This is a genomic window from Billgrantia desiderata (assembly GCF_900108215.1).
GTDB classification, from domain to species: Bacteria; Pseudomonadota; Gammaproteobacteria; order Pseudomonadales; family Halomonadaceae; genus Halomonas; species Halomonas desiderata.
Window position 1 is genome coordinate 113501 of the sequence record NZ_FNVC01000006.1, and the last position, 56194, is coordinate 169694.

General features: G+C 65.4%; 51 protein-coding genes and 1 other RNA gene (2 of these 52 cut by a window edge). 31 read left to right on the plus strand and 21 right to left on the minus strand.

Going from position 1 to position 56194, the window contains the following annotated elements:
• The 4 genes from C4S71_RS22480 to C4S71_RS08135 all read left to right on the plus strand — a co-directional run.
• Positions 1-1084, plus strand: partial view of a hypothetical protein gene (locus C4S71_RS22480; protein ID WP_160113368.1) — the 3' portion only. It extends 83 nt beyond the left edge of the window; only the last 1084 of its 1167 coding nucleotides appear in the window; its start codon lies off the left edge, out of view; its stop codon occupies positions 1082-1084.
• 100 nt (positions 1085-1184) lie between these two features.
• Entirely contained in the window at positions 1185-1550 is a 366-nt protein-coding gene (locus C4S71_RS08125) for a hypothetical protein (RefSeq protein ID WP_103968807.1), read from the plus strand.
• A gap of 31 nt (positions 1551-1581) precedes the next feature.
• Entirely contained in the window at positions 1582-2280 is a 699-nt protein-coding gene (locus tag C4S71_RS08130; RefSeq protein WP_103968808.1) for a C39 family peptidase, read from the plus strand.
• 2 nt (positions 2281-2282) lie between these two features.
• A complete protein-coding gene (locus C4S71_RS08135; protein WP_146064592.1) occupies positions 2283-2906 on the plus strand; it encodes a hypothetical protein in 624 nt (207 codons plus the stop codon).
• A gap of 67 nt (positions 2907-2973) precedes the next feature.
• Here the strand turns inward: C4S71_RS08135 and C4S71_RS08140 are convergent, their stop codons facing one another.
• The 3 genes from C4S71_RS08140 to C4S71_RS08150 form a co-directional block, all read right to left on the minus strand.
• Complete coding sequence (locus tag C4S71_RS08140; RefSeq protein WP_235014251.1) at positions 2974-4068, minus strand: transporter; 1095 nt, start codon at positions 4066-4068, stop codon at positions 2974-2976.
• Between the two features lie 43 nt (positions 4069-4111).
• A complete protein-coding gene (locus C4S71_RS08145) occupies positions 4112-5407 on the minus strand; it encodes a sigma-54 interaction domain-containing protein (protein WP_160113369.1) in 1296 nt (431 codons plus the stop codon).
• A gap of 107 nt (positions 5408-5514) precedes the next feature.
• On the minus strand, positions 5515-6183 hold the full coding sequence (locus tag C4S71_RS08150) for a LuxR C-terminal-related transcriptional regulator (protein ID WP_103968812.1): 669 nt from the start codon (positions 6181-6183) through the stop codon (positions 5515-5517).
• A 504-nt stretch (positions 6184-6687) separates the two neighbouring features.
• Between C4S71_RS08150 and C4S71_RS08155 the strand changes: the two genes are divergently transcribed.
• The 6 genes from C4S71_RS08155 to C4S71_RS08180 all read left to right on the plus strand — a co-directional run bounded on the left by C4S71_RS08155 (position 6688) and on the right by C4S71_RS08180 (position 11562).
• Positions 6688-7059 carry a hypothetical protein gene (locus tag C4S71_RS08155; protein ID WP_146064593.1) on the plus strand — a complete coding sequence of 124 codons (372 nt, stop codon included), beginning with the start codon at positions 6688-6690 and terminating at the stop codon, positions 7057-7059.
• A gap of 5 nt (positions 7060-7064) precedes the next feature.
• Positions 7065-7742, plus strand: coding sequence for a hypothetical protein (locus C4S71_RS08160; RefSeq protein ID WP_103968814.1), 678 nt, complete (start codon positions 7065-7067; stop codon positions 7740-7742).
• A gap of 56 nt (positions 7743-7798) precedes the next feature.
• Positions 7799-8698 carry a hypothetical protein gene (locus C4S71_RS08165; RefSeq protein WP_103968815.1) on the plus strand — a complete coding sequence of 300 codons (900 nt, stop codon included), beginning with the start codon at positions 7799-7801 and terminating at the stop codon, positions 8696-8698.
• 127 nt (positions 8699-8825) lie between these two features.
• Positions 8826-9488, plus strand: a complete 663-nt coding sequence (locus tag C4S71_RS08170; protein WP_235014252.1) for a C39 family peptidase — start codon at positions 8826-8828, stop codon at positions 9486-9488.
• Positions 9489-9515: 27 nt separating this feature from the next.
• The gene (locus C4S71_RS08175) at positions 9516-10328 is read left to right on the plus strand and encodes a hypothetical protein (protein WP_103968817.1); all 813 of its coding nucleotides are present in this window, start codon (positions 9516-9518) and stop codon (positions 10326-10328) included.
• Positions 10329-10479: 151 nt separating this feature from the next.
• Positions 10480-11562, plus strand: a complete 1083-nt coding sequence (locus tag C4S71_RS08180; protein WP_235014254.1) for a transporter — start codon at positions 10480-10482, stop codon at positions 11560-11562.
• Between the two features lie 89 nt (positions 11563-11651).
• Here the strand turns inward: C4S71_RS08180 and C4S71_RS08185 are convergent, their stop codons facing one another.
• Positions 11652-13034, minus strand: a complete 1383-nt coding sequence (locus C4S71_RS08185; protein ID WP_235014256.1) for a sigma-54 dependent transcriptional regulator — start codon at positions 13032-13034, stop codon at positions 11652-11654.
• Between the two features lie 427 nt (positions 13035-13461).
• Between C4S71_RS08185 and rdgB the strand changes: the two genes are divergently transcribed.
• From rdgB to C4S71_RS08205, 4 genes are all read left to right on the plus strand, one after another.
• Positions 13462-14073, plus strand: coding sequence for an RdgB/HAM1 family non-canonical purine NTP pyrophosphatase (rdgB, locus tag C4S71_RS08190; protein ID WP_103968819.1), 612 nt, complete (start codon positions 13462-13464; stop codon positions 14071-14073).
• Positions 14073-15275 carry a radical SAM family heme chaperone HemW gene (gene hemW / locus C4S71_RS08195; RefSeq protein WP_103968820.1) on the plus strand — a complete coding sequence of 401 codons (1203 nt, stop codon included), beginning with the start codon at positions 14073-14075 and terminating at the stop codon, positions 15273-15275. Before rdgB ends, hemW begins: the two co-directional genes overlap by 1 nt.
• 28 nt (positions 15276-15303) lie before the next feature.
• On the plus strand, positions 15304-15981 hold the full coding sequence (locus tag C4S71_RS08200; protein ID WP_086510203.1) for a YiaD family glycine zipper/OmpA-like lipoprotein: 678 nt from the start codon (positions 15304-15306) through the stop codon (positions 15979-15981).
• Between the two features lie 91 nt (positions 15982-16072).
• Positions 16073-16918, plus strand: a complete 846-nt coding sequence (locus tag C4S71_RS08205) for a 23S rRNA (adenine(2030)-N(6))-methyltransferase RlmJ (RefSeq protein ID WP_103968821.1) — start codon at positions 16073-16075, stop codon at positions 16916-16918.
• Positions 16919-16943: 25 nt separating this feature from the next.
• Here C4S71_RS08205 and mnmE read toward each other — a convergent pair whose 3' ends face one another.
• The 4 genes from mnmE to rpmH form a co-directional block, all read right to left on the minus strand.
• Entirely contained in the window at positions 16944-18314 is a 1371-nt protein-coding gene (gene mnmE, locus C4S71_RS08210; RefSeq protein ID WP_103968822.1) for a tRNA uridine-5-carboxymethylaminomethyl(34) synthesis GTPase MnmE, read from the minus strand.
• 76 nt (positions 18315-18390) lie between these two features.
• Complete coding sequence (gene yidC / locus C4S71_RS08215) at positions 18391-20076, minus strand: membrane protein insertase YidC (protein WP_103968823.1); 1686 nt, start codon at positions 20074-20076, stop codon at positions 18391-18393.
• Between the two features lie 117 nt (positions 20077-20193).
• Positions 20194-20565 (minus strand): ribonuclease P protein component, encoded by a 372-nt coding sequence (gene rnpA, locus C4S71_RS08220; protein WP_086510206.1) that lies wholly within the window; start codon positions 20563-20565, stop codon positions 20194-20196.
• Between the two features lie 13 nt (positions 20566-20578).
• Positions 20579-20713: a 50S ribosomal protein L34 gene (rpmH, locus tag C4S71_RS08225; RefSeq protein ID WP_010626003.1), complete on the minus strand. Its 135-nt coding sequence runs from the start codon at positions 20711-20713 to the stop codon at positions 20579-20581.
• 513 nt (positions 20714-21226) lie between these two features.
• Here rpmH and dnaA point away from each other — a divergent pair.
• The 4 genes from dnaA to gyrB all read left to right on the plus strand — a co-directional run bounded on the left by dnaA (position 21227) and on the right by gyrB (position 27562).
• Positions 21227-22699, plus strand: coding sequence for a chromosomal replication initiator protein DnaA (dnaA, locus tag C4S71_RS08230; protein ID WP_086510199.1), 1473 nt, complete (start codon positions 21227-21229; stop codon positions 22697-22699).
• Positions 22700-22768: 69 nt separating this feature from the next.
• Positions 22769-23872 (plus strand): DNA polymerase III subunit beta, encoded by a 1104-nt coding sequence (gene dnaN / locus C4S71_RS08235; protein WP_086510198.1) that lies wholly within the window; start codon positions 22769-22771, stop codon positions 23870-23872.
• 141 nt (positions 23873-24013) lie between these two features.
• Positions 24014-25138, plus strand: coding sequence for a DNA replication/repair protein RecF (gene recF / locus C4S71_RS08240; protein WP_086510197.1), 1125 nt, complete (start codon positions 24014-24016; stop codon positions 25136-25138).
• Positions 25139-25141: 3 nt separating this feature from the next.
• Entirely contained in the window at positions 25142-27562 is a 2421-nt protein-coding gene (gyrB, locus tag C4S71_RS08245) for a DNA topoisomerase (ATP-hydrolyzing) subunit B (protein WP_086510196.1), read from the plus strand.
• Positions 27563-27695: 133 nt separating this feature from the next.
• Here the strand turns inward: gyrB and gmhB are convergent, their stop codons facing one another.
• The 3 genes from gmhB to glyQ form a co-directional block, all read right to left on the minus strand.
• Positions 27696-28250 (minus strand): D-glycero-beta-D-manno-heptose 1,7-bisphosphate 7-phosphatase, encoded by a 555-nt coding sequence (gene gmhB / locus C4S71_RS08250; protein ID WP_103968824.1) that lies wholly within the window; start codon positions 28248-28250, stop codon positions 27696-27698.
• Positions 28251-28431: 181 nt separating this feature from the next.
• A complete protein-coding gene (gene glyS, locus C4S71_RS08255; protein ID WP_103968825.1) occupies positions 28432-30498 on the minus strand; it encodes a glycine--tRNA ligase subunit beta in 2067 nt (688 codons plus the stop codon).
• On the minus strand, positions 30498-31514 hold the full coding sequence (gene glyQ, locus C4S71_RS08260; protein ID WP_234239972.1) for a glycine--tRNA ligase subunit alpha: 1017 nt from the start codon (positions 31512-31514) through the stop codon (positions 30498-30500). Before glyQ ends, glyS begins: the two co-directional genes overlap by 1 nt.
• A gap of 98 nt (positions 31515-31612) precedes the next feature.
• Between glyQ and rfaD the strand changes: the two genes are divergently transcribed.
• Both rfaD and waaF read left to right on the plus strand, forming a co-directional pair.
• On the plus strand, positions 31613-32578 hold the full coding sequence (gene rfaD, locus C4S71_RS08265; protein ID WP_086510861.1) for an ADP-glyceromanno-heptose 6-epimerase: 966 nt from the start codon (positions 31613-31615) through the stop codon (positions 32576-32578).
• Positions 32575-33627: a lipopolysaccharide heptosyltransferase II gene (waaF, locus tag C4S71_RS08270; protein ID WP_086510860.1), complete on the plus strand. Its 1053-nt coding sequence runs from the start codon at positions 32575-32577 to the stop codon at positions 33625-33627. Before rfaD ends, waaF begins: the two co-directional genes overlap by 4 nt.
• Positions 33628-33632: 5 nt before the next feature.
• On the opposite strand, the gene C4S71_RS08275 is transcribed toward waaF, so the two are convergent.
• Complete coding sequence (locus C4S71_RS08275; RefSeq protein WP_103968826.1) at positions 33633-35312, minus strand: sulfatase-like hydrolase/transferase; 1680 nt, start codon at positions 35310-35312, stop codon at positions 33633-33635.
• A 154-nt stretch (positions 35313-35466) separates the two neighbouring features.
• Here C4S71_RS08275 and C4S71_RS08280 point away from each other — a divergent pair, with 154 nt between their 5' ends.
• Positions 35467-36246, plus strand: a complete 780-nt coding sequence (locus C4S71_RS08280) for a glycosyltransferase family 2 protein (RefSeq protein WP_086510858.1) — start codon at positions 35467-35469, stop codon at positions 36244-36246.
• Here C4S71_RS08280 and C4S71_RS08285 read toward each other — a convergent pair.
• Positions 36200-37309, minus strand: coding sequence for a glycosyltransferase family 9 protein (locus C4S71_RS08285; protein WP_103968827.1), 1110 nt, complete (start codon positions 37307-37309; stop codon positions 36200-36202). The genes C4S71_RS08280 and C4S71_RS08285 overlap by 47 nt on opposite strands.
• Positions 37310-37350: 41 nt before the next feature.
• Here C4S71_RS08285 and C4S71_RS08290 point away from each other — a divergent pair, with 41 nt between their 5' ends.
• Both C4S71_RS08290 and C4S71_RS08295 read left to right on the plus strand, forming a co-directional pair.
• Positions 37351-38487 carry a glycosyltransferase family 4 protein gene (locus tag C4S71_RS08290; protein ID WP_103968828.1) on the plus strand — a complete coding sequence of 379 codons (1137 nt, stop codon included), beginning with the start codon at positions 37351-37353 and terminating at the stop codon, positions 38485-38487.
• Positions 38484-39527 (plus strand): glycosyltransferase family 9 protein, encoded by a 1044-nt coding sequence (locus C4S71_RS08295; RefSeq protein WP_086510855.1) that lies wholly within the window; start codon positions 38484-38486, stop codon positions 39525-39527. Before C4S71_RS08290 ends, C4S71_RS08295 begins: the two co-directional genes overlap by 4 nt.
• On the opposite strand, the gene C4S71_RS08300 is transcribed toward C4S71_RS08295, so the two are convergent.
• Complete coding sequence (locus tag C4S71_RS08300; protein WP_103968829.1) at positions 39503-40216, minus strand: 3-deoxy-D-manno-octulosonic acid kinase; 714 nt, start codon at positions 40214-40216, stop codon at positions 39503-39505. The two genes, C4S71_RS08295 and C4S71_RS08300, sit on opposite strands and share 25 nt — an antisense overlap.
• On the opposite strand from C4S71_RS08300, the gene C4S71_RS08305 reads away from it, so the two are divergent.
• From C4S71_RS08305 to waaA, 3 genes are read left to right on the plus strand one after another with little or no spacing between them, the layout of a single operon-like run.
• Complete coding sequence (locus C4S71_RS08305; protein ID WP_086510853.1) at positions 40215-41312, plus strand: glycosyltransferase family 9 protein; 1098 nt, start codon at positions 40215-40217, stop codon at positions 41310-41312. The two genes, C4S71_RS08300 and C4S71_RS08305, sit on opposite strands and share 2 nt — an antisense overlap.
• Complete coding sequence (gene hldE / locus C4S71_RS08310; RefSeq protein WP_103968830.1) at positions 41302-42732, plus strand: bifunctional D-glycero-beta-D-manno-heptose-7-phosphate kinase/D-glycero-beta-D-manno-heptose 1-phosphate adenylyltransferase HldE; 1431 nt, start codon at positions 41302-41304, stop codon at positions 42730-42732. The genes C4S71_RS08305 and hldE overlap by 11 nt, the downstream gene beginning before the upstream one ends.
• Complete coding sequence (gene waaA / locus C4S71_RS08315; RefSeq protein WP_103968831.1) at positions 42732-44033, plus strand: lipid IV(A) 3-deoxy-D-manno-octulosonic acid transferase; 1302 nt, start codon at positions 42732-42734, stop codon at positions 44031-44033. Before hldE ends, waaA begins: the two co-directional genes overlap by 1 nt.
• A gap of 150 nt (positions 44034-44183) precedes the next feature.
• On the opposite strand, the gene rpiA is transcribed toward waaA, so the two are convergent.
• Entirely contained in the window at positions 44184-44858 is a 675-nt protein-coding gene (rpiA, locus tag C4S71_RS08320) for a ribose-5-phosphate isomerase RpiA (protein ID WP_103968832.1), read from the minus strand.
• A gap of 167 nt (positions 44859-45025) precedes the next feature.
• Between rpiA and ilvA the strand changes: the two genes are divergently transcribed.
• Positions 45026-46540 (plus strand): threonine ammonia-lyase, biosynthetic, encoded by a 1515-nt coding sequence (gene ilvA / locus C4S71_RS08325; protein WP_103968833.1) that lies wholly within the window; start codon positions 45026-45028, stop codon positions 46538-46540.
• A gap of 398 nt (positions 46541-46938) precedes the next feature.
• Here the strand turns inward: ilvA and C4S71_RS08330 are convergent, their stop codons facing one another.
• The 3 genes from C4S71_RS08330 to C4S71_RS08340 form a co-directional block, all read right to left on the minus strand.
• Positions 46939-47568, minus strand: a complete 630-nt coding sequence (locus tag C4S71_RS08330) for a 5-formyltetrahydrofolate cyclo-ligase (protein ID WP_086510692.1) — start codon at positions 47566-47568, stop codon at positions 46939-46941.
• Positions 47569-47577: 9 nt separating this feature from the next.
• Positions 47578-47762, minus strand: a non-coding RNA gene (ssrS, locus tag C4S71_RS08335) — 6S RNA.
• A gap of 36 nt (positions 47763-47798) precedes the next feature.
• On the minus strand, positions 47799-48119 hold the full coding sequence (locus C4S71_RS08340; protein WP_086510691.1) for a cell division protein ZapA: 321 nt from the start codon (positions 48117-48119) through the stop codon (positions 47799-47801).
• A 158-nt stretch (positions 48120-48277) separates the two neighbouring features.
• Here C4S71_RS08340 and C4S71_RS08345 point away from each other — a divergent pair, with 158 nt between their 5' ends.
• The 4 genes from C4S71_RS08345 (at position 48278) to C4S71_RS08360 (ending at position 52848) form a co-directional block, all read left to right on the plus strand.
• Entirely contained in the window at positions 48278-48853 is a 576-nt protein-coding gene (locus C4S71_RS08345; protein ID WP_086510690.1) for a UPF0149 family protein, read from the plus strand.
• A 43-nt stretch (positions 48854-48896) separates the two neighbouring features.
• Entirely contained in the window at positions 48897-50234 is a 1338-nt protein-coding gene (gene pepP, locus C4S71_RS08350) for a Xaa-Pro aminopeptidase (RefSeq protein WP_103968834.1), read from the plus strand.
• A 77-nt stretch (positions 50235-50311) separates the two neighbouring features.
• Positions 50312-51523: a 2-octaprenyl-6-methoxyphenyl hydroxylase gene (gene ubiH / locus C4S71_RS08355; RefSeq protein ID WP_103968835.1), complete on the plus strand. Its 1212-nt coding sequence runs from the start codon at positions 50312-50314 to the stop codon at positions 51521-51523.
• A gap of 62 nt (positions 51524-51585) precedes the next feature.
• A complete protein-coding gene (locus tag C4S71_RS08360; RefSeq protein ID WP_235014258.1) occupies positions 51586-52848 on the plus strand; it encodes a UbiH/UbiF/VisC/COQ6 family ubiquinone biosynthesis hydroxylase in 1263 nt (420 codons plus the stop codon).
• Positions 52849-52908: 60 nt separating this feature from the next.
• On the opposite strand, the gene C4S71_RS08365 is transcribed toward C4S71_RS08360, so the two are convergent.
• The 3 genes from C4S71_RS08365 to gpmI form a co-directional block, all read right to left on the minus strand.
• Positions 52909-54207 carry a S41 family peptidase gene (locus C4S71_RS08365; protein ID WP_437124122.1) on the minus strand — a complete coding sequence of 433 codons (1299 nt, stop codon included), beginning with the start codon at positions 54205-54207 and terminating at the stop codon, positions 52909-52911.
• Between the two features lie 71 nt (positions 54208-54278).
• Positions 54279-55454 (minus strand): murein hydrolase activator EnvC family protein, encoded by a 1176-nt coding sequence (locus C4S71_RS08370; protein WP_235014260.1) that lies wholly within the window; start codon positions 55452-55454, stop codon positions 54279-54281.
• Between the two features lie 25 nt (positions 55455-55479).
• Positions 55480-56194, minus strand: partial view of a 2,3-bisphosphoglycerate-independent phosphoglycerate mutase gene (gene gpmI, locus C4S71_RS08375; RefSeq protein ID WP_103968838.1) — the final stretch only. Its footprint extends 854 nt past the window's final position; only the last 715 of its 1569 coding nucleotides appear in the window; its start codon lies beyond the right edge, outside the window — the gene reads right to left on this strand; its stop codon occupies positions 55480-55482.

Here is a 56194-nt window from a genome sequence, read left to right on the forward strand (position 1 = left end):
GGGAGCCGCCGATTCCGTCGATCAGCAGGTGAATTCGACCGCTACGGCGGTTGGGGGAAGCGGAGGCAACAGCTACGGCGGTAATGGTGGCCGAGGCGGTTCCGGCACCAGCAACACCAATTCCCAGGCAGGCAACCTGTTCGGTGAAATCGACGACGACGACAACAACGTCCAGGCCAACAGCAATGCCTGGGGTGGCGCGGGTACCGGTGGGGCCGGCGGGTTTGGCGGTGCCGGTGGCGCTGCCGGTAACGGTGGCGATGCCTGGGCAATGAGCGAGTCCTACAACACCAGCACCAGCGTGGTGGCGATCCAGGATCTCAAGTCCACCGTGACCGGTGCACGCATCAGCATCAATGCCGGTGATGGCGCTCGCGGCAGGGCCGGTGGCGATGGCGGCGACGCCTTGGCCATCAGCGCCGGTGTGGGAGTCGGTGGCGCCGGTGGAAGCGGCTATGGCGGCGACGGCGGTCACTCCGTGGCGGTTGGTGGGGATGGCAGTGACGGCGGTGATGGCACCGGCCTGGGCCTGGGCTTGGGTCTGGGCGCCGGCCAGGGCGGCGATGCCGACGGCAGCAACAGCAGTGGCGGTGCCGGCAGCAGTGCCTTTGGTGGTATCGCTGGCAACGTTGCCGGTGACGACATCGACGACAACAACAGTGCCTCTGCAGGTGGCAGCAGCAGCGGTGATGCAACGGCTTCACCGGCAGTGGCAGGCGGTACAGGTGGGGCCGGCACTGGTAGTGGAACCGGTACCGGCAACGGGACTGGCACTGGTGGTGCAGGCGGTAACGGTGGCGATGCCCTGGCTGGCAACGGCGGCAGCTCCACCGGTAACGGCGGCGGCGGTGGCGGCGGTACCGGGACTGGCGGCGATGCCTATGCCTATGCCGGCAACGGTGGCAATGGCGGTGCCGGTGGCAACGGCGGCAGTGCCTCGCTGGTCACCGGCGGCGCCTCCATGGCGGCTGGCGCCGGGAACTTCGGCGGTATCGCCAACATGAACCTCTCCACCGGTATCTACAACTCGCAGCTGGCAGGTACCAACGTGGCGGCACACAGCAACGTCCATATCGGCAACTAACGGGGTCCTGTGAGACCACAGCCGAGGGCCGGCGGGCAACCGCCGGCCCTGTTCGACCCTGTGGGTAGCCTGGATAGACAGCCGAAGAGGAAACGGGGCCATGAAACGAATCGGGCAGGGAATCGGGATTGCGTTGCTGATGGGTCTGGGGGGAGCCAGCTCCCTGACACTGGCGGACGTGCATGCGACAGGGTTCGACGAGCTGCAGCACATCGACGCTAGTGAACTCGAGACCATCTCGGGCAGAGAGGGATTCCGCGATCTGGTGAACGTACAGAGCATTCAGAATCTGGAGTCGGCGGCAAAGGGAGCGTCCTTTACGGCCGATACCATCGTCTCGGGCAACATCACCATCGAGGCCAATGCCATGGACAGGATCTCGGGCATCACCTTGATGAACCTCATGACGGGGCATGCCAATGCCGTTTCGACGGGGGTCAGCATCAGCATCTACGCCCCCCAGTAGGGGCGCGAGACGACAAGGGGGAGGAAGGACCATGCGCTGGCTGAGCGTGCCGTCATTGTGTCTCGTCACACTGCTGCAGGCCTTGCCGTCACAGGCGGGGGTGACGATAGCGCTGAATGGCGGCTTCGGTTCGCTGACGGTTCCTGCCAGGAGCCATCAGGAGATGCGCTGGGACGGTGTCGTCGCCCAGCAGTATGACTACAGCTGCGGTGCGGCATCGGTCGCCACGCTGCTCACCTACCACTACGACAGGCCGACCACGGAAGCCGAGGTGTTCGAGGCGATGATCCATGCCGGCGAGGTGGAGCACATCAAGGAGCACGGCTTCTCCATGCTCGACATGAAGCGCTACCTGGATGCCCAAGGGCTGCAATCGGACGGCTTTCGCGTGGGGCTCGACGATCTGGCTCGCATCGGGATTCCCGCCATCACTCTGATCAACACCGGGGGGTACCGTCACTTCGTCGTCATCAAGGGGATCGATGACGGTACCGTGCTGGTGGGCGATCCTGCCGTGGGTACGGTGGCGGTACCGAAGGATCACTTCGAATCGATCTGGAGCGGCTTGGTGCTGGGGGCGAGGGCCGAAACGGAAATTGCCAGGGCCAACTTCAACCATGAGCGTGACTGGCGGATTCGGCCATCGGCGCCCGTTGGCAAGGGGATCGACCGTGCCGACGTGGCCTCGATGCTGCTGCAGTTGCCGGCGATCAACGAACTGGGGCGATAGAGATGAAAGCACGCCGATTCCCAAGAGTGACGAAATCCGGCCACCTGACATCATCTGCCGGGACGCGTGTCCTCGGCTGGATATGCATCGCCTCGCTGTGGGCCGCCGGTCCCGCGCTTCAGGCGGCCGACTTCTCCCACCTGCCGCCTCTCGACGAGGCGGAGCTCGAGGAGCTGAGAGGTGGCTTTCAGCTGGCAGGGCTCGACATGAGTTTCGGCGCCACGCTGCAGACCCTGGTCGACAACGTGCGCATGGATACCGTGTTCGTCATCCACCCCACGGGGGTGGAAATGGTGTCGCAGAGCGTCAGTCAGCAGGGAGCGATAGAAGGCCAGGTGGTCAGTCGGGTAGGCCAGGGCAGCGGCAATACCATCATGGAGCTGACACCGAACGGCATCAGCCTGGTCGGCATGCAAGATCTTTCCGGGCTGGTAGTGAACGATACCAAGGGCTTCACCTCGGTATTCCACTCGGTCACCAAGAATGCCATTCTCGGCAGCGTGGTCAGCGACGCCTCGGAGCGGGACATTCAGCAGCGCCTCGACATCGGCGTGCAGATCAATAACCTGCCCGCGCTGCGGGCGGCGCAGCAGCGTCACGCCATCACCGAATCCTTGGCACGCTGAACGCAATCTGGGCGATAACGTGGGTCGGTGCCGGGCACCGATCCACGTTTCCGACCCAAGCTCTCGTCTACCATCTCGCCAAGGCGTTGGTGCCGAAAGGCACCCGTAGCGTCAGCACGGTATCGGGCGCGTCGTCGGTGACGCCCAGCTCCAGCCCCAGATTGATCGAGACGTCCGGATTGAGCTGGTAGGACCAGCCCAGCAGCAGCGAGCCGACGTTCAGCGTACGCGAGCTTAAGGTCCCTCTGCCATTATCGTCGAAGTACTCCGTCTTGGTTCTGTCAATGAAGTCGTTCTTGAAACCCAGGGTGAAGGAGGCACGCGGGTTGATGGCGTAGGCCATGCCGAAGCTGAGCCGTACCGCATCGCCCGGATCCACCTTGCCGACCCATAGATCATCAGACACTTGTTTATTGACGCTATCGCTCATGTTGTAGAGATAGCCGAGATTGGCGAAGAACACCGCCGGGTCGGAGGGAAACAGCGCCGTGACGCTGGGTTCGATGGCGTGGAAACCGGAGCCGGTGGCCAGCTCCTGTTCGATGCCGTCGGAGTCCCGGGCGATATCGAAGGGGCCGTCGCCCGTGACGCTCTTGTAACGCAGGTTGCCAACGAAGAAGGGCCAGCCGTTGTGACCGCGGTTGAGCTGGTAGCGGGCGGTGAGTTCGATATCCCCGAGTCCGTTGCCCGACAGATCTCGTTCAATCTCAGGGCTCTGGTTTTCGATCGTAGGCACAGTGGCTGTAAGCGTATCGTCGCGATAGACGTAGGGCACCCTGAGCTCCAGCTCCAGCCGGTCGGTGACGCCCAGGCGGCCGGTCAGGGCGGCCGTCCAGATGTCGCGCTCTGCCTCCTCGGCGCTGAACACCCCGATCAACAGGGTGCTGAGGATCTCGATGCCGCGAAACGTCAGTCGGTTGACCCCCGAGTGGGAGTACTGCAGGGAGGGCTCGATCACCAGACGACCGCGTGGTGTCAGCACGCCGCCGATATCGGCGATGGCCTGCACTTCGGGCTGCTGCGGCTGTTCCGCCACCGGCGCCTGGCCCACTGGGGAGGTGATACCAGCGGGTGCAGCCGTTTCCTGGGCGGCCACGGTTTGTGACAAGGCCAGTCCCAGGCCAGTTGCGGCGGACAACAGTATGGCTGTTCTTGTGCTCATGATTTCGTTTCCCTTGATGCCTGGTTCCAAGGAACCGTTGTGATTAGGGCCGTTCGTCAAGGCGCTGGATGTCGTACTTGTCCATCAGGCGATACAGCGTGACGCGAGAGACCCCTAGCTCCCGCGATGCACGCGCGACGTTGTGTCGGCTTCGCTTGAGGGCGTTGACGATGGTGGTGCGTTCCGCCTGTTGGCGTATCTCCTCCAAGGTCGCCGGTCGGCGTGGACGGTTCGGGTTGTCGATGGGGAGATCTGCGACTTCGATGAATGGCGTGTCCGACATGAGCATGGCGCGACACACGGTGTTCATCAGCTCACGGATGTTGCCCGGCCAGTCATGCTCATGAAGCAGGCGCATGGCCTGAGGACTGATGCCCACCAGGCCGGGTGGTCGGTAATGCTTGAAGCGTTCGAAGAAGAGCTCGACCAGCGGCTCGATATCCTGCTTGCGCTCCCGCAGCGGCGGCATCCGGATCTCAAGTACGTTCAGGCGATAGAAGAGGTCCTGCCGGAAACGGCCCTCCTCTACCAGCAAGGGTACGTCTCGGTTGGATGCGGCAATGATGCGTACATCGGTATGGGTTTCGCGGTGGCTGCCCAGGCGCGAGATGCTGCCGCTCTCGATGAAGCGCAGAAAGTTGGCTTGCAGGTCATAGGGCAGCTCGCTGACCTCGTCGAGGAACAGGGTGCCACCCGACGCACCCTCGATCTTGCCCATGCGGCGATTGTTGGCGTCGGTGAAGGCTCCCTTCTCGTAACCGAACAGCTCGGACTGGATCAGGCTAGGGGGAATGGCGCCGCAATTGACGGCAATGAAGGGAGCGTCGGCTCGGGGCGAGAGTTCGTGAATCGCTCGGGCCGCCAGCTCTTTTCCTGTGCCCGATTCGCCGGTGATGAATACCGGTGCATCGACGCCGGCGACGACCTGGATCTGCTCGATGACGCGACGCATGCATGGCGCACGACTGACCATTTTCTTGCCGGCCACCTGAAATGATGAACGATTCATTGCGATGGCGGCCGTGGCGTGCCGCCTGACGATATGCAACAGCAGACAGTGAAGGCCGGGTATGTCATCGGGCGAGTGCACGCTGTGGAACAGCTGCCCCAGCGCGTATCGAACGCTTGGATGCGTGGAGCGCTGAGGGTCGATCAATGCCACCCACTCGAAGTCGCTGGCAGCAATGAGTCTTTCCACCGTTGATAGGGCGTCAGGGTCGTCGTTATCGACGTACAGGAGTCCGGCACGGATGATCGTTGTCGGCTTGAGCTGGCCTGCCGTCTCGGGATCCAGACATCGCGTCACGTGATAGCCGTGGGCGCTCAGTGCGTCCAGCATTTCCCGGGACCGGGCAGGTATTCGGTCCACCAATATGACGTGGGGGTGCGTCTCCATGACCTGTATCCCTATCGGTGCACTCCTGTGGGGTACCGCGCCGGGTCATATCAATGCCTTGTCTCGCGCTTGTAGCTGGGGGGAACGCTGAACAGGTTGCGCCGAGCCCAGTTCATGGCCTGCAGCCGGTTGTGCACCTTGATTTTCCTGAAAATATTGTAGAGATGGGATTTCACCGTATGCTCGCTGACAAACAGTTTCTCGGCGATTTCCGCGTTGGTGGCGCCGGTGCCGAGCAGGCCGATGATCTCCAGCTCACGCTGCGTCAGGCCGCAGGCCGGCCGATACGAATTCATCTGCTGGCGCCGAAGCAACTGGATCATGCGTGACATCAGCGCGCGGGACATCCACAGGCTACCGCTCTGCAGGGCCTCGATGCCCTTGCAGATCAGCTCGACGCTGTCATTGCGGTAAAAGATCCCCTGAAGATTGAGCGAGGAGAGCAGCTCTACGGCATGGTCTTCGCCGCGTACATTGAAGGCGGCAAGGCTGATGTTGTCCTTGCCATCCACTGCCGCCTGCCATTTTTGCATGCCGGATTCGCTCAGGTGATCCAGGTCGAGAATAACCAGGATGTTGTCCTCCGATAAGGCTGGCATGGTCTCCGTTTCGGTGGCCGTTACTTCGTGCCCCAACTGTTTCTGAAGGTGCTCGATGAACAGCTTGGACTGGGGATTGATATCGGTTACGAGCAGGATTCGAGACTCTTGGCTGGCCATTGTTCCTACCCTCCCTTCCATTCGTATCTCTAAATGTAAAAAAATGTAATCTCTGGGCCGTCTCTGGAGTCTCGGACAAAAAATGAGAATGCGTTAATACGTTTTTTGCATTGGTTTATAAAGACTTATTCCATTCGGATTTAACGTCTCATACTCGGCGCAGCCTGCCGATGAGCAGAATTGGCCCGTGCGAGCCGTTCTTTTCACTTATCGAGCGTTAAGGAAATTTCTTTTTCATCAGTGGGTTGAGGATATTCCGGGCATGACGGGCCGGCACTTTGTCACACCAAGTTTCCAGTCGTCGTTTTTTGTCAGCAGTATTAGGGCCATGCCTGGGTACCGGCTCATCTCATTCACCCTTTTCACAGGATTTTTTCACTCTGGGTTTCTTTTTGGTTACACCTTCGCTCTCCGCCTTATTTTATAAGTCGTTTGAAAACAATTGCTTATGTGGTTGGCATGGTCTTTGCTCGGTACTAGACGAGTCACGCTGAGGACGAATCGATGAACACTCGCAACGCCGCCAGAGCCAGCACCGGAGAAGCACAGCGTCAGCGCCCGATGGGTAAGCACGCCATGCTGGCCGCTCTTTTCTTCGGCGTGGCCTGGTGTGTCCCTGCCGCCGCCCTGGGGGAAGGTGAGGCTTTCCTCGCCGAGGAAACGAGAACCGCTGCCTGGCAGGAGTTGGATGCGGTTCATCTCGATGACGTTCGTGGACGCTATGTCCCTTCCTCGGAACTCGAGCTGGATCAGCCGTGGGGGGTGGTGCTCTGGGACGAGAGAGGTGGCGGCCCCAAGAGCGGCTCTGGCGGACGGCAGACGGAGGCCGGGAACAATCAGCAACGCCAATCCATGCGTACCGAGACGATCAGGTGAGCCTCATGCCTTACTTCGAGACGGCAGCAACACGCCATACGAAGCGTCGCGTGTTAGGCGCGAAGGCCGCTTCGCTGGTGCTGGGCGCCATGACGCTCTTGCCACCCGTGCACTCATTCGCTCAGGAGGGTGAAGTACGTCATCAGGTCTTCACCACCACCTACAGCGCGGCCAGCTCGATCAGTGGCAATGCGCTGAGCGGCGTTACCGGTGCGGTCAACGTCAACATCGCCTCGGGCGATCGCAACCTGCAAAGCAATTCCGGAGCGATTGCCATCGGCTCCAATGCGCTCGCCAACAATATCGTGGTTCAGCAGATAACAGGAGACAGCGCCCTCGAGCCCGATCGGGCCAGCGTACGGATCGGGGACAACGCCCTGAGCCAGTCCGCCGGCTGGATATCAGTGAATCAGGCGGCGGGGGCACGGAATGTCCAGAGCAACACCATGAGTGTGGCCCTGGGCGTGCGGGGAAGCTCACTGACCAGTGAGAATCTCAGTCAGGTGCTTTCCGGTGGCAGCGGGCAGGAGCAAGGCTCGGACGAATCTCGCTCGTCGCGGCGTGACGTCGAGGTGGAAGCCTCGGCTTTTCGCGGCACGACGGGTGTCGTTCAGGTCAACCAGTCCGCAGGAAGGGGCAATGCGACCAGCAACAGTTTCCGTTTCAGGATGGGGCGGAACTGAGCGACGAATTGCCATCACAACCTAGCAAACCATTGGTTCATTCAGGAGTACTCTCAATGACGACTTTCAAGAAAGCACCCATTGCCATCGCGGTCACTGCTCTGCTTGCCTCTGGCGCAGCATTCGCTCAAGAGGCGGAGCCGAACTTCTGGAATCCCGGCCCAGGTGGCGGCAATGAAGCCCAGGAAGGCTACTCTGCCAGTAGCAGCATCACGTCCACCGTCAACAACAGCAAGGACGTCAGCATCGAGCACGATGCCAGCTTCTCCAGCGATATCGAAGTCGAGGGCGGTCTCTACCTCTACGACTTCGAGAGCTATGCCGGCGCAACCGTCGACAGCAAGCAGCTCAACGAAGGCAATACGGTCGACAACGCCAGCACCGAGAACCGAGCCAACCTCAGCGGCGGTGCCTTCCAGGGAGCCAGCGGCAACATCGGTGCCAACGTGGCCGGCGGCGACAACAACCAGCAGGCCAACGATGCGGCACTGGCGGCTTCCGATGCCAACCAGGTGTTCGCCCGCGCTTCCAACTTCTCCTTCCAATCCTCTTCCGACAACGTGGCCAACAATGCCGGTGCCTCCAATTCGGCCGGCGTGAGTGGCGGTGCCTTCCAGGGTGCCAGCGGCAACATTGCCGTCAACGCTGCGGCGGGTACCGGCAACGGTCAGCAGAACGCCTTCTCTGCCGCCGTGACCGAGGGCGACTCCGCCGAGGCAACGTCCGTCGGCGTGCAGCAGACCTACGCCAACGTGACCGACAACGGCCTGGCCGAAGTAACCGTCGACCACGGCTGGCCCATCGGCGAGAAGACCTACGGTGGTCCGACCACGACCAACAGCGCCTATGTCAGCGGCGGCTCCTTCCAGAACGCCAGCGGCAACATCGGCGTCAGCGTGGCTAGCGGTTCGGGCAACCAGCAGCGCAACAGCCTGGCCGTGGCCGGCACTCAGTAAACGCCTTCACAGCGGATCGAAGATCCGCCCAGCCGGCCTGCCAGGCGGGCCGGCTGGAGCCCCAACACCAAGTCATCCGAGAGAACGGAAGATGCGTAATCCATTCCTTCTGTTAGCCATGTTCGGCATGGCATCGGTCGTATACCCCCAGGCCCAGGCGGCACCGGTCCAGTTTGCCGGTGTGGTGCCCGGTACGGTCGTGACCAAGGAAGTGCAGTCGATACGGGAAAGACGTTTCGAAAATCTTGTCGAGCAGGAGACGGATTTCTCGTGTGGGGCGGCATCCCTCGCCACCATTCTCAAGTATGCCTATGGCTGGACCGACATCACCGAAGAGACGGTGCTTGCCGGGTTGATGGAAGTGGCCGATCCGGAGCGGGTGAGACAGCTGGGGTTCTCGCTGCTCGACCTGAACAACTACGTGCAGAGCGTCGGACTGCGAGGCAGGGGCTACGAGATCGGCCCCGAATCCCTCGACGAGGTTTCGATACCCGTCATCGTCCTGCTCGACCTGGATGGTTACGAACACTTCGTGGTGATGAAGAAGGCGCGCGGCGATCGGATCTATATCGGCGATCCAGCGCTTGGCAACAAGGTCATGGATCGCGACGACTTCCTCGCCTCCTGGAACAACATCATCTTCGCGGTGGTGGGCGACGGTTTCGATACCTCGACGGTGCTGCTCGATCCGGCCCAGCCGTTGACCGCCCGGCGCATGACCGATGTGTTCTCCCCGGTTCCCGAACAGCAGCTGCTGGATTTCGGTTTCAAGCACTCGGAAGTGTTCTGAGCCGAGCCCAACTGAGAGGTTGGCATCATGAACATCAGCATGACCCGCAAGCAAGGGATCTCACTCTTCGGCAACATGAGCCTGATCGTTGTCGGCATCGTGGCCGGCGAGGCGGTGAGCGCAGCCGGCCTGTCGGTCGAGTTCGAATCGCAGGCGGAGCAGCGGCAGTTTCGTCAGCTCGATGCCAGCGAGCTGGCCGACATACGCGGCCGCTACGTGCAGGGCAACAGTGTGGTGCTGTTCGGTATGGAGATGTCGACGGTGTGGCAGTCGCCGACGGGAGAGGTCTTCGAGACGCGCGCCGACCTTCAGGTCGACCTTTCCGGCGCCGCCCCGGCGGTGACTTTCACGCCCCATGTCACGGCTACTACCGATGACGCCTACCAGGAGTATATCGATGCCTCTGGCCACCAGGCGGTGGTGATCGATAGCGGTAGCGGCAATGCCACCGGGGTCGTGCAGGTGGTGCAGTCGGGCGGCGATTTCAATGTGGCAGGCAACGACTTTCAGCTCGATATCAACCATGGCGACGTCGGCCAGGCAGGCATCGGCAACGGCGAGAGCCAACTGACCAGCGATTCCGGCGTGCAGATGTCCGTTCAGGGAGGGGCAAGCGGCCTGGGCATGAGCATCGTCATGCCGGGGCAGGGCGAGGTAACGCAGGGCATACACGCTGGGCGGGGGGTGCATCAGTCGGTGTCGCTGACGGGAAGTCATCAGGAAGTGCACAACCTGGCGCGAATGCAGATCCAGATGGACCGCAATATGGGGGCCAATGCACCAACGGGAGATCTGCGTAGAGCCTTGGAATCGACGCGCAACCTCGAAAGAGGTTTCTGAAACCACTTATTATGTAACGTTTTATTTCATTTTGAATCCTTGTAAGGTGGGCCAAGCGCTAGTCTCAGAATACTTCGGCGGCCTCAGGCCGCCCATTGTGTGTTTGCCGTGTGGCTAGCATCTGTTGGACGGATTCGACAAGGGGTAACCAATGACAACACCTGACCGCATGAGGAGTGCCATTGCACTGACGGGTCTGCTGGCCGCCACTCTGCTGAGTACCGCTGCCCTGGCACAGAGCGCGCCAGGGCAGGTCGACGGCGAGCCGGTGCGCGAAGCGCAGCCGAGCCAGAGCGTGCGTGACGTACTGCGGGAAGAGCACACGCTCTTTTCCGATCGTCTCACCATCGAGCCGGGTATCACCTACACCTACTCGGATCGCAGCCAGCTGGCTCTGAGCGGTTTCCTGGTGCTCGATGCGATCTTTCTCGGCAATATCAGCGTCGATACCGTCGAGAGCCACACCACCACCTTCGATCTCAACTTCCGCTACGGCCTGACCAATCGGCTGGAGCTGGAGCTGAATCTGCCCTACGTCTATCGCTCCACCACTTATCAGAGCATCGGTGCGGGCGGGGCAACCGATCGCTACATCGAGGAGGACGTCACCCAAGGTGGGCTCGGCGACGTTCGCGGTTCGCTCTATTACCGCCTGCTACCCGAGACGGCCACGCGCCCGGACGTGGTCTGGAACCTGGGTGTGCGCGCCCCGACCGGTAAGCATCCCTATGGCATAGGCACCCGTGAGGTCGAAGGCAGTGAAGGCAACCTGACCGTGCCCGAGGAGTTGCCGACGGGCAACGGCGTATGGGGAGTCTCGACGGGCCTGTCGGTACTCAAGACGCTGGATCCGGCCATCGTCTTCGCCAACCTGGGTTACACGTACAATTTCGAGAGAAGCTTTTCCGATATTTCCAGCGATCCGGGCGATCATCCGGGTCGGATCGATCTGGGCGATGCCTTGCGTTTCGGCTTTGGCACGGCCTTCGCGCTCAACCCACGCTTCAGCCTGTCGATTTCCTATAGCCATCAGCACGCCTTCGAGTCGAAGCGGACCTTCGAAGGTGAGTCGCGGGAGACCCTGACCGGAAGCGGTGCCACGTCCGGCGCGGTCAATCTGGGTGCCACCTATGCCATGAGCGATACCACGTCGCTCGTGACCAACGTGGGCATCGGCATGACCGACGATGCCCCGGACATCACCCTGACCTTCCGCATGCCTTTCCAGATGTGAACATGCCTTTCCAGATGTGAAAGAGAATACCCCGAACCATTGACGGCAATGGTTCGGGGTCTGATCTTTTTGCGCCGAGACTGGCTTGGTCAGTTGGAGGAAAGAGAGACGGCTTCCTCGCCCTTGCGACCCAACTGATGTTTCTCCATCAGGCGATAGAGCGTCACCCGGGATACGCCCAGCTCGTCGGCCGCTTTCTTGACCTTGTGCTTGTTGCGATTCAAGGCCCCGATCAACGCTTCTTTTTCAGCGCTGTTGCGTGCCTCCTCCAGGGTAATGGCAAGGCGGTTCGAGGTGCGCCGCTCCAGCCCCAGATCGGCCGGCTTGATCAGCCGCTGTTCGCACATGACCATGGCGCGGCGTACCCGATTGATCAGCTCGCGGATGTTGCCCGGCCAGTGGTACTGGCGCATCAGAGCCAGCGCCTCCAGGCTGAAGCCGCGAACCTTCATCGACTTCTCCTCGATGAACTTGTTGAAGAAGAAGCGAGCCAGGATCTCGATGTCTTCCTGGCGTTCCCGCAACGGGGGGATGTTGACCTGCAGCACGTTGAGGCGATGGTAGAGGTCTTCGCGGAAGCGGCCCTCCGCCACGGCTTTCTCGAGGTCGACGTGGGTTGCCGAGAGCACCCGGACGTCGACAGCAATCTCATCCAGGGCACCGATGCGCTGGATGGTCTTCTCCTCGAGGAAGCGCAGCAGGTTGACCTGCAGCTCGAGGGGGAGGTCACCGATCTCGTCCAGAAACAGCGTGCCGCCTGCGGCTGCCTCGATCTGGCCGATCTTCTGCTGGCTGGCCCCGGTAAAGGCGCCCTTTTCGTGTCCGAAAAGCTCGGACTGGATCAAGCTGCTGGGTAGTGCGCCGCAATTCACGGCAATGAAGGGGGCCGAGGCGCGCTGCGAGCGTTCGTGGATGGCTCGGGCGGCAAGCTCCTTGCCCGTCCCCGACTCGCCGCTGATGAACACCGGCGCGTCGACCGAGGCGACGCGGCGTATGGTGTCGAACACCTTGTGCATGGCCGGTACGGTGCCGACCATTTCGAATTCGCTACCTTGGGGCGCCACCGTCGATGCCTCTTCCGAGCGCAGCCGCTTCATGGCCACGGCATGCTGCATCAGGCAATCGATCTGATCGATGTCGACCGGTTCCGGCTGGTAAGCCATGAAAAGATCGCCAAGCGTCCTGCACAGCAGCGGGTCGTCCAGCTCCGGCTCATGCAGCAGCGCCATCCACTCCATGTCCGAGCGAACGACCAGTCGCTCCACCCGCTTCAGATCGCGGATGCCGTTGTCGGGCAAGCAGAAGATCCCTGCTTCGTGCTCACCTTCGACCAGCCGAGACTCCGCCTGGGCCAGCGTGTCTGCCGTGCTGACCTCCCAACCTTTGTCGGTCATGCTCTCTATCAGCCGCTGCTGGCCGCTGCCCAGCGCGCCCACCATCAAGAGTCTTGCCTTGTTATCCATGTTATCCATTGTCGCTCGTCCCTTTCGAATCCTTCGACATTGAAGCAAGCGTCGGTTTCTTTTAATTACAATCAGCATGCAATTATGAAAGCGTTTTTCCTTTTGCTTGTCTTACTCCATTAGCCAACAGGAAGATTGTTTGGTTATATTCGTAATGAATGAGTTTATTTTTAAAATCAGTTAGATGCAGTAAAACATGCGATGGCAGAGCTACGATGTTGATGGTGTCGTCACCTCCTTTAGCGTCAGCGCCGAGACAGCTTGTAAAGATAGGTTACGAGAACGTTTTCAACAAGCCCAGACACGGCACTGTGCCGAATCGATTTGCTGGCGACCGGCGGGCTCTCCCTGCCGCGAATTCAGCGGTTCTGCTTCGGCCTGACTCCATCTCGTGTAAAATATGTACCGGTGACAACGCCCTGCCCAAGGAGGCATCGTGACATCTACGGATGAACTGGTGCTGGCCAGCGGTAACCCCGGCAAGATTCGGGAGTTCGGCCAGCTTTTCGCGTCCCTCGGGTTACGCATCAGACCCCAATCCGATTTCGGCGTGGCCGAGGTCGAGGAGACCGGCCTCACTTTCGTCGAAAATGCGCTGCTCAAGGCGCGCGAAGCCAGCCGGGCCAGCGGTTTGCCGGCACTGGCGGACGACTCCGGGCTCGAGGTGGATGCGCTTGCAGGGCAGCCGGGTATCTACTCGGCCCGCTTTGCCGGCGAACCCAAGAGCGATCGGCGCAACAATGCCAAGCTGCTCGAGTCGCTGAAGGGCATAACGGGCAGCGGCCGCAGCGCCCGCTACTGGTGCGCGCTGGTCTACCTGCGTCATGCCGACGACCCGGTGCCGCTGATCGTGCAGCGCAGCTGGGCGGGGGAGATCCTCGAGCAGCCACGCGGCGAGGGTGGCTTCGGCTATGACCCGCTGTTCTGGCTGCCTACGCAGGGCAAGAGCGTGGCGGAACTCGATGGCGAGGAGAAGAATCGCCTGAGCCATCGTGGCCGAGCCCTCGAGGCCATGTTGGCGGCCCTGCGCGAGACGTCCTGCCGCTGATGCCCACTTCGCCTCGAGATACGCCCGGGCTGCCGTCCTTGGCGCTCTACGTCCACGTGCCCTGGTGCGTGCGCAAGTGCCCCTACTGCGACTTCAACTCCCATGGCGTGGGGCGTGGTGCGGCGCTGCCCGAAGCGGAGTACCTGGCCGCCCTGCTGGCCGATCTCGACGCCGACCTGCCGCTGGTTGCGGGCCGCCCTCTGGTCAGCATCTTCATCGGCGGGGGAACGCCGAGCCTGATGTCGGCGGAATTCTATGCGCGCTTCTTCGATGCATTGGCGCAGCGGCTGCCGCTGGCCGACGACATCGAGATCACGCTGGAGGCCAACCCCGGCACCCTGGAGCGCGGTCGCTTCCAGGGCTATCGCCAGGCCGGCATCAACCGGCTCTCGCTCGGCGTCCAGAGCTTCCAGTCGGCCCAGTTGAGTGCCTTGGGGCGCATCCACAGCGGCGACGATGCGGTCGCCGCCGTACACGAGGCGCGTAGCGCCGGCTTCGACAACCTCAATCTCGACCTGATGCACGGCCTCCCCGACCAGACCCCGGCGCTGGCCCTGGCCGATCTGGAACGCGCGCTGGCGCTGGAGCCGGAGCACCTCTCCTGGTATCAGCTCACCCTCGAGCCCAATACCGAGTTTCACTCGCATCCGCCGGTTCTGCCTCACGAGGAGGTGCTGTGGGATATCCAGGACCTGGGCCACGAACGGCTCGAGGCGGCCGGCATGGTGCGCTACGAGATCTCCGCCTACGCGCGGCCAGGGCGACGCTCGCGACACAACCTCAACTACTGGCGCTTCGGTGACTACCTGGGCATCGGCGCCGGCAGCCACGGCAAGCTCAGTGTCGCCGGCGGCGAGTCGGGGCGGCTGCACATCGAACGCCGCTGGAAGACGCGCCAGCCCGAAGCCTATCTGCGGCGCCGCGAGGATCCGCGTGGCTTCGTTGCCGGTAGCAACGAGGTCAGCGATGCCGAACTGCCGCTGGAGTTCGCCATGAATGCCTTGCGCCTCGTCGAAGGCGTCGCCATGGCGGACTGGGCGGCGCATACCGGACGGCCGCCCAGGCTGCTCGGTGAACGGCTCGCGGCGGCGCGCAAAAAAGGACTTCTCGTGGAAGATGCGCAAAGGCTTCAGGCTTCGCCCCAAGGTCTATTATTCTTGAATGAGCTGCTGGCGCTCGTGAGTGAAGCTGGCACAGAATGAGCTCGTTCCCCTGATCCGGAGATTGTCCATGTTCAAAGCGTCTCGACTCGTTGCCCCTCTTGCCGCTGCCATCCTGCTCGTGGGCTGTGCAACGACCGATCCCTACTCGGGCCAGACCCAGCGCTCCAGCACCATGACCGGTGCCGGGGTCGGCGCGGCCGTGGGTGCCGCCGCCGGGGCGCTCTCGGGCAGCGGCAGCACCAGCCGTCGCGATCGGGCGCTGATCGGCGCGGCCGTGGGCGCCGCGGCCGGTGCCGGCATCGGCGCCTACATGGATCGCCAGGAGCAGCAGCTGCGTGAGAGCATGCGCGGCACCGGCGTCGAAGTGGAGCGTCGCGGCGACGACATCGTGCTCAACATGCCCAGCAGCGTGACCTTCGGCTTCGACTCCAGCGAGCTGACCGTGCAGGCGCGCAACGCCCTCAACGACGTGGCCAACGTGCTGACCCAGTACACCGATACCCGGGTCAACATCGCCGGACACACCGACAGCACCGGCAGTGTCAGCTACAACCAGCGTCTCTCCGAGCGTCGTGCCGAGTCGGTGGGCAACTACCTGGCCCAGTCCGGCGTGGCGCGCAATCGTCTCTACATGACCGGCTACGGCCCCAGCCAGCCGATTGCCACCAACGCCACCGAAGAGGGCCGCGCCCAGAACCGTCGCGTCGAGATCACGCTGACTCCCATCGAGTCGCAGTTCCAGTAAGCACGACGCCAGCGTGGCATCGGCAGGCCCGTCATCGCTCAGGTGACGGGCCTGCGCATTTCCGTTCCGAACCAGCCGAAGGCGATTCGCCATGCTCTCCTACCAGCATGCCTACCATGCCGGCAATTTCGCCGACGTCCACAAGCACCTCACCCTCTACGCGGTCATCGATCATCTGCTGCGCAAGGCCTCGCCGATCACCTTCTTCGACACCCATGCCGGGCGCGGTCTCTATCCGCTGGAGGCGAGCGAAACCCAGCGTCTGGGCGAGTATCGCCACGGCATGCTGCCGCTGTGGCAGGCGCGAGAGGCCCTGAACGACGAGCCGCTGCTGGCAAGCTGGCTCGAGGCGATTGCCGGTTTGCAGCCCAATCCCGGCTGTCTCGAGCGCTACCCGGGCTCGCCCTGGTGGCTGAGTCAGCGGCTGCGGCAGGACGATCGCCTGCAGCTGTTCGAGCTGCATCCCGGGGAGCATGAGCATCTGGCCCAGCAGGCGCTACCGACCAACGTGCGGCGCATCCACGCCGATGGCCTGGCGGGCTTGAGCGCCGCGCTGCCGGTGGCCACGCCCAGAGTGTGTGTACTGCTCGACCCCAGCTACGAGCTGAAGGCCGAGTACGCCGAGGTGGCCGTGAGCGTGCTGGGCGCCATGCGCAAGGCGCGCCATGCGGTGGTACTGGTGTGGTACCCGCTGCTGCCCGCGGCGCGCCATCTCGAGCTGCTGGAGCGGCTGCGCGACGGCGGGCTGCGCAAGATCTGGCGCAGCGAACTGACGCTGCGCGAGCCCGGCGAGGAGCGCGGCATGTACGGCAGCGGCATGCTGGTAGTGAACCCGCCCTGGGGGCTGGACGAGCGCCTTGCCGCTGCCATGGCGCGGGTCACGCCGCTGCTGGGCGAGACCAGCCGTTACAAGGCTGACTGGTGGGTGGGGGAGTAGCCTCTCTTGGCTTGCCGAAAAGAGATTACTTGCCGATACAGAAGCTGCCGAAGATTTCGCCCAGCAGGTCGTCGGCGCTGAACTCGCCGGTGATCTCGCCCAGCGCCTGCTGGGCGTCGCGCAGATCCTCCGCCAGCAGCTCGCCGGCGCCGTAGCCCGATAGCTGCTCCTCGCCGTTGCTGAGCGCCCGCTGCGCCCGGTCCAGGGCGTCCAGATGGCGGCGTCGGGCCGAGAAGCGCCCTTCGGTAGTGGCGGTGAACCCCATCACCGCCTTGAGGTGCGTCTTGAGGTCCTCCAGGCCTGCGCCGGTGCGCGCCGACAGGCGGATCACCGGCGTGGTGTCGGTGCCGTCGAAGCCTGCTTGCTCCTGGCTGGTATCGATCTTGTTGCGCACCAGGGTCAGGCGGGTCGGGTCGGGCAGGCGCGCGACGAACTCCGGCCAGATCGCCATGGGGTCGGTCGCCGCGGTGGTGGCGGCATCCACCAGCAGCAGCACGCGGTCGGCCTTCTCGATCTCGGCCCAGGCCCGGGCAACGCCGATCTGTTCCACCGCGTCCGGCGTGTCGCGCAGCCCCGCGGTGTCGATCACGTGCAGCGGCATGCCGTCCAGGTGAATGTGTTCACGCAGCACGTCGCGGGTGGTGCCGGCGATATCGGTGACGATGGCCGTCTCCTGCTCGGTAAGGGCATTGAGCAGGCTCGACTTGCCGGCATTGGGCCGACCGGCGATCACCACGTTCATGCCTTCACGCATCAGCGCCCCCTGGCCGGCGGCGGTGCGCACCTCGGCGAGCTCCGCCTGCACCGCGGCGAGCATCTCGGCCACTCGACCGTCGGCCAGGAAGTCGATCTCCTCCTCGGGGAAGTCGATGGCTGCCTCGACGTACATGCGCAGCTCGATGAGCTTGTCCACCAGGCTCGCCACCCGGCGCGAGAACTCCCCCTGTAGCGAGCGCAGGGCGTTCTCGGCGGCGCTCCTCGAACTGGCTTCGATCAGGTCGGCGATGGCCTCGGCCTGAGCCAGGTCGAGCTTGTCGTTGAGAAAGGCGCGTTCGGAGAACTCCCCCGGGCGGGCCAGGCGGGCACCGAGCTGCACGCAGCGCTCCAGCAGCAGGTCCATGATCACCGGTCCGCCGTGCCCCTGCAGCTCCAGCACGTGCTCGCCGGTGAAGGAGTGCGGTCCGGCGAAATAGAGCGCAATGCCTTCGTCGATGATGCCAGAAGCGCCGTGGAAGGCGCCGTAGTGGGCGCGTCGTGGCTCCGGAAGGTGACCCACCACGGCCTCGGCGATCGTGGCGCACAGAGGGCCCGATACGCGAATGATACCGACCCCGCCGCGCCCTGGCGGCGTGGCCAGTGCGGCGATGGTGTCCTGATGGTAGAGCCGCTCGGCCATGCGCCTTTTCCTCGCTGGTGAGGCCCAAACGCCGGACCCCTGCCGAGGCAGGGGTCCAGGTAGTGCCGCGACAGGGTTACTTGGTCTTCAAGCCCTTGCCGACGCTGGGGTCGTTCTCGATCTTGCGGGTAATGGCGTACTGCTGCGCAATCGAGATGATGTTGTTGACCACCCAGTAGATGACCAGGCCGGCCGGGAACCACAGGAAGAAGAAGGTGAAGACGATGGGCAGCATCTTCATGATCTTCGCCTGCATGGGGTCCGGCGGTGTCGGGTTGAGCAACTGCTGCACGTACATCGACACGCCCATCAGGATCGGCAGGATGAAGTAGGGGTCCTTCATCGACAGATCCTGGATCCAGAACATGAAGGGCGCGTGGCGCAGCTCCACCGACTCCAGCAACATCCAGTAGAGGGCGATGAACACCGGCATCTGTACCAGAATCGGCAGACAGCCGCCCAGAGGGTTGATCTTCTCCTTCTGGTAGAACTTCATCATCTCCTGGGACATCTTCTGGCGGTCGTCGCCGTACTGCTCCTTGAGGCGCTGCATCTCCGGGCCCAGCTTGCGCATGCGGGCCATCGACTTGTAGGCCTTGGCGGAGAGCGGCCACATGGCCAGTTTGACCAGAATGGTCAACAGCACGATGGACCAGCCCCAGTTGCCGATCAGGCTGTGAATCTGGTCGAGCAGCCAGAACAGCGGATTGGCGATGAACCACAGCCAGCCGAAATCGACGGTAAGGCGCAGATGGGGCGCCACTTGTTCGAGATAATCCTGAACCTTGGGGCCCACATAGAGGGTAGCGCCCAGGCGCGCCTCGCCATCTGCCGCCACCGTGGTCACCGGGCCGGCGAAAGCCGCGACGTTGCGGTTGCGCGAGTCGGTGGTGGCGTACTGCAGGTTCTGCTGGTTCTGGGGCGGCGCCCAGGCCGAGACGAAATAGTGCTGGATGATCGCGACCCAGCCGCCCTGAACGTCACGGTTGTTGAAGCGTCCGCGCTGGATATCGTCGAATCCGACTTTCTGGTAGCGCTCGTCCGGAGACGAGTAGGCTGCCCCGAGGTAAGAGCTCATGCCCAGCGCCACGCCCGCCGAGGGGTCGGGGCTGTTGTCCCTGGCCAGCTGACCGATGAAACGGGCGGTGACCGGCGCTTCGGTGTTGTTGGCCAGGTAGTAGCTGACCTCGACCGCATAGCTGCCGCGCTCGAAGGAGAAGCGCTTGATCACGTCGACGCCGTTCACTTCGCCGTGCAGGTCCACGTCCAGACGACCCTCGCCGTCGGCCAGGCGATAGCTGGTGTTCTCCGGGGTGAAGCCGATGCGTCCCCCGTGCCCGTCCAGCTGCAGGCCCGAGCGCGCCACGTAGCTGCGCGTCTCGTTGTCCGAGAGCAGTACGTAGGGGCGGTCGGAGCCCAGCGTCATACGATGGCGGGGCAGTGCCGCATAGACGATGTCTCCCCCCTGGGGGTCGATGCGCACGTCGAGCACGTCGGTCACCACGGCGACCAGGTCGCGGGTGCTGGTCGGCTCGGCAGGCTCCGCCGGCATGTCGCCGGTCATCTCCTGCTCCGCCCTGGGGGCGGCCGGCACGGCCAGCGCGTCGTCATCGGGCGCCTGCGCCTCGCCGGGTGCCGGGGCGGTGATGGTGGGAGCATCAGGCTCAGGAGCAACCTGGCCATAATCCTGGTTCCACTGTACCACCAGCAGGTAGGTGAGCACGGCCAGTGGAATCAGCAATAGGAGTCGTTTTACGTCCATGAGGGGTCTGCCCGGTGGGTAGTGAACATGCCGCTGGAACGAGATCCGCTGCCATGTGAAAGAGGGCGACAGCCTGCCGGGGCAGGCCATCGAAGCGGAGACTAATACCGCATCCGGTCAGGAGGTCATCGACTTCTGCGCGTCACGCTCCAGGCGCCGCCACATGCCGAAAAGCTGGCGATGCAGCGTGGCCTTGTCCAGTTCGCTCGCGCCGCGACGTGCCAGCAGGACGATATCCACGGCGGGTAATGAGCGCTGGCGCAGACGTACGGATTCGCGCACCACACGTTTCAGGCAGTTGCGATCCACGGCTCTGCGGACGTTCTTCTTGCTGATGACCAGGCCAAGGCGGGGGTGGTCCAGTCCATTGGGGCACGCCAGGGCCATTAGCCCCTTGCCATGTACCTTGAGTGCAGCGTGATCGAAAACGTATCGATAATCCCCGGCAGTCAGCAGTCGCAGCTGTTTGGGGAAACCATGACCGGACACGCGCAATCCGCGATCAGGCGCTCAGACGCTTGCGGCCCTTGGCGCGGCGGCGAGCCAGAACGGCACGACCATTCTTGGTAGCCATGCGAGCACGGAAGCCGTGGACACGCTTGCGCTTCAGAACGCTGGGTTGAAAGGTGCGTTTCATAACTCTTGATTCCCACGTGGTTTGTTGACGGATCGTCTTACAGGAATGCCCTGGCTCCCGACAGGAACCAGGGGCAGATTCGGTTCAAGACCGGAAATTGTAGAGACTTCGGCTGCCCGACGCAATTGTTCCTCACGCTCCCGCATCACCACAGGGCGTCCGCAGCGATCGCCGCTGTAGCAAACATCATAGGATGTTTTCTTGAACCTACTGTGACTAATAATGGGGATCGCTTCTGTTGATAAAGTGATATTCACCTTTCCTATCAGAGGCCTGCCCGTTGGCTGAGTCTGTGGAAAAGCGTTGGGGAAGGCGTGCTCATGCTGTGATTCGACTGCTGATGACTACCTGACTCATCCACAGGTCGAGGTGGTCCGCGGTTGATGAACAGAATGATCACGGGTGCCGCGAGGGCTTTTCCACAGCCATGTTCCGGCAGTTTCCGCTGTGGATAACCCGGCGGGCGAAGGATACAATGTCCGGTCACGCATCAACGGGTAATGGTGAGGTCGAGTGTCTCTTGCTCTCTGGCAACAGTGTCTGGATTACCTGCAGGACGAGCTGAATGCCCAGCAGTTCAATACCTGGATTCGCCCGCTTCAAGCCGAGGAGGGCGAAGCCAACGAGCTGCGACTGCTGGCGCCCAACCGCTTCGTGCGCGACTGGGTCGGCGACAAGTATGCCAAGCGTATCAATGAGCTGCTCAGGGAGCTGGCGCCTGCCAAGCCGCCGCGGGTGGTGCTGGCCGTGGGCAGTCGCACGGTGGCGGCGGTCAAGCCGCAGACGCGCGAGCTCGGCGCTCCGGTCTCGGCCAATCCACACTCTCCCCTGGCGCCTGCCGTTCAGGTGCCGCCTCGTGGCGACATCGGCGATGAGCGCGAGATCGACCAGCTGCGCGAGGAGGGCGCCACGGCACGTCGCGGCGGCAGCGAGCGCGAAGTGCAGGTCGAGGGCAGCCTCAAGCACAGCAGCGGCCTCAACCCCAGCTTCACCTTCGAAACCTTCGTCGAGGGCAAGTCCAACCAGCTGGCTCGAGCCGCCTCGCGGCAGGTCTCGGAGAACCCCGGTGGCGCCTACAACCCGCTGTTCCTCTATGGCGGCGTCGGCCTGGGCAAGACCCACCTGATGCACGCCGTAGGCAATGCCCTGGCCTCGAGGCGCGAGAACGCCCGGGTGGTCTATCTGCACTCCGAGCGCTTCGTGGCGGACATGGTCAAGGCACTGCAGCTCAACGCCATCAACGATTTCAAGCGTTTCTATCGCAGCGTCGATGCGCTGCTGATCGACGACATCCAGTTCTTCGCCGGCAAGGAGCGCTCCCAGGAGGAGTTCTTCCACACTTTCAATGCCTTGCTCGAGGGCGGTCAGCAGATGATCCTCACCTCGGACCGCTACCCCAAGGAGATCAGCGGGGTCGAGGAGCGCCTCAAGTCGCGCTTCGGCTGGGGGCTGACCGTGGCCATCGAGCCGCCGGAGCTGGAAACCCGGGTCGCCATCCTGATGAAGAAGGCCGATCAGGCCAAGGTGGATCTGCCCCACGATGCCGCTTTCTTCATTGCCCAGAAGATTCGCTCCAACGTGCGAGAGCTGGAGGGGGCGCTGAAAAAAGTCATTGCCGACTCCCATTTCATGGGCAAGCCTATCACTCAGGATTTCATTCGCGAGTCGTTGAAGGATCTGCTGGCGCTGCAGGACAAGCAGGTGGGCGTCGACAACATTCAGCGAACCGTGGCCGAGTACTACAAGATCAAGCTCGCCGACCTGCTCTCCAAGCGCCGTTCGAGATCGGTGGCCAGGCCGCGTCAGGTCGCCATGGCCCTGGCCAAGGAGCTGACCAATCACAGCCTGCCGGAAATCGGCGACGCCTTCGGCGGACGTGATCACACTACCGTATTGCATGCCTGTCGCAAGGTGCAGGCACTGCAGGAGGAGAGCGCGGACATCCGCGAGGACTACAAGAACCTGCTGCGGCTCTTGACCAGCTGAGCGCAGGTTCGCCAGGACGTCTGACATCAATGCCCGACACCCATCTACAGGACTAGACGTGGAGCCGACATGAGATTTTCCATTACCCGTGAAGCGCTGCTGCGGCCGCTGGCGCTGGTGGCTGGCGTGGTAGAGCGCCGCCAGACCCTGCCGGTGCTGTCCAACGTGCTGATCCAGGTCGACCAGGAGCAGGTGGCTCTCACCGGTACCGACCTCGAGGTCGAACTCATCGGTCGCACGGCCGCCTCTCAGGTCGAGGTGCCGGGAGCCATCACCGTGCCTGCCCGCAAGCTGATGGACATCTGCAAGTCGCTGCCCGATCAGGCCGAACTGCAGTTCAGCCTGGAAGACGGGCGCGCCGTGCTGCGCAGCGGTCGCTCCCGCTTCACCTTGTCGACGCTGCCGGTGGCGGAGTTTCCCAACATTGAGGACAGCGCCGGGGACGTCGAGCTGAGCCTGCCGCGTGGCACGCTCAAGCACCTGATCGATGCCACCTCCTTTGCCATGGCCCAGCAGGACGTGCGCTACTACCTCAACGGCATGCTGCTGGAGCTGCGTGCGGGCCTGGTGCGTACCGTGGCCACCGACGGCCACCGGCTGGCGGTCTGCTCGCGCCCGGCCGAGATCCAGGTCGAGCCGGCACGCAAGCTGATCGTGCCACGCAAGGGCGTGCTGGAGCTGGTGCGGCTGCTCGACGACAGCGACGAGCCGGTGACACTGACGCTCAGCGCGAGCCACGTGCGCGCCCATACCGGCGACTTCACCTTCACCTCGAAGCTGGTCGACGGCAAGTTCCCCGACTACGAACGGGTGGTGCCGCGCGGCGGCGACAAGGTCTTCATCGCCGAGCGTGCCGAGCTGCGTCAGGTGCTCTCGCGCACCTCCATTCTCTCCAACGAGAAGTATCGTGGCGTGCGGCTGCATCTGCAGGAGGGCAATCTGCAGGTCATGGCCAACAACCCCGAGCAGGAGGAAGCCGAGGAAAACGTCGCGGTCGAGTACGGCGGCGATTCGCTCGAAATCGGCTTTAATGTCGGCTATCTCATTGATGTGCTTAATGTTATTGGTGAAGATCGGGTGCAGATGACGCTCGCCGATTCCAATAGCAGCGCCTTGATGGAAGAGCCTGGTGGCGGCGATGCCATGTATGTCGTCATGCCCATGCGCCTCTAGGAGCGATGATCGCGTGCTTGCGCCGACTCTCGCACCGCAGCAGCGCATGATCGGGTCAGCGAATGCCGCTCCCACCTCTCTGGGCACCCTGTCGCAGCGAATGCCGGCCGGGTGCCACCGCCACGCCCTGCGTTTCGCTGCATGCTGATCGAACGCCTGGCCTTCACCGGCTTGCGGAATCTGGCCCCGCTCGATGTCACGCCGAGCCCCGGCATCAATCTGATCGTGGGACGCAACGGCAGCGGCAAGACCAGCCTGCTCGAGGGGCTGCACATTCTTGGCATGGGGCGCTCTTTCCGCACACGGCAGCTGAAGCACGCCATCGGCCATGACGCGCCGGAAATGACGCTGTTTGCCCGGCTCGAAGGTACACCGCCCGTACCCATCGGCATACGTCGGGAGCGTGAGGGCGGCGAGCTCGAGATGCGCATGGCGGGGGAGCGGGTGCCCCGCCTGGCGCAGCTCATCGAGGCCCTTCCCCTGCAGCTGGTCAACCCCGACGCCTTCCGCCTGCTCGAGGGGGCACCGGCCGGGCGTAGAGAGTTTCTCGACTGGGGAGTGTTTCACGTGAAACATGACTTCTACGACGCCTGGCGCCGCGCCAAGCGTGCGTTGAAGCATCGGAATGCACTCCTCAGGCATGATAGAATGGACGTCAATAGCCTGGCTGCCTGGGAACAGGAGCTGGCCCACTGGGGTGAGCGCGTCGATGCGCTGCGCCGCGAGTGGATGGCAAGCTTCGTTCCGGTATTCGAGGAAACGCTCGGGCGGCTGATCGAACTGCCCGACTTGCGCTTGCGCTATTCCCGCGGCTGGGACAAGCAGCGCACCCTGCAAGAAGTGCTGGAACAGGGCCGCGAGCAGGATTTCCACATGGGCTTCACTCAGCAGGGGCCCCAGCGTGCCGACCTCAGAATACGGCTGGGGCGACGGCCCGCGGTGGAGGTGCTGTCGCGCGGGCAGCAGAAATTGGTAGTGAGTGCGCTCAAGCTGGCGCAAGGAAGGCTGCTTGAGCTGTCGACAGGGCGTAACTGCCTTTACCTGATCGACGACTTGCCTGCAGAGCTCGATGCCGAGCATCGGCGTGTCTTTTGCCGCCTGCTCGAGACCATGCGCTGCCAGGCATTCATCACGAGTGTCGAACACGATGCCCTGGTGGGGCCATGGGAGCCCCATACGCCCATCGCGATGTTTCACGTGAAACAAGCGGCTTCCGGTGCAGGGCAGCTAGTGCCTGAGGCACAGATAGACTTCATCATGGAGTAGTCAATGAGCGAACAAGCTTACGACTCATCGAGCATCAAGGTTCTCAAGGGCCTGGATGCCGTGCGAAAGCGTCCCGGCATGTACATCGGCGATACCGATGACGGGACAGGTCTGCACCATATGGTGTTCGAGCTGGTGGACAACTCCATCGATGAAGCCCTGGCCGGATACTGCAGCGAAGTGCGCGTGATCATCCACCCTGACGAATCCATCACCGTCAGTGACAATGGTCGCGGCGTGCCTACCGACATCCACGAGGAAGAGGGCGTGTCGGCGGCGGAAGTGATCATGACGGTGCTGCACGCCGGCGGCAAGTTCGACGACAACTCCTACAAGGTGTCGGGCGGGCTTCACGGTGTCGGCGTCTCGGTGGTGAATGCGCTGTCCGAGGAGCTCAAGCTGACAATCTGGCGGGCCGGACAGGTGCATGAGCAGATCTACCGCCACGGCGTGCCCCAGGCGCCGCTCAGCGTGGTCGGCAAGACGGAAAAGACCGGTACCCGGGTGCACTTCAAACCCTCCCCCGATACCTTCGCCAATATCGAGTTTCACTACGATATCCTGGCCAAACGCCTGCGCGAGCTCTCCTTCCTCAACTCCGGGGTGGCGATTCGCCTGACCGATGAGCGCAGCGGCAAGGAGGAGCTGTTCCACTACGAGGGCGGGCTGAAGGCGTTCGTCAATCACCTCAACAGCAACAAGACCGTGCTCAACCCCGTGTTTCACTTCGAAGCCGAGCGAGAGGACGGCGTGGTGGTCGAGGTGGCGATGCAGTGGAACGACTCGTTCGCCGAGAATATCTTCTGTTATACCAATAACATACCGCAGCGCGACGGTGGAACTCACCTGGCCGGTTTCCGTGCGGCACTGACCCGTACCTTGAATGGCTACATCGAGTCCGAAGGGCTGCTCAAGAAGTCCAAGGTGGCCACCTCGGGTGACGATGCCCGTGAAGGCCTGACGGCGATCATTTCGGTCAAGGTGCCGGATCCCAAGTTCTCCTCCCAGACCAAGGACAAGCTGGTCTCTTCCGAGGTCAAGACCGCGGTGGAACAGGAGATGGGCCGCCTGTTCTCGGACTATCTGATCGAGAACCCCAACGACGCGAAGTCGATCGTCAACAAGATGCTCGACGCCGCCCGTGCCCGCGAAGCGGCGCGCAAGGCGCGCGACATGACCCGCCGCAAGGGCGCGCTGGACATCGCCGGTCTGCCGGGCAAGCTGGCCGACTGCCAGGAGAAGGACCCGAGCCTCTCCGAACTGTTCCTGGTCGAGGGCGACTCGGCCGGCGGCAGTGCCAAACAGGGCCGTGACCGCCGCACCCAGGCGATTCTGCCGCTCAAGGGCAAGATCCTGAACGTCGAGAAGGCGCGCTTCGACAAGATGCTCTCTTCCGCCGAGGTAGGCACCTTGATCACCGCGCTGGGTTGCGGCATCGGGCGCGAGGAGTTCAATCCGGACAAGCTGCGCTACCACTCGATCATCATCATGACCGACGCGGACGTCGACGGCTCGCACATTCGTACGCTGCTGCTGACCTTCTTCTTCCGTCAGATGTCGCAGCTGATCGAGCGTGGGCATGTCTTCATCGCCCAGCCGCCGCTGTACAAGATCAAGCGGGGCAAGCAAGAGACCTACCTCAAGGACGAACAGGCGCTGATCGACTACCTCACCACCACGGCGATGGACGGCGCCCGGCTCTACGTCAACCCGGAAGCGCCGCCCGTCACCGGTGCGCAGCTGGAATCGCTGGTCGGCCAGTACCGTGACGTGATGAAGCGGATCGACCGCCTGTCGCGCGTCTATCCCAACGAGGTGCTGCGCAAGGTGGTTCACGCCGCGCGCCTGGAGGGTGAAGCGAGCCTCAAGGATCGCGTCACCATGCAGAACTGGATCGCCTACCTGCAGCAGGAGATGGATGCGCTGGTCGCTTACGAAGGCGGCCCGCGCTATACCTTCCGCCTCGAAGAGGACACCGAGCGCGAGCTGTTCCTGCCCGCGGTCACGCTGACGGCCCACGGCGTAAGCTCCGACTACGTCTGGGGCATCGACTTCTTCACCAGCGCCGACTATCGCGCCATGGCAGCGCTTGGCGAAACGCTGGACGGTCTCCTCGAAGAGGGCGCCTACATTGCCCGGGGCGAGCGCAAGAAGACGGTAAGCACCTTCTACCAGGCTCTCGAGTGGCTGATGGCCGAGGCGCAGCGCGGCCTGGCAGTACAGCGCTACAAGGGGCTGGGCGAGATGAACCCGGACCAGCTGTGGGAAACCACCATGGATCCCGAGACGCGGCGCCTGCTGCGCGTCTCCATCGAGGATGCAGTGGCCGCCGACATGATGTTCAACACGTTGATGGGCGACGAAGTGGAACCTCGCCGCGCCTTCATCGAAAGCAACGCGCTGGTGGCCAATCTGGACGTGTGATGGATGGCGGCGATGTTTCACGTGAAACAGCGCGCTGCCCAGCGTAAGCAAAAAAGCCGACCCTTCGAGGTCGGCTTTTTCATGCGGGGTACTCAGGTCAGTACGGCTGTTCCAAGTCTTTTACGAAAAGCGCCTAGGCCTGGCTTAGCAGCCAATCGGCAAATGCGGCCAGGTCGTTGAAAATCTGTGCGTTTTCCAAACCCGACCCGTTTGCCTCGGTGCGGCTGCCCTTGCCGGTGCGCACGAGCACGGAACGACAGCCCATCGACTCTCCCGCCTGTAGATCGCGCAGGCTGTCGCCCACTATCCAGCTGCCTTTCAGGCTATCCAGCCCCAGCCTGGTGCGTATCTCTTCGAGCAGGCCGGGCCGGGGCTTGCGACAGTTGCAGCCGTCGTCCGGGCCGTGGGGGCAGTAGGCGATATGGGCAATCTCGCCACCGGCAGCCGCCACCAGCCGTTCGAGCTCGGCGTGCATCGTGGCCAGGGTGGTCTCGTCATAGTAGCCGCGAGCGATGCCGGACTGGTTGGTGGCGATGGCCACCTGCCAGCCAGCGCGGCTCAGCCGCGCTATCGCCTCGATGGAAGAGGGGTAGGGAATCCACTCGTCGAGAGATTTGATGTAGGCGTCGGAGTCGCGATTGATGACACCGTCGCGGTCGAGAATCACGAGTCGGGGTGCGTTGGGCATCTTGCACCATAGGCAGTCGAGTGAAGGGCAAGTGTTTCACGTGAAACGCCTCGTGCCAAGCATGCTCGTGCGGCCGGGATGTTTCACGTGAAACACGAAGGTGGCGTCGGTTCGTAGCAAGCCAAGGCGCAGGGCATGAAAAAGCCGGCCGGGCTATGCCCGACCGGCTTCGGCAGCCCTCTTACTGCTGCAGCAGTGCGATATCTGCCACTTCGAGGAACAGCGCCTGCAGGCCGGCCAGCAGCGTCAGGCGGTTGCGGCGCACGTCGTCGTCGTCGGCCATGACCATGACGTCATCGAAGAAGGCGTCCACCGGGGCGCGCAGGCCGGCGAGAATATCCAGCGCCTCGCGGTAGCGCCCTTCGCTGAACAGTGGCAGCACACGCTCGCGACTGGTGGCGACGGCCTCGTACAGCGTGCGCTCGGCCGACTCTTGCAGCAGTGCTTCGTTCACCTGCATGCCGAGTTCACCGGCCTGCTTGGCCAGGATGTTGGACACCCGCTTGTTGGCGGCGGCCAGGGCCGCGGCCTCCTCGCGCTGGGTGAAGACGTGAACCGCACGCATGCGGCGGGCAAAATCCAGCGGCTTGGTCACCGGACGTGCACGCACGGCCAGGTAGACCTCGGCGGGAATGCCTTCGTCCTGACCCCAGGCACGGAAACGGTCGAGCATGTAGCCCAGCACCTCGTTGACCAGCTTCTCCGCGTAAGGCAGCTCCTGGTGCTGTGCGGCGGCCAGCTCCAGCAGCTCGCGCAGGTCGAGATCCAGCTCGCCCTTGATCATGATGTTGAGCACGCCGATGGCGGCGCGACGCAGGGCGAAGGGGTCCTTGGTGCCGCTGGGGCGCTGGCCGATACCGAAGATACCGGTCAGGGTGTCGAGGCGGTCGGCCAGGGCCAGGGCCTGGCCGGTGCGGCAGGCGGGGATCCCGTCGCCGGCGAAGCGCGGCAGGTACTGCTCCTCGAGAGCCTGGGCCACTTCGGCCGGTTCGCCGTCGTGGGTGGCGTAATAGCGCCCCATGATGCCTTGCAGCTCGGGGAACTCGAGCACCATCTCGGTGACCAGGTCGCACTTGGCCAGCTCGGCGGCACGGCGTGCCTGGGCCACGTCGCCGTTGATGCGGCCGGCAATGAAGGCGGCCACGGCGGCGCTGCGGTGCGCCTTGTCGGCCAGGGTGCCGAGCTGCTGCTGGAACACCACGTTGGCCAGGCCGGGGATGCGTGCCGCCAGTGGCTGCTTGCGGTCGGTGTCGTAGAAGAAGGCGGCATCGGCCAGCCGCGGACGAATGACCTTCTCGTTGCCTTCGATCACCTGCTGCGGATCCTGGCTGTCGATGTTCGCGATGGTGATGAACTGCGGCTTGAGCCGGCCCTGGTCGTCGAGCAGGTGGAAGTATTTCTGGTTGGCCTTCATCGACGAGATCAGGCACTCCGCCGGCACCTCGAGGAAGCGCTCGTCGAAGCTGCCCGCCAGGGCCACCGGCCATTCCACCAGGCCGCTCACTTCGATGAGCAGGGCCTCGTCGATCACCGCCTGGGCATCCTGCACCTCGGCCTCGGCCAGCACCTGCTCGCGGATACGCTCGCGACGACGGTCGCGATCGGCCAGTACCCAGGCCTGCTCGAGGGTGGCCAGGTAGTCGTCCGCATGGGCCAGCGCGATGGCCTCGGGGGCATGGAAGCGGTGGCCGCGGGTAGTGCGGCCCGAGGTTAGGCCCAGCGCCTGGGCTTCCACCACCTCGCTGCCGTAGAGCATCACCAGCCAGTGCACGGGGCGCGAGAACTCGACCCGCGAGGCGCCCCAGCGCATGTTCTTGGGCACCGGCAGGGCGGCAATGGCCTTGTCGACGATGGCCGGCAGCAGCCGTGTGGTGGCTTCGCCCTGCTGTTGCTCGCGATAGCCGAGCCAGGTGCCCTTGTCGGTCTCAAGGTGGATCAGGTCGGCAACGGCGACGCCGCAGGAGCGGGCGAAGCCTTCGGCGGCCTTGGTCGGCTGGCCGTCCTTGTAGGCGGCGGCCAGGGCCGGGCCGCGGCGCTCGACCTCGCGGTCGGGCTGCTTGTCGGCCAGCTCCATCACCTGCACTGCCAGGCGGCGTGGCGTGGCGTAGGCGCGAATGTCGCCGAAGGCGATCTCGGCCTCGCTGAGGCCGCGACGAATGCCTTCGGCCAGGGCATCGGAGAGCGTGTCGATGGCACTCGGCGGCAACTCCTCGACGCCCAGCTCGATCAGAAACGTATTGGCAACCATCACGCGTCTCCCTGTTCGGCGTTCATGTCCTGGGCCAGCAGCTCCTGGCGCAGGGCTTCGGGGGCCAGCGGGAAGCCGGCGGCCTTGCGCGAGGCGTAATAGGCGTGGGCCACGTCGCGGGCCATGGTGCGCACACGCAGGATGAAACGCTGCCGCTCGGTCACCGAGATGGCGTGGCGGGCATCCAGCAGGTTGAAGGTATGGGAAGCCTTGAGCACCTGCTCATAGGCCGGTAGCGGCAGTCCCGCCTCGAGCAGCTTGGTGCACTCGCGCTCGTGGTGGTCGAAGGCATTGAACAGGACCGGCACGTCGGCATGCTCGAAGTTGTAGGCCGACTGCTCCCGCTCGTTCTGCAGATAGACGTCGCCGTAGGTGACCTTGGTGCCGTCCGGGGCGATGGTCCACACCAGATCGTAGACGCTGTCGACGTTCTGCAGGTACATGGCGATGCGCTCGAGACCGTAGGTGAGCTCGCCGGTGACGGGGTAGCACTCGAGCCCGCCGGCCTGCTGGAAGTAGGTGAACTGGGTCACCTCCATGCCGTTGAGCCAGACCTCCCAGCCCAGACCCCAGGCGCCCAGGGTCGGTGACTCCCAGTTGTCCTCGACGAAGCGAATGTCATGCACCAGCGGGTCGATGCCGAGGCGCTCGAGCGAGCCCAGGAAGCGCTCCTGCAGATCGGCGGGGGAGGGCTTCATCACCACCTGGAACTGGTAGTAGTGCTGCAGGCGGTTGGGGTTTTCGCCATAGCGACCGTCGGTGGGGCGACGGGAAGGCTGCACGTAGGCGGCATTCCAGGTTTCCGGGCCGATGGAGCGGAGGAAGGTAGCGGGGTGGAAGGTGCCGGCCCCAACCTCCATGTCCAGCGGCTGGAGCACCACGCAGCCGTGTTCGGCCCAATACTGTTGCAGGGCGAGTATCAGACCCTGAAATGTGGTCGCGTCTGGCGTCGACCCTTGAGCCGAGGTCGACGAAGGTGTCGAGAGCGTCTGCGACGGGTTTGACGAGGGAGTCATTGCGGAAGCACCGTTGGCCATGAATTCACAGGGCGTCAAGTATACAATCACAGGCACATGGGTTATAGGCGCAGCGCTTGCGCCCCAGCGAGGTATACATGATCGTAGTGACAGGTGGCGCCGGCTTCGTCGGCTCGAATCTGGTCAAGGCCCTCAACGAGCGTGGGCGCAACGACGTGCTGGTCGTCGATGATCTCTCCGACGGTACCAAGTTCGTCAACCTGGCGGACTGCACCCTGGGCGACTATCTCGACAAGGACGACTTCCGTGCCCGCGTCGAGGCGGCGCTACGCGGCGAGCCCTCGCGCCTGCCGCCGATCGAAGCGATCTTCCACGAGGGGGCCTGCTCGGACACCACCGAATGGGACGGCCGCTTCATGCTCGACAACAACTTCGAGTACTCCAAGGTGCTGCTGCACTACTGCCAGCAGCAGGGCATTCCCTTCCTCTATGCCTCGTCGGCGGCCACCTACGGCGGCAGCCAGGTGTTTCGCGAGGAGCCGGAATACGAGAAGCCGCTCAACGTCTACGGCTACTCCAAGCTGCTGTTCGACCAGTATGTGCGTCAGCACTGGGATGAGTTCACCAGCCAGGTGGTGGGGTTTCGCTACTTCAACGTCTACGGCCCGCGGGAGCAGCACAAGGGCAAGATGGCGAGCGTGGCCTACCACAACCACACCCAGATTTCGGCGGGTCAGGGCCTCAGGCTGTTCGGCGGCTGGGACGGCTATGAAGCGGGCATGCAGAGCCGCGACTTCGTCTATGTCGGCGACGTGGTGAACGTCAACCTGTGGTTCCTCGACAACCCCGACAAGTCGGGCATCTTCAATCTCGGCTCCGGTCGGGCCGAGCCGTTCAAGGCCATCGCCGAGGCGGTCATCGACTTCCATGGCCGCGGGCGCATCGAGTACATCGACTTTCCCGATGAGCTCAAGGGGCGCTATCAGAGCTATACCCGTGCCGACATCACGCGCCTGCGCGAGGCCGGCTACGAGGATGAGTTCCGCACCGTGGCCGAGGGTGTGAAGGCCTATCTCGAGTGGCTGGCCGGGGCCAGGGGATGAGCCAGGCGGCTGCCGCCACCGCCCCGCGTATCCTGGTGGTCGGCCCCTCCTGGGTCGGCGACATGGTCATGGCCCAGAGTCTGTTCATGACCCTCAAACAGGATCAGCCGGGGTGCCGCATCGGTGTGGTGGCACCGGGCTGGTCGCAGCCGATTCTGGAGCGCATGGCGGAGGTCGATGAGGTGGCGAGCCTGGATGTCGGCCATGGCGAATTCGGCTGGTCGATCCGGCGTGCGCTGGCCGGGCGGCTGCGCGGACGCTTCGACCGGGCCATCGTGCTGCCGCGCTCCTGGAAATCGGCCCTGGTGCCGTTCCTGGCCCGGATTCCGCGTCGCACCGGCTTCACCGGTGAGCAGCGCTATGGCCTGCTCAACGATCGCCGCGAACTCGACAAGACCCTGCTGGACCAGACCGTCAAGCGCTTCGTGGCGCTGGGGCTGACGGCCGAGGAAGCCCGGCGCGGCGATTTCGCCATTCCCCGGCCGCGTTTGCGGGTCGACTCGGACAATCTCGATGAGCTGCGCACGCGTCTGGGACTGACCACACGGCCGGCCGTCGGCATGATGCCCGGGGCCGAGTACGGGCCGGCCAAGCAGTGGCCGCTTGGCCATTTTCGCGAGCTTGCCGAGCGGCTGGTGGACGAGGGCTTCGAGGTTCGCGTGATGGGTGGCCCCAAGGATGTCGCCGCCGGGGCGGCGATTGCCGAAGGCCTGCCATACGTTCACAACCTGTGCGGACAGACCCGGCTGGCCGATGCGGTCGATCTGCTCGCCGACTGCCAGCAGGTCGTGACCAACGACTCCGGGCTGATGCACGTGGCCGCGGCGGTGGGCACTCGTGTGCATGCGCTTTATGGTTCGTCGTCGCCGGCCTATACGCCGCCGCTCACCGACAGGGCCGAGATTCACACCCTGGGGCTCGGCTGTTCACCCTGCTTCGAGCGGACCTGTCCGCTGGGGCACACCAACTGCCTGGTGCAGCTGTCGCCCCAGCGGGTGCTGGCCGCTGTCCTGAAGGCCGCCGACGCCGCCGTCATCGTGCGCGGCTGAGCGCATCACTGCACGTCGGCCGGGCGCTCGCCGGTGGTATCGTCCGGTGCCTCCACGACCTGCTCCTGGGGCGTCTCCTCCTCGTTCTCCTGGCGCGGCGGCGCCAGTCCCTCCCAGAGACGTTCCTGCAGCGCGATCTCCTCGCGCATGCGGTCGTTGACGTACTGCTTGCCGTGCTCCTCGAGCAGCGTCGGCTCATTCGACAGCAGCGAGACACCGAGCCCGGCCCGGTGCCAGTCGATGGTGAAGCCCATGGCCTCGAGCACCGTCGGGAAGACGTCCACCATGGAGGCCTCGCGGCTCTCGCGCCCCACGGGAATGCCCGGCCCCAGCAGCATGAAGGTGTTGTCGCGCTCGCCCTGGATCAGCTGTTCCCAGGCCGAAACGCGCATGGTCAGGTGATCGCTGGCAATCACCACGATGGTGTTGTCGAGCAGCCCTTCGGCGTCGGCGCGCTCGAGGAAATCGCGCGCCAGCCAGGCCGAGCACTCGACCGAGTAGAGGATGTCCACGCCGTCGAATTCGCCCTGCCTGTCGATGCAGGACTGGGCCGGGTAACCGCGCGGCGCATGGCCGGCAATGGTGAGGTTGATCAACCCCCAGGGGCGCCCAGTCTCGTTGAGGCGGCGCAGCTCCTCTAGCGTGAAGTCATAGAGCGAGTCGTCGTAGAGCCCCCAGTTGTTGACGTACTCCGGGTCGTCCAGCAGAGGCTGCAGGTCTTCACGCCCGAGCACGGTATCGAAGCCGTGCCCCTTGTAGAAAAGGCCCTTGCCGGCAAAGGCCGTGCTGGCTCCGCCCAGGTAGCTGAGCTCATAGCCCTGTTCGGAGAGCAGATCGCCCAGGCAGTCGACGCCGGGTACCACCTTTTCCAGTGGCGAGAACTGGCGGTCGTGCAGCAGTCCGGCCGGCATCAAGGGGGTGCCGCACTGGCTGGCGATCATGCCGGCCATGGTCCAGCCGGTATTGTCGATCTGTCGGACGCCCTCGTAGACCAGGCCGTGTTCGCCGATGGCATCCAGATCGGCGTATGCATCGCCGAAGCGCTCCCGGTCGGCATAGGTGCGCTCGATGCTCTCCAGGTACATGAACAGCAGATTGGGCGGGTCCTCGGGCGTCTCGAGCAGGATCGGCTCGACGTATTGGCGCTCGAGCCAGGCGCCGGGCTTGGTGACGATGGCAGCGCCGCGCTGGCCCACACCGTAGAGCAACGGGTTGCTGGCCAGTAACACCAGGGCGAGGAAGGGCTCGGCCCGGCGCCAGCGGCGGTCATGCCGTACGAGCCAGATGAACGAGCCCAGTAGAACCGCCATCGCCAAGGTATACGTGAAGGCGGCACCGATGCGGCTGACGCCGCCATGCTCGGCCATACCGGCCTGCAGGTGGAAGAAGACCGCAGCCAGGTCGACGATGCCGAAGCTCTCGGTCAGGTAGATGTAGAGCCCCCACAGAGCGATTGGCAGCAGCGACCAGCACCATTTGCGCGGCACGTAACGGTACGCCGGTGACGTCGGCGCTCCCCAGCGAAAAAGCGCACCCAGCCCCAGCCAGACAAGCGCCAGCAAAGGCAGGCTCCAGGTGGGAGCTCGCGTCAGCACGGTGATGGCATAGCCCACGCAAAGCCCGATGACCGACAGCGACAACCAACGCAGGCGAAGCAACTCGAGTAGCTTGGAGGGAATCGGCATGTGAGGATTCATCCATTGAATTCGCTTCCCAGCTTATCAAGTCTCGCGCCCCATGCACCACGAATCGCACAGCGGCCTGCGGCGGCCAGCGATTTGCTGGCCGCCGGCCTGCGGCAGTAAACTGGCCAGCCGCCGAAGCGACGAGGAGAGGGCGATGAGCCTGGCTGCGGTACTGATCGTCAAGAACGAGGCTGCGCATCTGCGTGCCTGCCTGGAGACGCTGCGCTGGGTGGATGAGATCGTGGTCCTCGATGCCGGCAGTGACGATGCCACCTGCGCCATCGCCCGGGAGTTCACCGACAAGGTGGCGGTGAATGACGACTGGCAGGGCTTCGGCGTGCAGCGCCAGCGGGCCGAAGCCATGGTCGAGAGCGACTGGATCCTGATGGTCGATGCCGACGAGCGGGTGACGCCGGAGCTGCGTCGGAGCATCCAGGCCGCCGTCGCCACCGACGAGCCGGCAATCCATACCCTGCCGCGCCTCTCCTGGTGCTTCGGCGACTTTATTCGCCATTCGGGCTGGTACCCCGACCGGGTGGCACGTCTCTATCCGCGTGGAAAGGCCGGCTACGACGCGGCCCTGGTGCACGAAAAGCTGCACAATCCTGCTGGGCTGCCGGTCAAGGCGCTCGAGGGCGACCTGCTGCACTACACCTACCGCGACCTGCGCCACTACCTCGAGAAGTCGGCCCACTACGCTCAGGCCTGGGCCGAGCAGCGTGTCGCGCGCGGAAAGAAGGGCAGCCTTGCGGCCGGGCTCATCCACGGGTTGGGCTGTTTCCTGCGCATGTACCTGCTGCGCGCGGGCTTTCTCGATGGCCGCCAGGGGCTGCTGCTGGCGCTGCTGTCGGCGCACTCCACCTTTGCCAAGTACGCCGACCTGTGGGTCAGGACGCGGACGTCTCCGCCGCCCGACGAGACACCAGAGCGCTGATCGCGGTGGCCGCGGCCTCGAGGTCGATGGCCGACATCTCGCTTTCGCCGGCGCCCTCGGGCGGGCTGAAGGCGAGGCGGCGGCTCTCGTCGTTGCAGGTTTGCCAACGCAGCGCAGTGGCCGAACGACGCGAGGGGTAGAAGCCGGCCGTGGGGCGGTTCAGGCAACCGGCGATATGCAGCGGTCCGGTGGAGCCGGCGACGAACAGGTCGGCGGCGCTGAGCGCCAAGGCGAAGTCGGCGAGGCTCGTGCGCGGCGGCAGCACCTGGGCCTGCACCCCCGTGCCGCGCAGCGTCTCGCACAAGGCCTGTGCCGCCGGCGCTTCGCCGGGGCCGGCGGTCAGCACCCAGTGGGCGCGAATGCCGTCTGCGGCAAGCCGGGTATCGATGGCGGCGGCCAGCTGGGCGTACTGAGGCGAGGAGAGATTGACCGCCGAGCCGCCGCTGCCGGCGTGCAGGAACAGCCACGGCCGCGACGGATCCAGCTCCAGCGTCTCGGCCATCGAGCCACGCTGGGCTGCCACGGTGTCGGGCGACAGCGGCCAGTACGGCGGCGTGGGGCGTGTCTCGGGCTGCCGGCCCTGGGCTGCCAGCAGCGCTTCGGCCAGCTCGACGTTGTAGAGATACTCCGGTTTGTCGGAGCGCGACCTGCGCTGAACGACGCGATGATTGTAGAATAGCTGCGCCCACTTGGTGGCGGGCGCCACGCGGCAGGGGATGCCGGCTCGCCAGCCGAGCCAGCCGATACGCGGCGTGGAGTAGAGCGTGAGCATGGCGCAGAAGCGTTCGCTGCGCAGCCTTGCCAGAAGCTCGCGCTGCGCCTGTTTTCCGGCGCCGTCACCGGGATCGACGATGATCGCGTCGATCCATGGGCACAGCTCGGCCAGCGGCGCCGTATAGGCCGGCACCAGCACGCTGATCCGCGCTTGCGGGGCGGCGGCCTTGAGACAGGCCAGCGCCGGCCAGGCGAGCATGAAATCGCCGAGCTTGTCGTTGCGCACCACCAGGATGTGCGGCGGCCGATTCGCTGCGTGACGAGCGGTCACGCGGGAAGAAGACGTCATCTGGGCTCCCGAGCCCCGGTTGACCGACGAAGGAGACAGCCTTGTCGCACAAGGTCATGCATATCTGCCTCTCGGATGGCTGGGGCGGACTCGAAATGTATCCTGCGCGGATTATACCCGAGCTGCAACGTCAGGGGTGGCAGGCCCATGGTCTGGCGCTGGCCGGCTCGCGGGTCGCCGAGAGTCTGGCGTCGACCGGAATCGCACCGCTGACGGTGCCCTCGCGCGGGCGGGCGCTGCTGCAGGTGGGGCACATACTGGGCTATCTGAAGCGTCACGGCATCGAGGTGCTGCACTGCCACAAGTCCAGCGACCTGCGCCTGGGGGCGCTGCTGGCGACCCTGCGGCCGACGCTAAAGCTGTTCTTCACCGATCACATGGGCGTGACCCGGCCGAAGAAGGACCTGTACCATCGCTGGGCCTACGGGCGCGTCAGCCGGCTCTTCGCCATCAGCGAGGCCACCCGACGGCGCAACCTGGCGGCCTTTCCGCTGCCGCCGGAACGCATCCGCCGGCTCTATCTGGGCATCGATCTGTCGCCCTATGCCCCGCAGCTGGATGAGCCGGCACGTGAGGCGCTGCGCCGCGAGCTGGGGGGCATGCCGGGTCAGGTGGCGATCGGCCTGCCCGGGCGGCTGACCGACGGCAAGGGCCATGAGGTGTGGCTGGAAGGACTGGCCTGTCTGGCCGAGCGCGCTCCCGAGCTGGACTGGCACGGCGTGCTGATTGGCGGCCTCTCGGCCCGTGAGGGCAGTGACGAACGTTACGTCTCGCACTTGCGCGCGCGGGTCCGGGACCTGAAGCTGGAGCAACGCGTGACCTTTGCCGGGTTTCGTCCTGACCTGCCGCGCCTGTTCGAGGCACTGGACATCGTCTGCGTGCCATCGCGTAATGAGGCCTTCGGCCTTACCGTGGTCGAGGCCATGGCCGCCGGCAAGGCCATCGTCGGTGCCGACAGCGGGGCGATTCCCGAGCTGCTCGAGGCCGACTGCGGGCGCCTTGCCGCAGCCGAGGAGCCGCTGGCCTGGGCCGACGCCATGGCGGAGCTCGGTCAGGACGCGGCCCTGCGCGAGCGCCTCGGCCGGGCTGCGAGGGCAAGAGCCGAGCGCCATTTCGGCGTGGCGGCGCATGTCGGAGCCCTGATTCGAGAATACGCCGGGAAGGAGCCAACATCATGAAAGCCTGGATCGAAAAGGGCGGCTATCTCAACAATCGCGGGCGCAAATGGTTGTCGCGGCTGCACGTGGAGCGGGTGCGCCGGATTCTGGTGATCCGTCAGTGCGCCTTCGGCGACATGATGGCGACACGGCCGTTCCTGGTGGAGCTCCGGCGCCTGTTTCCCCAGGCGCACATCACCCTGAGCACGGTGAGCAAGTACCAGTACGCCGTGCCCGACGATCTGGTCGACGAGGTGCACGTGCTGGACTCCCGCGGTTCGCTGCGTGAGCAGTTGCACTCCTTGCGCCAGTACCGCGAGGTCGACGTGCTCTTCGATCTGGCCGACACGGCCCGCTCGCGGCTGCAGACCCTGCTGACGTCGGCGCGGGTCAAGCTCGGCTTCCCCTACCGTAGCGGGCTCAACAAGCTGCTGTTCGACGTCGGCATCCTGCGCTCGGACTTTCACTACGAGGCCGAGGTACTGCTCGACTTTCTCAAGATCATGGGACACAAGCCGCAGTACCCGCTGGAATTCGCCATGCCGCGCCATCAGCGCGCCCTGGCGGAACCGCGCATCGTCTACTTCCCCTATGCCGCCGTGGCGGAGAAGTCGTTGTCCCAGGAGTCATGGCGCCAGCTGATCGAGCAGGCGGCAACCGAATTTCCCGGCTACCGTCATGTGCTGCTCGAAGGTCACAAGGCCGAAGAGTCCGGCGACTTCCTCGCCGAAGTGGCGGCCCGTCACGACAACGTAGAGATCAAGGGGCGCATGGACCTGGAGCGGCTGGCGCCATGGATGGCGGCGTCGAGCGTGCTGGTGTCGGGGGATACCGGTGTGCGCAACCTGGCGCTGGCGACCCATACCCCGACGCTGGGCATCTTCTTCATGACCGTGCCGTTTCGCTACTGGCCGCGCTACGAGGATTGCCACGAGGCGGTGTTCCATCGCGACGGCCAGGTGCCGGGCAAGATGGATATTCTGCAGGGGTTGGAAGAACTGCTCGAGCGTCTCTACCCCGAGCGTGGCAAGGCGCGTCAGCCGGCATCGTCGGAGGCGTAGCCGCGGCGAATGGCCGACATGGCCTCGGCGGGGGCGGCGAACTTGGCCAGCGAGCGGCCGAGACGCGCCAGATTGTCTTCCTGCCAGCCGCCGGGTGCGCGCAGCCGGCAGCGGTCGAGGTCGATCAGCCACACCTTGCCGGTACGATCTATCAGCAGATTGCGGGCGTTGAGGTCGACATGGTCGAGGCCCGCCGCGTGAAAGCGGCGGATGGTGGCGCCGACCCGTTCGAGCAGCGCCGGCTCGGCCTCGGCCAGGCATTCGGCCAGGGCCCCGGCGCCGGGGATGCGCACGGTGATCAGGGCGGCCGTGTAGGTCGGCCCGGCGCGGGTGACGGCGGCGGCCACCGGTCGCGGTACCGGCAGCCCCAGTGCGTGAAGGTGGGCAGTGAGGCGCAGCTCGCGAAAGGCGCGAGTGCGCTCGAGTCCCGTCCAAAGATAGCGGCTCTCGCTCAGCCTGGCGATCAGGCCGCCGCGACGATAGGGGCGTAGCACCCACTGCTCGCGCCCGGCATCGAGAAACAGGCTGCTGCCGCGCCCGGGGGCTTCGCCGAGCACGTTACCGGCGCGACGCCAATGCTCGGGGTCGAACAGCCGCGGGCCGATTTGTGGCGCCGGTTCGGCGTCACATACACTGTCCGCATCATATAGAATGAAGGTCTTTCCCGTCCGACACGTTGCCAACTGCATGAAGCATCCTCTGCCCGCCCAACCGCGCCACATCGCCGTGCTGCGACTCTCCGCCCTCGGCGACGTCTGCAACCTGGTGCCCACCGTTCGCGCCTTGCAGCGCCAGTGGCCCGGCGTGCGCATCACCTGGATAATCGGCAAGGCGGAACACAGTTTACTGGCTGGTCTGTCGGGGGTCGAATTCGCGGTCTACGACAAGGCCTCGGGGCTGGCCGGCATGCGCCGGCTGTGGCGTGAGCTGGCCGATGTACGCTTCGACGTGCTGCTGCACATGCAGCAGGCACTGCGGGCCAGCGTGCTCTCGCTGGGGCTGAAGGCCGACGTGAGGGTGGGCTACGACAAGGCGCGGGCCAAGGATGCCCAGCACTGGTTCACGCATCGTCAGCTGGCCCCCCACCCCCGCGCCCACGTGCTGGAGTCGTTCCTCGACTTTGCCCGCCTGCTGGGGGTGGAGGATCTGTCGCTGGCATGGAACGTGCCGGTGCCCGAGTCGGCTCTCGAGGAGGCCGCGGCGCTGACCGGCAATGCCGCCTACCTGCTGACGAGCCCCTGCGCCAACCCGCGGCTGCGCAATTTCCGCAACTGGTCGGCGGAAGGCTATGCCGCCGTCATCGAACACGCCTGGGCCCAGTACGGCCTGAAGACGGTACTCACCGGCGGCGGCAGCACTCAGGAGCGCGAGATGGGCGAGCGTATCGCCGCCCTCAGCCGGCCGGAAGCGGTGATCGACGCCATCGGCGCCACTTCGCTCAAGGGCCTGCTGGCGCTGATCGCCGGCGCCCGGGCGGTGATCGCTCCCGACTCCGGACCCGTGCACATGGCCAACGCCATGGGCACGCCGGTCGTGGGGCTGTTCGCCACCACCAACCCGGACCGCGCCGCGCCCTACCTGTGGCGCGAGTACGTGGTCAACCGCTACCCGGACGCGGTGCGCGCCTACATGCACCGAGAACCCGACGAGATCACCTGGGGCCAGCGCGTACGCCATCCCGACGCCATGGCACTGATCCGCGTCGACGACGTGGTCGAGCGGCTCGACGCGCTGCTGGCACGCCCCAACGACCGCAAGGAAGAGGAACGACCCGATGAAGCTTGACCTGACCGCGCTGGAACAGGCGCACGTGCTGGTGGTGGGTGACGTGATGCTCGATCGCTACTGGCATGGGGGCACCTCACGCATCTCGCCGGAGGCGCCGGTGCCGGTGGTTCGGGTGGAAGAGTGCGAAGACCGACCCGGCGGGGCTGCCAACGTGGCGCTCAACATCGCCTCGCTGGGGGCGCATGCCGCGCTCAGCGGCATGGTCGGCGACGACGACAACGCCCGCCGTCTGGTCGAGCGGCTGGACGCCGCTGGGGTCGACACCTACTTCCAGAGCAGCCCCGGCATCCCCACCATCACCAAGCTGCGCGTGATGAGCCGCAATCAGCAGCTGATCCGGCTCGACTTCGAGGACGGCCTGGACGAACTCGACACCCGCGGCCTGCTGGCGCGGGTCGAGCAGGGGCTTCCCGACTGCGATCTGGTGATCCTCTCGGATTACGGCAAGGGCACGCTGAGCCGGGTCGAGGAACTGATCGCGCTGGTGCGCGGAGCGGGCAAGCGCGTATTGATCGATCCCAAGGGCAGCGACTTCACCAAGTATCGCGGTGCCAGCGTGATCACCCCCAACCTGGCCGAGTTCGAGGCAGTGGTGGGCCACTGTCGCGACGACGAGGAGCTGGCCGCCAAGGGCGCGGCGCTGTGCGACCGCCTCGAGCTCGAGGCGCTGCTGATCACCCGCAGCGAGAAGGGCATGACCCTGATTCGCGGCGACCACGAGCCGCTGCACCTGCCCACCCGCGCACGCGAGGTGTTCGACGTCACCGGCGCCGGCGATACCGTGATCGGCGTGCTGGGCCTGGCGTTGGCGGCCGGCCACGGCTTCCCCGAGGCGATGACCCTGGCCAACCTGGCCGCCGGGCTGGTGGTGGCCAAACCCGGTACCGCCACGCTCTCCATCGCCGAGCTCTACACCGCCGTTCACGGCGACAAGCTGGCCGAGTTCGGTGTCATCGAGGAAGCGGCGCTGGTCGAGGCGGTGCGTGCCGCCCAGATGCGCGGCGAGCGCGTGGTGATGACCAACGGCTGCTTCGACATCCTGCATGCCGGCCACGTGGCCTACCTGGAGCATGCCCGGCAGCTCGGCGACCGGCTGGTGGTGGCGGTCAACGACGACGCTTCCATCGGCCGGCTCAAGGGGCCCAAGCGGCCGATCAATCCGCTGGCCCGGCGCATGCAGGTGCTGGCCGGCCTCGGCGCGGTGGACTGGGTGGTGCCGTTCAGCGAGGACACACCGCAGCGCCTGATCGAGGCGGTGCTGCCCGACGTGCTGGTCAAGGGCGGCGACTATCGCGTCGACGAGATCGCCGGCGGCGATGCGGTGCGTGCCGCCGGCGGTGAGGTGAAGGTGCTGGGCTTCGAGGACGGGGTCTCCACCACCGCCATGATCGCCACCATTCTCGACCGCGAGAGCTGATGTCGGCGCCGCGACGCTGGCCGCGCTGGCTCTACTCGGCGGCGCTCTATCTGCTCGCTCCTCTCGTCTGGCGCAGGGTCTGGCGTGAGCATGCGTTCACCAACTCCCGTGCGGAGCGGCTCGGGCTGCGGCCCCCCTCTCCCGCCGGCCGGCCCTGGCTATGGCTGCACTGCGCCTCGGTGGGCGAGGTGCAGGCGGCCCGCCCGCTGATCGAGGCGCTGCTGGCACATTACCCCCGCCATCGGCTGCTGGTGACCACCATGACCGCCACCGGCGCCGAGCGGGTGCATGCCCTGATCGAGGCGCAACGCCGGGCCGGCGAGCCCGAGCGTCTCGCCCATCGCTTCGTGCCGCTGGACTATCCCGGTGCCGCCAGGCGTTTCGTCGCGCGTCTGCGCCCGGAGCTCGCCATCTTCTTCGAGACCGAGCTGTGGCCCAACCTGCTGGCGGCGTGCCGTCGTTGCGGCGTGCCCACGGCGGTGGTCAACGGACGTCTCTCGCCGCGCGCCTTTCGCGGCTATCGCCGCCTGCGGCCCTTGATGGCGGCGGCGCTGGCCCAGCTCGACTGGCTGGCCGCCAAGTCCCGCGGCGATGCCGAGCGCTTCCGCGCCCTGGGCATGCCAGCCACTCGCACCGACGTGGTGGGTTCGCTCAAGTACGACATTGCCGTGGACGATGCGGCGAGCGAGCAGAGCAAGCGGCTGTGCACGCGGCTGGGCTCGCGCCCCGTGTGGGTGGCCGGTTCCACCCATCCCGGCGAGGACGAGCGGCTGCTCGAGGCGCACGCTCGCCTGCGCCAGTCCTACCCCGAAGCGCTGCTGATCCTGGTGCCGCGTCATCCGCAGCGCTTCGACACGGTGGCCGAGCTCTGTCGCGAGCGCGGCATGGGGCTGGCACGGCGTTCCCACGGAGAGTGGCCCGACGCGCGTACTGCCGTCTATCTGGGCGACACCATGGGCGAGCTGCTGATGCTGTACGGTGCCGCCGACCTGGCCTTCGTCGGCGGCAGCCTGGTGCCGGTGGGCGGGCACAACCTGCTCGAGCCCGCCGCCATGGGCGTGCCGGTGCTGACCGGCCCGGAGCTGGCCAACTTCGCCGACGTGGCCGAGACGCTGCGCCAGGGCGGTGCGCTGGTGGAAGTGAGGGACAGCGCCATGCTGGCCGATACGCTGGTCACCCTGTTCCTCGACGAGGCCGAGCGTCATCGTCTGGCCGAGGCCGGCCTGGCGGTGGTGGCCGCCAATCGCGGCGCCCTGGCGCGCACCGTGGCCGGACTCGAGCACCTGCTGCCAGGTGAGTAACGCAAGGCTCTGTCTGAAAAGTCGGCGAGCGAAGGCCAGACTAGGCAAAAATCAGCGAAAAGACGGAGTTTACGCGGTGTAAATGAGTACTTTGAGCTGATTTTTAACGCCGTATGGCCAAGCGCAGACAGTTTTCAGGCATAGCCTACGTCAGGCTGGGGTCATCCGCTCCACCCCCTGCTCGGTGCCCAGCAGCAGCACGTCGGCGCCGCGGGCGGCGAACAGGCCGTTGGTGACCACGCCGACGATGGCATTGATGCGCGCCTCCATGGCCACCGGGTCGTCGATCATGAACTCGAAGCAATCGAGGATCTGATTGCTGTTGTCGGTGACCACCCCCTCGCGGTAGACCGGGTCGGCCCCCAGCTTGACCAGTTCGCGCGCGACGTAGGAGCGGGCCATCGGAATCACCTCCACCGGCAGCGGGAAGGCGCCCAGGCGCTCGACCCGCTTCGAGGCGTCGGCGATGCAGATGAAGCGCTCGGCGCAGGCGGCCACGATCTTCTCGCGGGTGAGCGCCGCGCCGCCGCCCTTGATCATGTGCAAGTGAGCGTTCACTTCGTCTGCGCCGTCGATGTAGAAAGGCACCGTGCCCACGCTGTTGAGCTCGAACACCTCGATGCCGTGGTCGCGCAGGCGCTTGGCGCTGGCCTCCGAGCTGGCCACGGCGCCCTTGAAGTCGTCGCGCAGCCGCGCCAGGCGGTCGATGAACAGGTTGGCGGTGGAGCCGGTGCCGATGCCGAGAATGGTGTCGCGCTCGAGCCACGGTTCGATTTCGGCGATGGCGGCGGCGGCCACGGCGTCCTTCAGTTCGTCCTGGGTCATGTCTTGCTCGTATCTGTGGATGGCGGGTGCCGCGCCATTATAGGCCACGTTGCGCTTCCTGCCGACGCGTTCGCTGGACGGCGAGGCGCCGAGAATGCTACCTATAGGGGTTCTCTGCAGTGCAGCACAGGCTGCCGCCCCTCTGCGCCACCCTTGGAAACCTCAGGATGCTCGAAGCTACCGTCAAGAAGATCCTCCAGGCCCACGTCTACGAAGCGGCCCGCGAAACGCCCATTTCCCCGGCTCCCTTCCTGTCACGGCGCTTCAACAACCAGATCCTGATCAAGCGCGAGGACCTGCAGCCGGTCTACTCGTTCAAGATTCGCGGCGCCTACAACAAGATGGCGCAGCTCTCCGAGGAGCAGAAGGCCAAGGGCGTGATCGCCGCCTCGGCCGGCAACCACGCCCAGGGGCTGGCCATGGCGGCCAAGCTGATGGGCGTCAAAGCGGTGATCGTCATGCCGCGCATCACCCCGGAGATCAAGGTCCAGGCAGTGCGCGCCCGCGGCGCCAAGGTGGTGCTCAAGGGCGACGCCTTCGCCGCCGCTGCCGAGCATGCCCAGGAGCTGATGGCCGAGCACGGCTACACCTACATCCCGCCCTTCGACGACATCGACGTCATCGCCGGCCAGGGCACCGTGGCGGTGGAGATCCTGCGTCAGCACACCGGGCCACTGGATGCCATCTTCGTGCCGGTGGGCGGCGGCGGACTGATCGCCGGGGTGGCGGCCTACGTCAAGTACCTGCGCCCGGACATCAAGGTGATCGGCGTCGAGGCCGAAGACAGCGCCTGCCTCAAGGCGGCGCTCACCGCCGGCAAGCGCGTGACTCTCGATCAGGTCGGGGTCTTCGCCGAGGGCGTGGCAGTGGCGCAGATCGGCAAGGTGCCGTTCAAGATCGTGCGTGACCTGATCGATGACGTCATCACCGTCAACGCCGACGAGATGTGCGCGGCGGTGAAGGACATCTTCGACGACACCCGGGCGGTGTCCGAGACCTCGGGGGCGCTGTCGCTGGCCGGGCTCAAGAAATACATTCAGCAGACCGGGGTCGAGGGGCAGACCCTGCTGTGCATCAACTCGGGTGCCAACACCAACTTCGACCGCCTGCAGCACATTGCCGAGCGCACTGAGCTCGGCGAGCAGCGCGAGGCGATCCTGGCGGTGACCATTCCCGAGCGCCCCGGCAGCTTCAAGAAGTTCTGCCGCACCATCGGCAAACGCATGGTGACCGAGTTCAACTACCGCTACGCCGACCCCGAGGAAGCCCACATCTTCGTCGGCGTGCAGGTCAAGCCGGGCGGCGAGGATCGACAGGCGGTGATCGAAAAGCTGCGTGAAGCCGGCTACCCGGTGGTCGATCTCACCGACAACGAGCTGGCCAAGCTGCACATCCGCCACCTTGGCGGCGGTCGGCCCAAGGAGCACTTCGACGAGGAGGTCTATCGTTTCGAGTTCCCCGAGCGTCCCGGGGCGCTGATGAACTTCCTCACCCACCTGCCCCAGGACTGGAACATCTCGCTGTTCCATTATCGCAACCACGGTGCCGCCTTCGGTCGCGTGCTGGTCGGCATGCAGGTGCCCAACGGCGATCGCTCTCACGTCGAGGAGTATTTCGACGAGATCGGTTATCGCTACTGGAAGGAGTCGGACAACGACGCCTATCGCCTGTTCATGGCCTGACGTTCGAAAACCATGGGTTAGCGCTGACTTACGGCAAAGGCGAGAACTGGCACGGGTTTCTTTTTGTAATCGTCGCTTCGAGCGGTTGTCATCAACGCCTGCCAAGCCCTATAGTCGGCCCTGTCGCGGCTACCGCGTCACGGTTCAATAACGGGAACGTCAGGAGCTGGTAACAATGAAGCGTAAGCCCGATCTGGTCATGGCACTGGTGCTGGCCTTTGGCATTGGTGTCGTCGTCACCGGCTATGCCCAGGCCCTCGCGGGTGGCTGAGTCGGCAGACAGTGCCATGGTCAGATAGCGTCAGATCGAATAGCGCCAATCACAACGAATGGAACCGGTCGAAGCCAGGCTTCGGCCGGTTTTTTTTCGCCCGGCTTTTATCTGGGCATCGCGAGGCTCAAGGACGCACGACCCGGGTATCGCTGACGATGGCGTCCAGCGGTACGTCCCAGGGGGCTGCCGGCAGGCGGTCCACTCGCTGGCAGTCGTGGGCCAGGCCGATCAGGGTCGGCCGCGGGCCGGGCCTCAGGGTGAAGGCCAGGCTGCGGTCATAGAAGCCACCGCCCATGCCCATGCGCTGGCCCCGGTCGTCGAAGCCCACCAGCGGCAGCAGGATCAGATCCAGCGCCCATGCCGGCATGCGCCGAGCGCGATGCGCGCCATGGCGGGTATGCGGTTCGGGTATGCCGAAGCGATTGCGCCGCATGGGCGTGCCCGGGTGGTAGTGGACGAACCACAGGCTGTTGTCCGAGAGCGGCTTCAATACGGGCAGGTAAAGACGAACCCCGCGGCGCTCTAGCCAGGCCATGAGCGGCCGTGGATCGATCTCGCCGTCGTTGGGTAGATAGAGTGCCACGCGCCTGGCCCGATGCACTTCGGGCAGTTGCTTGAGACGGCGGCACAGCGCGCGTTCGGCTTGCTTGCGCTGGCCTGGGCTCAAGGCCCGGCGGCGGTGTCTGAGCGCTTGGCGTAGCTCGCGACGAGTAGAGAAGGCATCGGCGCTGAGAGCGTCAACAAGAAGATTCATGACTAGGTGAGGTTCCCCAGAGTGCCGCTGTCGTTCTGGCCCTTGAACCCTTGGTTCAAGGTGGGTGGCCGCAGCCGAACCGTCAGGCTTTCCGACGCACGGACATGCACACGGGTCCGGCTAGCTAATGGCCGCCCTGGGTATTGCTCATAGGCTCGAGGGACTTCAACGACTGGCCAACACCCCAGGGAACACCTTCATCCTAACAGAGCTGCCGGGTGCGTCCAACGTCATTCGGCGGGAGTTCTGTTACCCAAAGCAGCGCTTGCCATGGCTCGCTCCAAACGTTCGCTGAGCTGGCCCAGCTGCTGCTCCTCGTCGCGCCGCGTATCCTGCATCTCGAGCAGCTCGTGGGCGATGTTCAGCGCGGCCATCAGCGCCACGCGCTCACTGCCGAGCAGATTGTTCTGCGAATGGATACCCTGCATGGCGCGATCGAGATAGCGTGCGGCCCGCTCCAGCTTGCGTTCTTCGCCGGGGTTGCAGGCGAACACGTAGTGCCTGCCAAGCAGGGTCACCTGGGCGGTGGGGCGAGTGGCGTCATCGCTCATGGAGGGCTCCGGTGTCGGCTTGTCGGCCCGATGCGTTAACATCGATGAATCAAGACACATCGATTCGATCATCCACTATAAGAGAGCCCTTTGCAGGCGGTCAACGCAGCGCCGCCGGCATCAGGTCACTCACCGCCATTCGCATGAGGTGCCGTTGCATGTCTTCGCCCGATGAACGCCTGGATTTTTCCACTCTGGCCGACCTCTTCCTGCTCCACGGCAGTATGCAGTCGCCGGCCTTCCTCGACGGCAGGCTGTGTGCCGAGCTGGCGCTGAATGACGTCACCGCCGACGCCTGGCTCGAGGAGGTGTGTATCGGACTCGGCGTCGAGCAGCCCCGCGACCGCGAGAGCGGTGAGGCGCTGCTGGCCTGGCGCCGCCAGACCCTCGAAGCGCTTGCCGACAGCGGCCTCAACTACGAACCACTACTGCCCGACGAGCTCTTTTCGCTGGCCGAACGGGCCAGAGGGCTGCAGGAGTGGACGCTCGGTTTTCTCGAGGTGATCGATGACGCCGGCGAGGCTCAGCGTGAAGGCTGGTCGCAGGCGCTGCGCGAAGCCATCGAGGACCTGACCGGACTTGCGGCCATAGAGACCGACATCGACGACAGCGCCGAGAACGAGAACGACCTGTTCGCCTTGACCGAGCATGCACGCATGGCCGCCATGCTGCTCTATACCGAGCAGCATCCCGGCCAGCCGCAGGTGGAGAGCGGCGACCCCACTCGGCACTGAACCCGAATCGCCCCCATTCATCCGGAGCACGCAAGGAGCCATGATGCTGTCCGCCCCCCTTCCCCGCCCCGAGCCGATCGGCAACGACGAGTATCGTGCCCGCCGTCAGGCGCTGATGGCACAGCTGCCGACCGATGGCGCCGTGCTGCTGCCCGGCGCCGGTCTGGTCACCCGTTCGCGGGACAGCGACTACCCCTTCCGCCAGAACAGCGACCTCCACTACCTCACCGGCTTCGCCGAGCCCGATGCCCTGCTGCTGCTGCTGCCGGGGCGCAGCGAAGGCGAAAGCGTGCTGTTCTGCCAGGACCGCGACCCGAGCCTCGAGGCCTGGAACGGCATCCGCCTGGGCGCCGAGGGTGCGGTGCGCGAGCATGGCCTCGATCAAGCCTTCGAGAATGCCGAGCGCGACGAACGGCTGGAGGCCCTGCTCGATGGGCGCACCAGTCTCTACCTGATGCTCGGCGACACCGAGAGCATGGCGCTGGCCGATGAAATACGCGAGCGCCTGGCCGGACGGGTGCGGCGTGGCGCCTGCCCGCCGCAGCGCTATGTCGATCTCGCCCCGCTGCTGCATGAAATGCGTCTGATCAAGAGCGAGGCTGAACTCGCCCTGATGCGCCACGCGGCCAGTATCTCTGCACGCGCTCACCGGCGCGCGATGCTGGCTGCCCGTCCCGGCCTGGCCGAATACCACCTGCAGGCCGAGCTGGAGCACGAGTTCCGCTGGCATGGCGGCAGCGGCCCGGCCTACGCCAGCATCGTGGGTGGCGGCGCCAACGCCTGTGTGCTGCACTACATCGAGAATGACGCACCGCTACGCGACGGCGAGCTGGTGCTGATCGACGCCGGAGCCGAGTTCGATCTCTATGCCGGTGACATCACCCGCACCTTTCCCGTCGGCGGCCGCTTCAGCGAGGCCCAGCGCGAGCTCTACGAGCTGGTGCTGGCCGCTCAGGAGCGTGCCGTGGCCGCCGTTCGCCCTGGCGCGACCCTGGTCGAGATTCATGATGGCGTGGTGCGTGATCTCACGGCCGGGCTGATCCGGCTGGGCCTGCTCCAGGGCGAAGTGGAAGCGCGCATCGAGGACGAAAGCTACAAGCGCTTCTATCTGCACTCGACCTCGCACTGGCTGGGGCTCGACGTGCACGACGTGGGGAGCTATCGCCTCGCCGGCAAGCCGCGGCCGCTGGAAGCGGGCATGGTGCTGACGGTGGAGCCCGGGCTGTACGTGCCGGCCGACGAGGACATTCCCCTGGCCTATCGCGGCATCGGCATACGCATCGAAGACGATGTGGCGGTGACGGCGGAGGGGCACGAGGTGCTGACTGCCGATGTGCCGAAGCGGGTGGCCGAGATCGAGGCACTGATGGCTAGCGAGTAACCAGTAAAGGACGTTTCCTTCATGATTTTACGTAATTTACGTTACGAAACGGCGCGCTGTAGTACGGGTCTGGCCTCATGACGGCGGCCGCGATGCGTCGGGTGGATGTCGCCATCGTCGGCGGCGGCCTGGTGGGGGCCAGCCTGGCCTGTGCCCTGGCGCCGCTGATCGAGCGCCACGGGCTGTCGGTGGCGGTGATCGAGGCCGCCGCCATGCCCGAGGTGACGGACACGACGTGGCAGCCCAGCTTCGATGCGCGCTCCAGTGCCATCGCCCAGGGCTCGGCGGAGCGCTTTCGCGCCATGGGTCTGTGGCAGGCGATGGCCGAACAGGCCGCCGCCATTCAGCGCATTCATGTCAGCGAAAGGGGGCGCCTGGGGGTGACCCGGCTCACCGCCGCCGAGCTCGATCAGCCGGCGCTGGGCTACGTACTGCCCAACGCCTGGATGGGGCAGGTGCTGCATCGGCGTCTGGCCGAGTTGCCCATCGAGTGGCACTGCCCGGCCAGCGTCGAGGCGATCGTGCCCGAGGGAGAGGGGCATCGACTGACCCTCTCCGATGGCTGTACGCTGCAGGCGGCCTTGACGGTGCTGGCCGACGGCGGTCGCTCGGGGCTCAAGGAGCAGCTGGGCATCGCCAGCGACTCGGCGTCCTACGATCAGGTGGCGCTGATCGCCAACGTCGAGATCAGCCGGCCCCACGACGGTATCGCCTACGAGCGCTTCACCCGCGAGGGGCCCATTGCCCTGCTGCCGCTGCCGGGCCAGCAGATGGCGCTGATCTGGACCCTTCCCGTCGGGCGTGAAGAGGCCCACCTGGCGCTTGGCGACGGCGATTTCCTGGCCGAGCTGCAGCAGGCCTTCGGCGACCGCGTCGGGCGCTTCCGGCGCGTCGGCAGTCGCCACGCCTATCCGCTGAGCCTGGTCACCGCCAAGGAGACCATACGGCCGGGGCTGGCGGTGTTGGGCAACGCCGCTCATTCGCTGCACCCGGTGGCGGGCCAGGGATTCAACCTGGCACTGCGCGGGGTGACCGACCTGGCGGCGGCTCTCGAGCAGGCCCTGGCCGGCGGCGAAGCGCTGGGCGGCATGCTGACGCTGCGCGACTTCGAGGCCAGGCGCATCGTCGACCGCCATCAGGTGATTCGCTTCAGCGATGGGCTGGTGCGTCTGTTCGGCATCGACAGCGGCCTGCTGGCCCACGCCCGGGCGGCCGGGCTGGTGGGGCTCAACCTGTTCGGCCCGCTGCGCCGTGGCTTGGCGCGCCGGGCCATGGGGTTGGAGCGATGAGGCCGAGGCGCCAGGCAAGCACGACTATCCGGTCTGCCGGCGATGACGCTGGGTAGGCATTCATGAGAGAGCAAGCAATGACGGAAACGGCACGGCAGCCAGCGACCCGATTCGAGGTGATCGTGGTCGGTGGCGGCATGGTAGGCGCTGCCCTGGCGGCGCTGCTGGGTCAGGCGGGCGTCAGCGTGGCGCTGCTCGACGCGCGCCCCGAGCCGCTGGCCGCCGAGGCGGTCGGCACGGGCCGGCCGGCGCTGCGCGTCAGCGCCCTGACGCCGATCTCCCAGCGGCTGCTGGAGGGGCTCGGGGCATGGCCGTGGATGGCGGCGCGCCGGGTAACCCCCTATCGCTTCATGCAGGTGTGGGACAGCGAGGGCAGCGGCGAGGTCAACTTCTCGGCGGAGCAGGCCGGCGTGCCGGTGCTGGGGCATATCGTCGAGAACGACGTGGTGCTGGCCGCGCTGGAGCGGCGCCTGGCCGAGCTGCCCACGGTCAGCGTCGAGCTGGGCAGGCGCGTGACCGGGCTCGAAGAGACGGGCGCCGAGCGTAGCGTGCTGCTCGAGGATGGCCGCCGTCTCACGGCACCGCTGGTGGTGGCCGCCGACGGCGCGCAGTCGCCGCTGCGCGAGATGGCGGGCATCGCCGTGGATGCCCGCGACACCGGTCATGTGGCAGTGGTCACGACGGTGCGTACCCAACTGGGGCATGGCGGCGTGGCGCGTCAGGTGTTCCGCGACAGCGGCCCGCTGGCGTTCCTGCCGCTGACCATCGACGGCGACGCGCACTACTGCTCGATCGTCTGGTCGACCTCGCCCGAGGAGGCCGAGCGGCTCACGGCGCTGGACGCCGAGGCGCTGGGGCAGGCGCTCGAGGTGGCCTTCGAGGCGCGCCTGGGAACGGTGAAGGTGGTCGACCGGGCAGTGTCGGTGCCGCTCACCCAGCGTCACGCAAAAGATTACGTGCAGCCCGGCTTCGCCCTGGTGGGCGATGCGGCGCACAGCATTCATCCGCTGGCGGGCCAGGGCGTCAACCTGGGACTGATGGATGTGGCGGTGCTGGCCGAAGAGCTCGTCACGGCGCGGCGGCGCGGCATCGACCTGGGCGAGCCGCGCATGCTGGCGCGCTATGCGCGGCGCCGGCGCGGTGACAACAGCGCCATGCTGGCGCTGATGGACGGCTTCCGGCTGCTGTTCGGCACGCGCCACCCGCTGGTGACGCTGTCCCGCAACCTGGGGCTTTCCGGGGTCGACCGGCTGGTGCCGATCAAGCGCCTGCTGATGCGTCAGGCCATCGGCGAGCGGGGCCGCTTGCCGGCCTCCTGCCGTTGACGCCGGACGCAGGGAGCCGGCAAGCGCTGCCGGCTCCCTGCGTCCAGTTCAGCCAAGAGGCTAGCGGCGCTCGAGTACGTTGAGCGCCTTCAGCAGGTTGAGCGCTTCGCCGAGCTGATAGTCCTCGCGCAGCCGCTCGCTCATCTCCTGGGTCATGGCGCGCGGCTCGCTGCGCGAGCGCAGATGGCCCTCCAGGTCCGCTTCGCGCAGCTGGCGGCTGCTCTCGGTCACTTCCAGGCGGCCGCGCACCACCCTGACGTCGGGCTCGATGCCCATGGCCTGGATCGAGCGGCCGTTGGGCGTGTAGTAGAGCGCCGTGGTCAGCTTCAGCCCTTCACCGTTGCCCAGCGGCATCACCTGCTGCACCGAGCCCTTGCCGAAGCTCTCGGTACCCATGATCACGCCGCGGCGCTGGTCCTGCAGCGCGCCGGCGACGATTTCCGCCGCGGAGGCGCTGCCGCCGTTGATCAGCACCACGAGCGGCACGTCGGGAGCGACCGTCTCGCGGCTGGCGGAGAAGCGCATCTGGGTGTCGGGCAGGCGCCCTTCGGTGTAGACCACCAGGCCGCTCTGCAGGAAGGCGTCGGCCACGGCGACGGCGGCCTGCAGCACGCCGCCCGGGTTGTTGCGCAGATCGAGCACCAGGCCTTGCAGCGGGCCGTCGCGCTCCATGCGGCGAATGGCGTTGTTGACCTGCTCGCCGCTGCGGCTCTGGAACTGGCTGACCCGCAGGTAGCCGTAGCCCGGTTCCAGCATTTCGCTGCGTACGCTTTCGGTACGAATGATCTCGCGGGTCAGGGTGATGTCGAGCGGCGCCTCCTGCCCGCTGCGCAGGATTTGCAGGCGAATCTGGCTGCCGGGCTCGCCGCGCATCAGGGTCACCGACTCCTGCAGCGACAGGCGCTCGGTGGGGTTGCCGTCGATCTCCAGGATCACGTCGCGTGCCTGCAGGCCGGCACGCGAGGCGGGCGTGTCGTCGATCGGCGTGATGATCGTCAGACGCCCCTCTTCCAGGCCGACCTCGATGCCGATGCCGCCGAACTCGCCCTCGGTGGATTCGCGCAGGCTCTGGAATTCGTTCCGGTCGAGGTAGGCGGAGTGCGGATCGAGCTCGCTGAGCATGCCGCGCATGGCGTTGCGCAGCAGGGTGCTGTCGTCCACCTCTTCCACGTAGGCACGCTTGATGCGCTCGAACACCTCGGCAAAGGTCTGGATGTCCTCCAGTGGCAGCTCGTCCACGGGAGAGGACTGGGCAAGGGCCGGCGGGGCGGCCAGGGCCAGCATCAACAGCGTTGCCGACGCTAGCGCGCTCATCGTTCGGCTGGCGGCGGACGGTCGGCGGGCGGTACGTGAAGACATGCTAACTCCGCTGTTACGAGGCGAGGCTGTCCAGCATAGCCCGTGGCTCGGAGCTTGTGAAACACCTGGCGTCATCTTCGTGCCATCCAGGCCTGTGGGTCGATGGGGTCGCCGTTACGGCGGACTTCGAAGTAGAGGGCCGGCCTGTCGAGCCCGCCGCTGTTGCCCACCGCGCCGAGGGAGTCGCCACGCGAGACGGCGCGGCCGACTTCGGCGTCGAAATGCTGCAGATGGGCATACAGTGTCATTACGTTGTCGCCGTGGTCGATGATCAGCAGGTTGCCGAAGCCGCGCATCCAGTCGGCGAACACGACACGGCCGGCATGCACGGCGGCGACCGGCGTGCCCTCGCGGGCTTCGATCAGGATGCCGTTGTAGTGCACGCCGTCGCCGCGCCGATAGTTCGAGGTGACGTTGCCCTGCACCGGCCAGGGCAGGTCGCCGCGGGTGCGCTCGATGGCGGTGGAGGGCGGCGGGCGCTGCATGCGGGCGAGCTCCTCGCGCACCCGTTCGAGCACCCGCTCCGCCTCGCTGCGGTCGCGGTCGAGGCGCGCCATGCGCGACTGCTCGTCGCTGTAGCGCTCGCCCAGCTCCGCCACCAGACGCTCACGATCCGCCATGCGCTCGGCCAGCTCGCTGCTGCGGGTTTCCAGCTCGTCGGCCAGGGCGTCGAGCTGCCGGCCGCGGGCCTCCCGCTCGCGCCGGTTCTCGGCCAGTTCGGCATCCAGGCGGGCGATCTCGTCGAGGCGCTCGTTGCGCGCCCGGGCCAGGTGGTTGAGGTAGGTTTGCAAGCGGTCGAGGCGGGCCGGGTCGTCCTGGTTGAGCAGCAGCTTCAACTGCGGTGTGAGCCCCAGGCGATAGAGGGCATCGAGCTGGGCATTGAGCATCTCGACCTGGTCGGCCCGCTCGACCTGCAGTTCGTCGCGGGCGGACTCCAGCGCGGCAAGCTCGTCGGCGAGGCTGCGGCGGTCGGCCTGGATAGCGTCGAGCCGGCGGTGGGTCTCGCCGAGTGCCGTCTCCACCTGACGCAGCTCGCGGCTGGCCTCGTCCTGGGCTTCGCGGGTCTGGCCCAGGCGCCGGCTGAGCGCCTGGATCTCGCTGCCGATGGCGTCGAGCCGCTCGCGAGCTTCACGTTCGCTGGGTTGCGCCTGTGCGCCGGCCAGCCCGGGCCCGAGCCAGGCCAGGCCCGACAGCAGGAGCAGGGCGGCGATCAAGGTCGTGAACGGTTGCCGTCGGGCTCGCCTCATGGCCGGTGGTGCTCGCAGACGATGATCATGCCGGCTCGATCAGCACCCGGCCGCTCATCTCCTCGGGAATCGGCTGACGCATCATGGTCAGCAGCGTCGGTGCGATATCGCACAGGCGGCCGTCGTCGAGCAGCGTCACCGCGTCGGGGCCGACGTAGATCAGCGGCACCTCGAAGGTGGTGTGGGCGGTCTGGGCCACGCCGGTGTCGGGGTTGATCATCTGCTCGGCGTTGCCGTGGTCGGCGGTGATCAGGCAGGCGCCGCCGGCACGCTCGATGGCCTCCACCACCCGGCCGACGCAGGCGTCCACCGTCTCGATGGCCTTCACCGCGGCGTCGAAGTCGCCGGTATGGCCGACCATGTCGCCGTTGGCGTAGTTGCACACGATCAGGTCGTAGCGACCCGAGTCGATCGCTTCCACCAAGCGGTCGGTTACCTCGACGGCACTCATCTCGGGCTTCTCGTCGTAGGTCTTGACGTCCTGGGGCGAGGGCACCAGCACCCGGGTCTCGCCCTCGAACTCGGCCTCGCGGCCGCCGGAGAAGAAGAAGGTGACGTGCGCGTACTTCTCGGTCTCGGCGATGCGCAGTTGGGTCAGGCCGCGCTGTTCCATCACTTCGCCCAGGGTGTTGTGCAGGTCCGCCGGCGGGAAGGCGGCCGGAGCGGGGATGTCGGCGGCGTACTGGGTCAGGGTGACCAGGCTGCCGCCGGCAAGCCGCGGGCGCATGCGGCGCTGGAAG

Excerpts from the sequence above, each read along its gene's own strand:
- hldE (WP_103968830.1), top strand. The coding sequence starts at position 41,302 with ATGAAGCTTGACCTGACCGCGCTGGAACAGGCGCACGTGCTGGTGGTG.
- C4S71_RS08305 (WP_086510853.1), top strand. The coding sequence starts at position 40,215 with ATGAAGCATCCTCTGCCCGCCCAACCGCGCCACATCGCCGTGCTGCGA.
- gyrB (WP_086510196.1), top strand. The coding sequence starts at position 25,142 with ATGAGCGAACAAGCTTACGACTCATCGAGCATCAAGGTTCTCAAGGGC.
- rpiA (WP_103968832.1), bottom strand. The coding sequence starts at position 44,858 with ATGACCCAGGACGAACTGAAGGACGCCGTGGCCGCCGCCGCCATCGCC.
- C4S71_RS08125 (WP_103968807.1), top strand. The coding sequence starts at position 1,185 with ATGAAACGAATCGGGCAGGGAATCGGGATTGCGTTGCTGATGGGTCTG.
- rfaD (WP_086510861.1), top strand. The coding sequence starts at position 31,613 with ATGATCGTAGTGACAGGTGGCGCCGGCTTCGTCGGCTCGAATCTGGTC.
- waaA (WP_103968831.1), top strand. The coding sequence starts at position 42,732 with ATGTCGGCGCCGCGACGCTGGCCGCGCTGGCTCTACTCGGCGGCGCTC.
- C4S71_RS08330 (WP_086510692.1), bottom strand. The coding sequence starts at position 47,568 with ATGAATCTTCTTGTTGACGCTCTCAGCGCCGATGCCTTCTCTACTCGT.
- C4S71_RS08345 (WP_086510690.1), top strand. The coding sequence starts at position 48,278 with ATGTCTTCGCCCGATGAACGCCTGGATTTTTCCACTCTGGCCGACCTC.
- C4S71_RS08150 (WP_103968812.1), bottom strand. The coding sequence starts at position 6,183 with ATGGCCAGCCAAGAGTCTCGAATCCTGCTCGTAACCGATATCAATCCC.
- glyQ (WP_234239972.1), bottom strand. The coding sequence starts at position 31,514 with ATGACTCCCTCGTCAAACCCGTCGCAGACGCTCTCGACACCTTCGTCG.
- glyS (WP_103968825.1), bottom strand. The coding sequence starts at position 30,498 with ATGGTTGCCAATACGTTTCTGATCGAGCTGGGCGTCGAGGAGTTGCCG.
- C4S71_RS08360 (WP_235014258.1), top strand. The coding sequence starts at position 51,586 with ATGAGAGAGCAAGCAATGACGGAAACGGCACGGCAGCCAGCGACCCGA.
- waaF (WP_086510860.1), top strand. The coding sequence starts at position 32,575 with ATGAGCCAGGCGGCTGCCGCCACCGCCCCGCGTATCCTGGTGGTCGGC.
- rpmH (WP_010626003.1), bottom strand. The coding sequence starts at position 20,713 with ATGAAACGCACCTTTCAACCCAGCGTTCTGAAGCGCAAGCGTGTCCAC.
- C4S71_RS08185 (WP_235014256.1), bottom strand. The coding sequence starts at position 13,034 with ATGGATAACATGGATAACAAGGCAAGACTCTTGATGGTGGGCGCGCTG.
- C4S71_RS08160 (WP_103968814.1), top strand. The coding sequence starts at position 7,065 with ATGCCTTACTTCGAGACGGCAGCAACACGCCATACGAAGCGTCGCGTG.
- dnaN (WP_086510198.1), top strand. The coding sequence starts at position 22,769 with ATGAGATTTTCCATTACCCGTGAAGCGCTGCTGCGGCCGCTGGCGCTG.
- C4S71_RS08170 (WP_235014252.1), top strand. The coding sequence starts at position 8,826 with ATGGCATCGGTCGTATACCCCCAGGCCCAGGCGGCACCGGTCCAGTTT.
- C4S71_RS08275 (WP_103968826.1), bottom strand. The coding sequence starts at position 35,312 with ATGCCGATTCCCTCCAAGCTACTCGAGTTGCTTCGCCTGCGTTGGTTG.
- C4S71_RS08140 (WP_235014251.1), bottom strand. The coding sequence starts at position 4,068 with ATGAGCACAAGAACAGCCATACTGTTGTCCGCCGCAACTGGCCTGGGA.
- C4S71_RS08145 (WP_160113369.1), bottom strand. The coding sequence starts at position 5,407 with ATGCTGGACGCACTGAGCGCCCACGGCTATCACGTGACGCGATGTCTG.
- C4S71_RS08155 (WP_146064593.1), top strand. The coding sequence starts at position 6,688 with ATGAACACTCGCAACGCCGCCAGAGCCAGCACCGGAGAAGCACAGCGT.
- C4S71_RS08205 (WP_103968821.1), top strand. The coding sequence starts at position 16,073 with ATGCTCTCCTACCAGCATGCCTACCATGCCGGCAATTTCGCCGACGTC.
- ilvA (WP_103968833.1), top strand. The coding sequence starts at position 45,026 with ATGCTCGAAGCTACCGTCAAGAAGATCCTCCAGGCCCACGTCTACGAA.
- C4S71_RS08200 (WP_086510203.1), top strand. The coding sequence starts at position 15,304 with ATGTTCAAAGCGTCTCGACTCGTTGCCCCTCTTGCCGCTGCCATCCTG.
- mnmE (WP_103968822.1), bottom strand. The coding sequence starts at position 18,314 with ATGGCCGAGCGGCTCTACCATCAGGACACCATCGCCGCACTGGCCACG.
- C4S71_RS08180 (WP_235014254.1), top strand. The coding sequence starts at position 10,480 with ATGACAACACCTGACCGCATGAGGAGTGCCATTGCACTGACGGGTCTG.
- C4S71_RS08280 (WP_086510858.1), top strand. The coding sequence starts at position 35,467 with ATGAGCCTGGCTGCGGTACTGATCGTCAAGAACGAGGCTGCGCATCTG.
- C4S71_RS08340 (WP_086510691.1), bottom strand. The coding sequence starts at position 48,119 with ATGAGCGATGACGCCACTCGCCCCACCGCCCAGGTGACCCTGCTTGGC.
- C4S71_RS08300 (WP_103968829.1), bottom strand. The coding sequence starts at position 40,216 with ATGCAGTTGGCAACGTGTCGGACGGGAAAGACCTTCATTCTATATGAT.
- ubiH (WP_103968835.1), top strand. The coding sequence starts at position 50,312 with ATGACGGCGGCCGCGATGCGTCGGGTGGATGTCGCCATCGTCGGCGGC.
- C4S71_RS08370 (WP_235014260.1), bottom strand. The coding sequence starts at position 55,454 with ATGAGGCGAGCCCGACGGCAACCGTTCACGACCTTGATCGCCGCCCTG.
- C4S71_RS08175 (WP_103968817.1), top strand. The coding sequence starts at position 9,516 with ATGAACATCAGCATGACCCGCAAGCAAGGGATCTCACTCTTCGGCAAC.
- yidC (WP_103968823.1), bottom strand. The coding sequence starts at position 20,076 with ATGGACGTAAAACGACTCCTATTGCTGATTCCACTGGCCGTGCTCACC.
- C4S71_RS08130 (WP_103968808.1), top strand. The coding sequence starts at position 1,582 with ATGCGCTGGCTGAGCGTGCCGTCATTGTGTCTCGTCACACTGCTGCAG.
- hemW (WP_103968820.1), top strand. The coding sequence starts at position 14,073 with ATGCCCACTTCGCCTCGAGATACGCCCGGGCTGCCGTCCTTGGCGCTC.
- C4S71_RS08165 (WP_103968815.1), top strand. The coding sequence starts at position 7,799 with ATGACGACTTTCAAGAAAGCACCCATTGCCATCGCGGTCACTGCTCTG.
- C4S71_RS08295 (WP_086510855.1), top strand. The coding sequence starts at position 38,484 with ATGAAAGCCTGGATCGAAAAGGGCGGCTATCTCAACAATCGCGGGCGC.
- C4S71_RS08135 (WP_146064592.1), top strand. The coding sequence starts at position 2,283 with ATGAAAGCACGCCGATTCCCAAGAGTGACGAAATCCGGCCACCTGACA.
- gmhB (WP_103968824.1), bottom strand. The coding sequence starts at position 28,250 with ATGCCCAACGCACCCCGACTCGTGATTCTCGACCGCGACGGTGTCATC.
- C4S71_RS08365 (WP_437124122.1), bottom strand. The coding sequence starts at position 54,207 with ATGTCTTCACGTACCGCCCGCCGACCGTCCGCCGCCAGCCGAACGATG.
- recF (WP_086510197.1), top strand. The coding sequence starts at position 24,014 with ATGCTGATCGAACGCCTGGCCTTCACCGGCTTGCGGAATCTGGCCCCG.
- pepP (WP_103968834.1), top strand. The coding sequence starts at position 48,897 with ATGCTGTCCGCCCCCCTTCCCCGCCCCGAGCCGATCGGCAACGACGAG.
- C4S71_RS08285 (WP_103968827.1), bottom strand. The coding sequence starts at position 37,309 with ATGACGTCTTCTTCCCGCGTGACCGCTCGTCACGCAGCGAATCGGCCG.